The following is a 41899-nucleotide window of genomic DNA, read 5'->3' as shown; positions in this document are numbered from 1 at the left end:
TGTCCGGCTCCCCACTTCTCTGCGTGTCGAGATCGAACACCGGGTGAAGGCCGGGGAATCCCGCTCAGAGTCAGAACTGATCCGTCAGGCAGTCGTGGAATACCTCGAACGCCACCCAGGCTGTCGCTGACGCACGATGCCACGGAACGCGCCTCCAATGTCACCTAGCCCGGATTTTGCGGTAGGGCCTGGAGAGAGGTGATTAGGTGGGCATTGCCGCTCGGGTCGAGTGCGGTGGAGGTCGGTCAAGCTCGCGTGCTGCAATGTGGTTGAGCCGATTAACCCTCGACGGGTTGTGGGTGGGTCGATTCACGGCGTGCTGTATCAGCATCGCTGAGCGGAAACAGCGTTCAACTACCTCGGGGGTGTCGCCGAGGGGCCCCTGTGGGTGGTGTGGGTTTGTTTAGCCGGGGACTGCGACCCATCCGGGTAGTCGGGTGAACGCGGTGAGCAGGTCGATGGCCCAGGGCCAGTTGGCGCCCAGCCGCAGTGTGGTGCGCCGCGCCGAGCGCACCAGCACCCCGGCGGTGTGCAGCAGGGTGTAGCGCAGCCGTTTGGGCTCGGCACTGGCCAGCGCACCATCCAGGCAGAGCGTTTTGGTCCAGGCGAGCAAGTCGGCGGCGATGAGCACCACCATCAGCCACGCGTTGGTGATGGCGAAGTCATGGGAGGGCAGGTTGGCCAGCCCGGTGTCCTTCAGGTCGCGGATGGCGCATTCCATGCGGCCACGGCCACGGTAGAGCGCCTCCAGGTAGGCCAGGTCTGCATCGGGCAGGTCGGTGACAAACAGCTGGTAGCGGTAACCGTCGAGGTCGGTGAAGCGCAGTTGCGCGCCCGGGTGGGGTTGTTCGCGGCGCACCAGCATCCGGGTGCCGGGCGGCCAGCCCGACAACGAGACCAGGTCGGTGATCTCGGCCACCTCACCGGTGTCGCGAACCTCGCTGGCATCGGCGGAGATCGTTGACTGCCAGCGTGATCGCGGCAGGGCGAGGATCACCTCGGCACGGGCCGCGGGCATCGGGACCCCACCGATGAACCGCACACCCCGGCTGCGGCACGCCGCGGCCAGCTCGTGGCTGGTGCCCCCGGCGTCGGTGCGACAGATCACCTGCTGGTGCGCGGGGTCCACCGGCAGCTGCGCCAGCGCCGCCTCCAACACGCTGAGGTGGTCGCCGGCAGTACCCGAACCCGCATTGCCCGGCCGTAGCAGCCCGGCCAGCGCCTCCCCAGTGGCGTCTCTAGGACCGCCAACAGCGGATAAAACCCGAACCCGCGCTTATAGGTCGGCGCCGCATAGTGCTTGTCGGAATCGGCCTCGATGAGTACCCCGTCGATATCGATGACATACCAGCCCGGATCGGCCCCGGTTGCCCAGGCCGCGGCACGCGCGGCGGCGCGGGCGGTTTGGATGCGGGCCAGCGCGTCGGTGTCGACGGCCTCCAAGGTTCGCCATGCCGTGGCCACCGAAGCCACCTGACCGAACAGGTCGGGCTGATCAGCCAGCACCCGCAGGTCGCTGATCGCCGTCGCGCCGTCGCCGATCGCCACCGCCAGGTCGGTCAGCACCCGGCCCCGGTCATGGCCGCGGCGGCGCTTCTTCGTCGGTGCCATCGCCGCTGACAACCCCTCAGTCAGTCCCAGCCCGTCGGCCAGCTCGCACAACAATCGCGTGCCCGCGTGCGCCACGACACCCCGTCCGCCTGTAGTTACCACCAGACCCGGACGGCCAGCTGTAGTCTTCACCTCGGAAGTGCCCTTCTGCTGTTGGAACTGTTACGGTTAGCAACTACAGTTTCCCTTGCAACAGAAGGGCTTTCCGTTATCTACACGCCGTGTCACCCACAACTACTGCAAAATCCGGGCTAGCCCACCCCGGACCCAAGTCTCCCAGGCGAAACCGCCTGGGCTCCATTGCGGCGAACCACAATTTTTCTTCCGCACCTCCCCACCCTTGTCTCCCAGGCGAAACCGCCTGGGCTCCATTGCGGCGGGCCGCTCTACGACGGCCAGATCGCGTTGATCACGTCTCCCAGGCGAAACCGCCTGGGCTCCATTGCGGCGATGTCAGTGGCGGTGTCATCGGCGTTGGCGGCGAGGGTCTCCCAGGCGAAACCGCCCGGGCTCCATTGCTGCTGGTGATTGGTATGGGCATGGAGAAGACCCTCATCGTGTCTCCCAGGCGAAACCGCCTGGGCTCCATTGCGACAAGTCGACCTTCACTGTCTTCATTTCGACCTCTTCCCGTCTCCCAGGCGAAACCGCCTGGGCTCCATTGCGGCTGGAACGGCGGTTCGGCGCCCCGGGTTTCGCACAGGGGTCTCCCAGGCGAAACCGCCTGGGCTCCATTGCGGCCACTGTTCTGGCCAGCATCTCGCTCACAACGGCGCGGTCTCCCAGGCGAAACCGCCTGGGCTCCATTGCGGCACCAGCTACCGCGGCCAATGACATTTCCCACGATTGTGTCTCCCAGGCGAAACCGCCTGGGCTCCATTGCGGCAAGGAAACCGGTGGTTGTTGGGCGCCCACTGATGAGGGTCTCCCAGGCGAAACCGCCTGGGCTCCATTGCGGCTGGAACGACTGGTGGGTGTGCGACGCACCCATCGTTGAGGTCTCCCAGGCGAAACCGCCTGGGCTCCATTGCGGCCTGCCCGTGCACCACCTCCAGGGCAAAGGGGAGAGCCGTCTCCCAGGCGAAACCGCCTGGGCTCCATCGCGGCCCTGACGGTGTGAGGGTACGGATAAGGGGATCTAGGGTGTCTCCCAGGCGAAACCGCCTGGTCTCCATTGCGGCCCACGGAAGACAACAAGAATATTCCCACGGAAGACAAGTCTCCCAGGCGAAACCGCCTGGGCTCCATTGCGGCGCGCACAGGGATTTCACCACGAAGCATCGCTTGTAAGTCTCCCAGGCGAAACCGCCTGGGCTCCATTGCGGCTACGAAGCTGGAGCCCGCGTCGCGCAACTCCAACTTGTCTCCCAGGCGAAACCGCCTGGGCTCCATTGCGGCGAGGAAACCCCTCACGCTCGCTACATCGATGCCAGCGAGGTCTCCCAGGCGAAACCGCCTGGGCTCCGTTGTGGCAAAGGCAGCAGTGAGGGTAGACCTGTGTGGCCCTGGGTCGCAGCAATCCGGGCGTGCAGGCCGGCGGTCACCCCCGCCACCGCGCCGGTCACCCTGGCCGAGGCGCGCATCGGGGGCCAGGGTGCGGGCTCCTGCACCGAGGGCGGGTGGCGTGGACTTTGGCAGCCCGTATGTGCCAGCGACGTCAGCCCGCCAATTCCTCGGTGTTGACCCGAAGACTGAAGAATATCGGCCATGCGGGAGGTGTAACGGTTCTTACTGGCATGCCGGGAATGGTTCAGCCGCGTTGCTGCCTGACCTCTCACTCCGACGTTCAGGGTGGTCACAGAACAGTTAGGCAGCCCAGCGACCTTCCCTCTGCAGTGGTACTAACGACCGACATGTTCAAGTTCATGTTGAACCTGTAGGGGGGCGAGAAGGTTGGGTGTGCCGATCAGAATTCGGGCTATACCGTCGACATCCATTTTGTCGGCTGGTGGGTCATAGTCAGCGAGGCGAGGAGCCCGAGGCGATTCGCAGGGCGTGGCGGTCGTGCCGACAGCTCGAACCGAACGCGGTGTGGACCATCACGCTGCGGGCGGGTCGGCGGTTACCGCCCCCATGCGCCGGCCGCCAACCTGGACGCGGGAAGACGTGGGAAGATGGGACACGTGTTGCGCTGGATCACCGCCGGTGAATCCCACGGCCGCGCGCTGGTGGCCGTGCTGGAGGGCATGGTCGCCGGGGTGGCCGTGACCAGTGACGACATCGCAACCCAGCTGGCCCGGCGCCGGCTGGGCTACGGCCGCGGTGCCCGGATGACATTCGAGCGCGACCAGGTCACGCTGCTGGCCGGGGTGCGCCACGGCCGCACCCTGGGCGGGCCGATCGCCATCGAAATCGCCAACACCGAATGGCCGAAGTGGGAAACCGTGATGGCCGCCGACCCCGTCGACCCCGACGCCCTGGCCGGCCTGGCCCGTAACGCGCCGCTGACCCGCCCGCGGCCGGGCCACGCCGACTACGCGGGCATGCTCAAGTACGGGTTCGAGGACGCCCGCCCGGTGCTGGAACGGGCCAGCGCCCGCGAGACCGCGGCCCGGGTCGCCGCCGGGACCGTCGCGCGGCTGTTTTTGCGGCAGGCGCTGGGAGTCGAGGTGCTCTCCCACGTGATCTCCATCGGCGCGTCGGTCCCCTACGACGGCCCGCCGCCGCAGCCCGGGGATCTCCCCGCCATCGACGCCAGCCCGGTGCGCGCCTTCGACAAAACCGCCGAGCAGTCCATGATCGCCGAGATCGAAGCCGCCAAGAAGGACGGCGACACCCTCGGCGGGGTGGTCGAGGCCGTCGCGCACGGCGTCCCGGTCGGCCTGGGATCGTTCACCAGCGGCGAGAACCGCCTCGACGGCCAGCTGGCCGCCGCGGTCATGGGCATCCAGGCGATCAAGGGGGTGGAGATCGGCGACGGTTTCGCGACCGCGCGCCGCCGCGGCAGCCACGCGCACGACGAGATGTACCCCGGCCCCGGCGGCGTCGCGCGCTCCACCAACCGGGCCGGCGGCCTGGAGGGCGGCATGACCAACGGCCAGCCGGTGCGGGTGCGGGCGGCCATGAAACCGATCTCCACGGTGCCGCGGGCGCTGGCGACCGTGGACCTGGCGACCGGCGACGAGGCCGTTGCCATCAACCAGCGCTCCGACGTGTGCGCGGTGCCCGCCGCCGCTGTGGTGGTCGAAACCATGGTGGCGCTGGTATTGGCCCGCGCGGTGCTGGAGAAGTTCGGCGGCGATTCGCTGGCCGAAACCCGCCGCAACGCCGAGGCGTACCTGCGCTCGCTGGCCGGGCGCGAACCGGCGGCCGGCGAGGTCCGCGCCCGGGCTGTCCGGGGATAGCGGACCCGTGGCACCCAAGGTGGTACTGGTGGGCCTGCCCGGCTCGGGCAAGTCCACGATCGGGCGGCGGCTGGCCCGGGAGCTCGGGGTGAGCTTGCTGGACACCGACACCGCGGTCGAACAGCGGACCGGCCGGCGCATCGCCGACATCTTCGCCGCCGACGGGGAAGAGGAGTTCCGCCGCATCGAGGAGGAGGTGGTGCGGGCCGCGCTGGCCGGGCATGACGGCGTGCTGGCGCTCGGCGGCGGCGCGGTCACCAGCCCCGGGGTGCGGGCCGCGCTGGCCGGCCACACCGTGGTGCTGCTCGAGATCAGCGCCGAGGAAGGGGTGCGCCGCACCGGCGGCAACGCGGCGCGGCCGCTGCTGGCGGGGCCGGATCGGGCCGAGAGGTTCCGCGCCCTGATGCAGCAGCGCGCCCCGCTGTACCGGCAAGTCGCGACATTGCGGGTGGACGCCAATCACCGCAACCCCGGTGCGGTGGTGCGCCATATCGTGGCGCGGCTGCAACAGGACCGGACGCCGCCGCGGCGCCGTCGGCGATCCGGCCGGTCGCACGCCGCACAGCCGGCGTCGGCGCCCACCCCGGCCGCTCCGGGTGCCGCCCGCCGCGCCGAGGCCGGCACATGAGCGACACCGAGCGGGTCAGCGTGCAGGTGGCCGTCGACCCGCCCTACCCGGTGGTGATCGGCACCGGATTGCTCGACGAGCTGGTCCGCCTGCTCAGCGACCGGCATCGGGTCGCGATCCTGCATCAACCGGTGCTGGCGCAGACCGCGGAGATGATCCGAAGCCAGTTGGCCGACAAGGGCGTTGACGCGCACCGTATCGAAATCCCCGACGCCGAGGCCGGCAAGGATTTGGCGGTGGTCGGGTTTGTCTGGGATCTGCTGGGCCGCATCGGGGTTGGCCGCAAAGACGCCCTGGTCAGCCTCGGTGGCGGTGCCGCCACCGACGTCGCGGGCTTCGCGGCGGCGACCTGGCTGCGCGGCGTGGCGATCGTGCACGTGCCCACCACGCTGTTGGCCATGGTCGACGCCGCCGTCGGCGGCAAGACCGGCATCAACACCGCGGCCGGGAAGAACCTGGTCGGGGCGTTTCACCAGCCGCTGGCCGTGCTGGCCGATCTGGCGATGCTGGATACGTTGCCGCGCGAGGAAATCGTGTCCGGGATGGCTGAGGTGGTGAAGGCGGGCTTCATCGCCGATCCGGTGATCCTGGACCTCATCGAGGCCGACCCGCAGGCCGCGCTGGACCCGGCCGGCGGCGTGCTGGCGGAGCTGATCCGGCGCGCGGTCATTGTCAAGGCCGGGGTCGTCGGCGCCGACGAGAAGGAGTCTCAACTGCGCGAAATCCTCAACTACGGGCACACTTTGGGCCACGCGATCGAACGCCGGGAGCACTACCGGTGGCGTCACGGCGCCGCGGTGTCGGTGGGCTTGGTGTTCGCCGCCGAACTGGCTCGGCTGGCCGGGCGGCTCGACGACGCCACCGCCGACCGGCACCGCAGCATCCTGGCTTCGGTGGGCCTGCCGGTCGGCTATGACGCCGGCGCGCTCCCGCAACTGCTGGACTACATGGCCGCCGACAAGAAGACCCGGTCGGGAGTGCTGCGGTTCGTGGTCCTCGACGGGCTGGCCAGGCCGGGCAGGCTCGAGGGGCCGGACCCGTCACTGCTGGCGGCCGCTTACACGCGGGTCGCATCCTGATGGGCGCCAACGAGGAGGGCGGCACCCTCGCGGGGACCGGGGAGCACGTCAAAACCGTGAACGTTATCAACGGGCCGAACCTGGGTCGCCTCGGCCGCCGCGAACCCGAGGTCTACGGCCAGGCCACCCACGACGACCTGGTCGCGCTGATCGATCGCGAGGCCGCCGAACTCGGCTTGAAAGTGGTTGTGCGGCAAAGCGACAGCGAAGCACAGCTGCTGGAGTGGATCCATCGGGCGGCCGATGCGGGCGATCCGGTGATTCTCAACGCCGGGGGCCTGACCCACACGTCGGTGGCGCTGCGCGACGCCTGCGCCGAGCTGCGCGCCCCCTTAATTGAGGTGCACATCTCCAATGTGTATGCCCGCGAAGAGTTTCGGCACCACTCCTATATCAGCCCGGTGGCGACCGGGGTGATCGCCGGGCTGGGGGTGCCGGGCTACCTGCTCGCCCTGCGCTACCTGGCCGGCGGCTACCGCTGATCGTCCTCCGGCGGCGGGGCCGGTGCCGTCGGCTCCTCGCCGGCCTGCGCCGGTGTCACCTGCGTGGGCTCCTCGAGGTAGGCCGGGGGAACCTGCGGAACGGTGTCCGCACGCTCCTCACGCTCGACGGTGGTCACCGCCGTCGGGCGTTCACCGGGTTCTGCCGCGCCGGCCTCGCCGGTCGGGGTCTGCTCGGCGCGCACCGCGGCGAACACATCGGTGTCGGTGCGGTCCTGGCCGGCCGCCAGGCCATGGCCCACCGGCATCCTCTCCCGCCGGCGGTCGACCTCCCAGCGACCGCCGGCGACACCGGCCATTGCCGGCAAGAACACCAGCAGCGCGGTGAACGCGGCGAACGTCGTCAACTCGTTGATCAGCCCCCCGACGTAAAGCCCCTTGTAGGCCAGGGCGATCAGCCATGTCACCGCGCCGTCGAGGACCCCGGCCACCAGGCCGGCCAGCAGCCAGGACATCGCCAGATCCGCGCGGTTATCCGGATTCGGGTTCGCCCGGGCGTCGGCACGGCCGTCGATCACCCCCCACCCGGCGGGCCCGATCACGAAGAGGATCAGCAGCACCACGCTGATCCAGGTGGCGTGCGTCGGCAACGCGTTGATCAGGGCGCCCTGAATCAAGCGGAGAACGACCATCCCAGCGGCGAACACCAGGCCACGCAGCATCCAGTTAGTCATGGAGCAACAGCGTAGCGAGTAGCGTCGTCGGTTGTGACACATTCCCAGCGCCGAGACAACCTCAGGACGCGGATCGTCGCCGCGGGGCTAGACGCGATGCTGGTCACCGACCTGGTCAACGTGCGGTACCTGTCGGGTTTCACCGGGTCGGCCGGCGCGCTGCTGGTTTACGCCGACGAGCGGACCGCGGTGCTGGCCACCGATGGGCGTTATCGCACCCAGGCCGCGCGCCAGGCGCCCGACCTCAAGGTGGCCATCGAACGGGCCGGTGCACGCTATCTGGCCGGTCTGGCGGCCGCCGACGGGGTGCGGCGGCTGGGGTTCGAAAGCCACGTGATCACCGTGGACGGATTCGAGGCGCTGTCGGCGGAGGCGGGCAAATCCGGGCGGCCCCTGGAGTTGGTCCGGGCCCCGGGGACGGTCGAGGCGCTGCGTGAGGTCAAAGACGCCGGCGAAGTGGCGTTATTGCGGCTGGCGTGCGAGGCGGCGGACGCCGCGCTGACCGACCTGCTGGCGCACGGGGGACTGCGGCCCGGGCGAACCGAACGTGAGGTCGCCCGGGAACTGGAGGCCCTGATGTTCGACCACGGCGCCGACGGGGTGTCATTCGAGACGATCGTGGCCACCGGGGCGAACTCGGCGATCCCGCATCACCGGCCCACCAAGGCCGAGTTGGCGGTGGGCGATTTCGTCAAGATCGACTTCGGCGCCCTGGTGGGTGGATACCACTCCGATATGACCCGTACCTTCGTGCTGGAGCGAGCGGCCGACTGGCAACGGGAGATCTATCAGCTGGTCGCCACCGCACAGCGGGCCGGGCGGGAGGCGCTGCGGGCCGGGGCCAAGCTGTGCGATGTCGATGCGGCAGCGCGCCAGGTGATTGCCGACGCCGGTTATGGCGACCAGTTCGGTCACGGCCTCGGGCACGGGGTGGGATTGCAGATCCACGAAGCACCCAGCATCAACGCGACCGCAACCGGTACACTGCAGGCGGGCTCCGTAGTGACCGTGGAGCCCGGTGTCTATTTGCCCGACCGCGGCGGTGTCCGCATCGAGGACACCCTGGTCGTGGCCGGGCGGACGTCGGCCACCTCCGGGCACGCGCCGGAATTACTGACCCGGTTCCCCCGGGAACTGACCATCGTGTAGGAGATTCATCGACCGTGGCGACCACTGCCGACTTCAAGAACGGGCTGGTGCTGGTGATCGACGGCCAGCTGTGGACAATCGTCGAGTTCCAGCACGTCAAACCGGGCAAGGGCCCGGCGTTTGTGCGCACCAAACTGAAAAACGTGCTGTCCGGGAAGGTCGTGGACAAGACATTCAACGCCGGGGTCAAGGTGGAAACCGCCACCGTGGACCGGCGGGACACCACCTACCTCTACCGCGACGGCTCGGACTTCGTGTTCATGGACGCCCAGGACTATGAGCAGCACGCGCTGCCGGAGTCCCTGGTCGGCGATGCCGCCCGGTTCCTGCTGGAGGGCATGCCGGTGCAGGTGGCCTTCCATAACGGCACGCCGCTGTACCTCGAGCTGCCGACGAGCGTGGAGCTGCAGGTGACACACACCGAGCCGGGTTTGCAAGGCGACCGCTCCAGCGCCGGCACCAAGCCCGCCACCTTGCAGACCGGGGCGCAGATCAACGTGCCGCTGTTCATCAACACCGGCGACAAGGTCAAGGTGGATACCCGCGACGGCAGCTACCTCGGCCGCGCGTGAGATGTCTGGCCGCAAGCCGGTCAAGGGCCGCCACCAGGCCCGCAAACGGGCCATCGACCTGCTGTTCGAGGCCGAGGCCCGCGGCGTGACCCCGGCCGAGGCGGCCGACGCGCGGGCCGCGCTGGCGAAGGCCACCCCGGAGGTGCCGCCGCTGCATCCCTACACGGCCGCGGTGGCCCGGGGGGTCACCGAGCACGCCGCCCACATCGATGACCTGATCGTCACGCATCTGCAGGGCTGGACGCTGGAACGGCTCCCCGCGGTGGATCGGGCGATCTTGCGGGTGGCGGTGTGGGAGCTGCTGTACGCCGACGACGTTCCCGAGCCGGTCGCCGTCGACGAGGCGGTGCGATTGGCCAAGGAGCTGTCCACGGAGGAATCGCCCGGCTTTGTCAACGGGGTGTTGGGCCAGGTGATGCTGGTGACACCGCAGATTCGGGCGGCCTCCCGGGCGGTCCGGGAGGCGGTGCACCACAAAGACGGCACCCGCTCGTGAACCGACCGGCACCGCGGCGATCGCCGAGGCGCCTGAGCCGTCGGCCACTTTGCGCATGAAAATCTAGGCTGATGCTATGCGCACTACTTTGCAAATTGATGACGATATCTTGCGAGAAGCGAAAGCCATCGCTCGCTCCGAGGGCCGGTCGGTTGGCGCGGTGATCTCCGAGCTGGCACGACGATCGCTACGGCCCGTTGGGATCGTCACGGTCGACGGGCTGCCGGTGTTTGACGTCCCGCCGGACGCACCGACCGTGACCAATGAGGATGTGGCCCGGGGCCTTGAGGAAGACCCGTGACGGCGCTGCTTGACGTCAATGTGCTAATCGCGTTGAGCTGGCCCAGCCACGTTCATCACCCGACGGCCCGGCGGTGGTTCACCCGGTTCTCGTCGCATGGCTGGGCCACCACGCCGATCACCGAGGTGGGGTTCGTCCGTATTTCCAGCAATCGCAGGGTAATGCGCGCGTCTACCACCCCAGCGCTCGCGATCGCGCAGCTAGAAGCGTTGCGAGCTCTTCCGGGCCATGCGTTCTGGCCCGACGACGTCCCGTTGGTGGTGGGTCCGGGCGGCGATCGCGACACCGTGTCGACTCACCGTCTCGTCACCGACCACCACCTCATCGCGTTGGCTGTGCGCTATGGTGGCCAGTTGGTCACATTCGATGCGGCGGTGGCCGATTTTGCGCCCGGCGGGGTGGTGCAGGTGCTTTAGCGGGGAGCAATGCAGCCGGCCGGTGAGCGTGTTCAACGAGCCGATGGGACCCGGCCGAATAGCGGCGCCGCCGTCCGGGTCGGCCTACAGTGGGGCCTACAGTGGGGTAGCGAACGTTATTACCCCGGGGGTTCACCATGAATCTGAAGAGGGCCACGGCGATCGCGGCGGCAGGCGCGGCGCTGGTATCCGCGGGTTGGGGAGTCGAAGCGGCCCAGGCACGGGCGAATCCGTTGCCGTGCCAGCCGGGGCCGCACGAGCCCGGGCCGGGGCCGGACATCCCCGGGCCCGGCGAGCCCGGTCGGGGCGAGGTCCTGGCCCCCGGCCGGATCTCGCCGCTGCCTCCCGGCCAGGTGGCCCAGCTGCCGTTCGTCCCCCCGCCCGGCCACTGGGACAAGCCGTGACGCCGGCCTAGCCGGGCTGAGCCGGTTTACCCGTCGGGCCGGGGTGGGCGCGGCGGTCGGCGGGCTTGGCTGCCCACATTCGGCCATCCCGGGCGGGATCCACCTCGGTGAAACGGCCGCGCACCGGTGACCGGTGGGACACACTGATGACATGTCCCGAGACGACCGGCGTCTCAGACGTCTTCGCGTCTCCGCGTTGGCGGCGGTCGCGAACCCGTCGTACTCGCGAACCGACACCTGGAATCTGCTCGACGACGCATGCCGTCAGCTCGCCGAGGTCAAGCGGGCCGGCCTGGACGACACCCATGACGCGGCCCGGGTGAAGCGGCTGCTCGATCGTCTGGGTGCCTACGAGCGCTACTGGCTGTATCCCGGCGCGGCGAATCTGTCGGCGTTTCGCGGGTATCTCGCCGACGGTGCGGTGGTGCGCCTCGCCGACGAGGTGTCGCTGGCCGTGCGCCTGCTGTCCGAGTACGGCGACCGCGCGGCGCTGTTCGACACGTCCGCGCCGCTGGCCGATCAGGAGCTGGTGGCCAAGGCTAAACACCAGCAGTTTTACACCGTGCTGCTCGCCGATGACACCCCGCCCGGGGCCCCCGACAGCCTGGTCGAAAGCCTGCGCGAGCTTCGTCGCCCCTCCGACGAGGTGCAGGTCGAGTTCCTCGTCGTGTCCAGTGTCGAAGACGCCATCACCGCGGTCGCGCTGAACGGCGAGATCGCCGCCGCAATCATCCGCCACGACCTGCCGCTGCGGTCCCGCGACCGGGTTCCGTTGATGACCGCGCTGCTGGGCCCTAACCACGACGCGACCACCGCCGACCGCGCCCATGACTGGGTGGAATGCGGGGAATGGATCCGAGAGCTGCGTCCGCACATCGACCTGTACCTGCTCACCGACGAGTCGATCGCCGCGGAGACCGAGGAGCAGCCGGACGTCTACCACCGCACCTTCTACCGCCTCAACGACGTCACCGATCTGTACTGCACCGTGCTGGCCGGCATCCGCAACCGTTTCGCCACACCGTTTTTCGATGCCCTGCGGGCGTACGCGGCGGCGCCGATCGGCCAATTCCACGCTCTTCCCGTCGCTCGCGGTGCGAGCATCTTCAACTCCAAGTCGCTGCTGGACATGGGCGAGTTCTACGGTCGCAACATCTTCATGGCCGAGACGTCGTCCACCTCCGGCGGGCTGGATTCGCTGCTGGATCCCCACGGCTCCATCAGGGAGGCAATGGACAAGGCCGCCAAGACCTGGGGTGCCAATGAAACATACTTCGTCACCAACGGAACCTCGACCGCCAACAAGATCGTCGTGCAGGCTTTGACCCGGCCCGGCGACATCGTGCTCATCGACCGCAATTGCCACAAGTCGCATCACTACGGCCTGGTGCTGGCCGGGGCCTACCCGCTGTATTTAGACGCCTACCCGTTGCGGCCGTACGCGATCTATGGGGCGGTGTCCCTCTACACCATCAAAAAGGCGCTGCTGGACCTGGAGGCGGCCGGACAACTGGACCGGGTGCGCATGCTGCTGCTCACCAACTGCACCTTCGACGGGATCGTCTACCACCCCCGGCGGGTCATGGAAGAGGTGCTGGCGATCAAACCGGACATCTGTTTCCTGTGGGACGAGGCGTGGTATGCGTTCGCCACCGCGGTGCCCTGGGCCCGGCAGCGCACCGCGATGGTGGCCGCCGGGCAACTCGAATCGATGCTGTCATCACCGCGGTACGCCGAGGAGTACCGCGGCTGGTGCGCCGCGATGCAGGGGGTGGATCGCGGCACATGGTGTGAGCACCGGTTGCTTCCCGACCCGGCTCGGGCCCGGGTGCGGGTGTATGCGACGCATTCCACCCACAAGTCGCTGTCGGCGCTTCGGCAGTCGTCGATGATCCATGTGCGCGACCAGGACTTCACAGCCCTCAACCGGGACGCGTTTCATGAGGCGTTTTTGACCCACACCTCGACCTCGCCGAACCAGCAGCTGCTCGCGTCGTTAGACCTGGCGCGCCGCCAAGTCGACATCGAGGGGTTTCGGATGGTCCGGAACGTCTACAACATGGCGCTGGTCTTTCGCCATCGGGTCCGCAAAGACCGGCTGATCAGCACCTGGCTGCGCATCCTTGACGAGTCCGACTTGGTGCCCGATGAGTTCCGGTCCGCTGCGGTAAGCTCGTACCGCCAGGTCAGGCACGGTGCTTTGGCGGAGTGGAACGAAGCCTGGCGCTCCGATCAGTTCGTGCTCGACCCGACGCGGGTCACCCTGTTCGTCGGCAAAACCGGGATGACCGGATACGAGTTCCGCGAGCAGATCTTGATGGACCGATTCGGCATCCAGATCAACAAGACCTCGATCAACAGCGTGCTGTTGATCTTCACCATCGGCGTGACCTGGTCGAGTGTGCACTACCTGCTCGACGTGCTGCGGCGGGTGGCCGCCGACCTCGAGCGCGCCCGCAGCGTCGCCGGCAGGGCCGATCGCGCCCGGCAGCAACGCCGGGTCGCCGAGATCACCGAGGATCTGCCGGCGCTGCCCGATTTCAGTGAGTTCGACGAGGCGTTCCGGCCCGACGGCGCCCACGCGTTCGGTGACATGCGGTCGGCCTTCTATGCCGGCTACGACGAGACCGGGCGTGAGCACGTGCTGCTTGGCGAGGCCGGGCGCCGCCTGGCGGACGGAAAAACCTTGGTGTCCACCACATTCGTCGTCCCCTACCCGCCGGGCTTTCCGGTACTGGTGCCCGGTCAGGTGATCTCCAAGGAGATCCTCTACTTTTTGGCCGAGCTCGACGTGAAGGAAATCCACGGCTACCACCCCGATCTGGGGTTGTCGGTGTTCACCGAGGCCGCGCTGAAACGGATGACCGCGGCCCGGCACGCGACTGGCGCGGCCGGCGCGAATGGGCATGCCCGGGTGTCGGCCATCGCCGGGTAGCCGCGCCGCGCTCGCCGACGAGGCCGACGGGGTGCGGCCCGGGTGCAACCCGGTCAGCTCACCGGTGATGTGCGTCGTGCCAGGCCTGAAGGATGTCGCGGGAAATCCGGCCGCGGGCCGGCACCGGCAACCCCACGCCGCGGGCCCACGCGCGGATCTCGCTTACGCTCGCCTCGGCGGCACCGGAGGGCGGCTCCACCGAGGGCGGCTCCACCGGGGGCGGCGCCACCGAGGGCGACTCGAAAACCGTTGCGGCATCGTCGTTGTCGGTGAGCCAGTCGTGTGCGGCGGCCAGGTAGCGGTAGGTGTACTCCTGGGCGAGTTTGCGGGTTTGGCAGAACACGATGGGCACGGTGGGAAAGGCGATCTGCACTTCGGCGAGCCCGTCGGCGACCACGGCCGGGCGGGCGACGGCCAGCGTGAAGATTTCGGAGAACCGGTCTTCCACCACGACAGCCGCACGCGGCACGGCGGCAAGGTCGGTCAGCTGGTATTTCAGTTTGCCGCTCAGCAGGCTGGACACCAAGTCCGATAACGATTTTCGTTCAACGACTGCGATGAGTCGCCCGTCGGCCATCAGCCCGTAATCCCCGCACGGCAACGCTTGACGGGTGGTCACCACGGGTTTGCCGGCGAAACTGTAGCCGTAGCGTTCCCGGGCGTCGACGACGACCGGAAGCTCGGCGATGCCGGCGGCGCGGGCCGTCGGTGTGCGCACACCGGGCCGGGATTGCTTGCTGGTGCGCGGGCTCTGCCAGAAGACGACGTCACGCCCGCGGGCGGTGGTGTACACCAGCTGTGAGCGGTTTTCCCGGAACCTGTTGGCCACGATGTCCACGGCGGCCCCGCGGCGCCGGCAGGCGCGCAGCTCGACGTGCTCGACGAGCTCGGGTTCGGCGGGCCAGGCGTCGGCGGGCAGCGGATGGCAATACAGGGCCTTGGCGCGGGGCCAGGTTCCCGACGTCGCGAACACCAGGCCCGCACCCACGGGCACCCGGATCAGGTAGGCCAGCCGTGATCCGCTATCGGGATTGGCGGCGACGAGCAGCTCCATAGCTGTGCAGGGTATGGGAAACGGGGGCGGGTCAGGTCCCGGACCGGGCCACCGGGCGCCGTTGGGCCCGGACTAGCCAGAACGCCATCTCGACCGCACCGCCGTCCTGTTCGCGGCGCACCGTCGCGGGTTGCAGGGAGACGATATCCCAGCCCGCTTCCCCGAGAACGGCACGCAGCGTTCGCTCGCTCACCACTGGGCGCGGCCACTGGTCGTCCGGTGGGTTGGCGTCGCAAAAACAGCTCATCAGCAGGGTCGCGCCGTCGCGGGTGGCGCGGTGCACCGCGGCGGCGTAGCGGCGTTTCCCGTCGTCGTCAAGGGTGTGAAACATGCCGCTATCGACGACGGTGTCGAATGCTGCGGTGTAGCCGTCCAGTTTGGTCGCGTCGGCCACCGCGAACCTGACGCTCACCCCGGCATCCCTGGCCCGGCGTTCGGCGGTGACCAGCGCGGTCGGGGAGATGTCGAGCCCGGTGACGTTGAAACCGCGCTGCGCCAGGTAGATGGCGTTGTCGCCAAACCCGCAGCCGATGTCGAGTACGTCACCGTGGACCAGGCCCTGCTCCTGCCAGCCGACGACGCTCTCCTTGGGCGCCTTGGTGTCCCACGGGGGCGTCGGCATCGCCGGAATGCCCTCGCCGGGGCTTTCGCCGCGGTAGAGGGCCTCGAAATCGATGCGGGGAAAGCCGCCGGACTCAGAACGTGTCACGCTCGCCAGCCTAACCTGGCCCGCTGCCTCAGCTGGCCGCTGCGCGTCCCGCGTCGTCGCCGGGGCGGTGCTAGGCTGCCTGGCAGCTGACGTCCTTTAACGATCCGTCCGGCGAGGCGGAGAAGGAGTCCTTCATGGGTGCCGCGGGCCATGCCGCCGCCGGCCGGGAGCTGATGTCCGCGGCCGACGTGAGCCGCACCATCGCCCGCATGGCGCACCAGATCATCGAGAAGACCGCCCTGGATGCGCCCGACGCCCCACGGGTGGTGCTGTTGGGCATCCCGACCCGCGGCGTGACGCTGGCCCGGCGGCTGGCAGCCCACATCGGCGAGTTCTGCGGCGTCGAGGTGGCCCATGGGGCGCTGGACATCACGCTGTACCGCGACGACCTGATGATCAAGCCGCCGCGCCCGCTGGAAACCACCTCGATCCCGCCCGGCGGCATCGACGATGCGCTGGTGATCCTCGTCGACGACGTGCTCTACTCCGGGCGGTCGGTGCGTTCCGCGCTGGACGCGCTGCGCGACCTGGGCCGGCCGCGGGCCGTGCAACTGGCGGTGCTGGTCGACCGCGGCCACCGCGAACTGCCGCTGCGCGCCGATTACGTGGGCAAGAACGTGCCCACCTCGCGCAGCGAGAGCGTGCACGTGCTGCTGCGCGAACACGACGGGCGGGACGGGGTGGTGATTTCCCGGTGACCCCCAGGCATCTGCTGGCGGCCGGCGACCTGACCCGCGACGACGCCACCGCCATCCTCGACGACGCCGACCGGTTCGCGCAGGCGCTGGTCGGCCGCGAGGTGCGCAAGCTGCCGACGCTGCGCGGGCGCACCGTGGTCACGATGTTCTACGAGAACTCCACCCGCACCCGGGTGTCCTTCGAGGTGGCCGGCAAGTGGATGAGCGCCGACGTGATCAACCTCAGCGTGGCCGGATCCTCGGTGGGCAAGGGCGAGTCGCTGCGCGACACCGCGCTGACGCTGCGTGCGGCCGGCGCCGACGCGCTGATCATCCGCCACCCGGCGTCCGGCGCCGCGCAGCTGCTGGCCGAGTGGACCGCCACCGCCGACGGGGGCCCGTGTGTGATCAATGCCGGCGACGGCACCCACGAGCACCCCACCCAGGCGCTGCTGGACGCGCTGACCATCCGCCAGCGCCTCGGCGGCATCGAGGGCCGCCGGGTGGTGATCGTCGGTGACATCCTGCACAGCCGGGTGGCCCGCTCCGACGTCATGCTGCTGGACACCCTGGGCGCCGAGGTGGTGCTGGTGGCCCCGCCGACGCTGCTGCCGGTCGGGGTGGCCGACTGGCCGGTCACCGTCTCCCACGACCTGGACGCCGAGCTGCCCGCCGCCGACGCGGTGCTGATGCTGCGGGTGCAGGCCGAGCGCATGCACGGCGGGTTCTTCCCGTCGGTGCGGGAGTACTCGGTGCTCTACGGGTTGTCTGATCGGCGCCAGGCGCTGCTTCCCGGGCATGCCGTGGTGCTGCATCCCGGCCCGATGCTGCGCGGCATGGAGATCGCGTCCTCGGTGGCCGACTCGTCGCAATCGGCTGTGCTGCAACAGGTTTCCAACGGCGTACAGGTGCGGATGGCGGTGCTGTTCCATCTGCTGGTCGGCACCGGGTCGGCCGGAAAAGCCGGAAAAGAGGGCGCGGCGTGAGCGTGCTGCTCCGCGGGGTGCGTTTGTACGGGGAAGGCGAGCGCGTCGACGTGCTGGTCGACGACGGCCAGATCGCACGCATCGGCGCGCGGCTCCCGGAGTCCGGAGGCCTGCGACAAGGCCTGGGACAAGGCCTGGACGTCATCGAGGCCACCGGCCAGGTGCTGCTGCCCGGGCTGGTCGACCTGCACACCCACCTGCGCGAGCCCGGCCGCGAATACGCCGAGGACATCGAGACCGGCTCGGCGGCCGCGGCTCTCGGCGGATACACGGCGGTGTTTGCGATGCCCAACACCACCCCGGTGGCCGACAGCCCGGTGGTCACCGACTACGTCTGGCACCGCGGCCAGCAGGTCGGGCTGGTTGACGTGCACCCGGTCGGGGCGGTCACCGTGGGGCTGGCCGGAGCCGAGCTCACCGAGATGGGCATGATGGCCGCCGGGGCGGCGCAGGTGCGGATGTTCTCCGACGACGGCAACTGTGTGGCCGATCCGCTGGTGATGCGCCGCGCCCTGGAATACGCCACCGGCCTGGGCGTGCTGATCGCCCAGCACGCCGAGGAGCCCAGACTGACCGTCGGCGCGGTCGCGCACGAGGGGCCCCACGCCGCCCGGCTGGGGCTGGCGGGCTGGCCGCGGGCGGCCGAGGAGGCGATCGTCGCCCGCGACGCTCTGCTGGCCCGCGACGCCGGCGCCCGGGTGCACATCTGTCACGCCTCCACCGCCGGCACCGTCGAAATCCTCAAATGGGCTAAAGCGCAAGGCATTGCGATCACAGCAGAGGTGACGCCGCATCACCTGCTGCTCGACGACCGGCGACTGGCGACCTATGACGGGGTGAACCGGGTCAACCCGCCGCTGCGGGAGGCGGCCGACGCCGCCGCGTTGCGGCAAGCGCTGGTTGAGGGTGTTATCGACTGTGTGGCCACCGATCACGCCCCGCACGCCGAGCACGAAAAGCGGGTCGAATTTTCCGCGGCGCTTCCCGGGATGCTGGGCCTGCAGACCGCGCTGTCGGTGGTGGCGGCGACGATGGTGGTGCCCGGCTTGCTGAGCTGGCGTGACGTCGCACGGGTGATGAGCGAGAATCCCGCGCGCATCGCCGGGCTGCCCGATCACGGCCGCCCGTTGGAGGTCGGTGAGCCGGCCAACCTCACCGTGGTCGATCCCGACGCCACCTGGACGGTCACCGGGGCCGGTCTGGCCAGCCGCTCGGCCAACACCCCCTACGAGTCGATGACGCTGCCGGCGACCGTGACCGCGACCCTGCTGCGCGGCAAGATCACCGCCCGCGACGGGAAGTGCCCGGCATGAGCTCCGCCGTCCTGGTCGGGTCGCTGGTGTTCGCCGCGGCGCTGGTGGTGGTGATCGCCGTGGTGATCCGGCTGATGATGCGCGGCTGGCGGGATCGGTCGCAGCGCCAGGCCGCGCTGGTCGGCACGCTGCCCGCCGTGCCCGACACGGTCGGTGAGCCGATCGTCGCGCCCACTCGCGGGGTGTATGTGGGGTGCACGCTGGCGCCCGACGGGCATGACCGGGTCGCCGTCGGCGATCTGGGTTACCGCACCAAGGCGGTGCTGACCCGCTACCCCGAGGGCATCATGGTGCAGCGCAGCGGCGGGCGCCCGATCTGGATTCCCCAGGAGTCGATCACGGCCATTCGCACCGAACGCGCCCTGACCGGAAAGGTCGGTGCCCGCAACGGCATCCTGGCGATCAGGTGGCGGTTGCCGTCGGGCGTCGAGATCGACACCGGGTTTCGCGGCGATGACACCGGCGACTACGCCCGCTGGCTGCCGGAGGCCGGCTGATGAGCGAGCGCGCCCTGCTGGTGCTCGAGGATGGCCGCATCTTCGCCGGGAGGTCGTTCGGCGCGGTGGGCCAGACGCTCGGCGAGGCGGTGTTTTGCACCGCCATGTCCGGCTATCAGGAGACCCTGACCGATCCCAGCTATCACCGCCAGATCGTGGTGGCCACCGCCCCGCAGATCGGCAACACCGGCTGGAACGGCGAGGATTCCGAGAGCCGCGGCGAGCGGATCTGGGTGGCGGGCTACGTGGTGCGCGACCCCTCGCCGCGGGCCTCGAGCTGGCGGGCGGCCGGCACGCTGGAAGAAGAGCTGGTGCGCCAGCGGATCGTGGGGGCGGCCGGCGTCGACACCCGCACCGTGGTGCGGCACCTGCGTAACCGCGGTTCGATGCGGGCAGGGGTGTTTTCCGGCGCGGCGCTCGCCGAGCCGGCCGAGCTGATCGCGCGGGTGCGGGCCCAGCCGCCGATGCTCGGCGCCGACCTTGCCGGCCAGGTCAGCACCGCGGCCGGCTACGTCGTCGAACCCCAAGGCCCGCCCCGGTTTACCGTGGCCGCGGTGGACCTCGGGATCAAGGCCAACACCCCCCGCAACTTCGCCCGTCGTGGTATCCGCAGCCACGTGCTGCCGTCGTCGGCGACGTTCGAGCAGATCAGCGAACTCGGCCCCGACGGGGTGTTTTTGTCCAACGGTCCCGGTGACCCGGCCACCGCCGATCACCTGGTGGCGCTGACCCGCGCGGTGCTGGACGCCGGAATCCCGTTGTTCGGCATCTGTTTCGGTAACCAAATCCTGGGGCGGGCGCTGGGCTTGTCGACGTACAAGATGGTGTTCGGCCACCGCGGGATCAACATCCCGGTCATCGACCACGCCACCGGGCGGGTCGCCATCACCGCGCAAAACCACGGCTTCGCGCTGGAGGGGGAGGCGGGTCAGCGTTTCGACACCCCGTTCGGACCGGCCGTCGTCAGCCACACCTGCGCCAACGACGGGGTCGTCGAGGGTGTCAAACTCGTGAGTGGTAAAGCGTTTTCGGTGCAATACCACCCGGAGGCGGCGGCCGGCCCGCACGACGCGGAGTATCTGTTCGACCAGTTCGCCGACCTGATGGCAGCGCAGGGGCGATAATGCCGCGTCGCACCGACCTGCGCCACGTCCTGGTGATCGGCTCCGGGCCGATCGTCATCGGGCAAGCCTGCGAATTCGACTACTCCGGCACCCAGGCCTGCCGGGTGCTGAAAGCGGAAGGGCTGCAGGTGAGCCTGGTCAACTCCAACCCGGCGACCATCATGACCGACCCGGAGTTCGCCGACAACACCTACATCGAACCCATCACCCCGGCGTTCGTCGAGCGGGTCATCGCGCAACAAGCCGAGCGAGGCAACAACATCGATGCGCTGCTGGCAACCCTGGGCGGGCAGACCGCGCTCAACACCGCGGTGGCGCTCTACGAAAACGGGGTGCTGGAGCGCTACGGAGTCGAGCTCATCGGAGCGGACTTCGAGGCCATCCAGCGCGGCGAGGACCGCCAGCGGTTCAAAGACATCGTCGCCAAGGTGGGCGGTGAATCGGCGCGCAGCCGTGTCTGTTTCACCCTGGAGGAGGTCCGCGAAACCGTTGCCGACCTGGGTTTGCCGGTGGTGGTGCGGCCCTCGTTCACCATGGGCGGCCTGGGGTCGGGGATGGCACACAGCGCCGCCGAGGTGGAGCGGATGGCCGGGGCCGGGCTGGCGGCGTCGCCGACCGCCAACGTGCTGATCGAGGAGTCGATTTACGGCTGGAAGGAATTCGAGCTCGAATTGATGCGCGACGCGCACGACAACGTGGTCGTGGTGTGCTCGATCGAGAACGTCGACCCGATGGGCGTGCACACCGGTGACTCGATCACGGTGGCGCCGGCGATGACCCTGACCGACCGGGAATACCAGCGGATGCGTGATTTGGCCATCGCCATCTTGCGCGAGGTCGGCGTGGATACCGGTGGGTGCAACATCCAGTTCGCGGTCAACCCGCGTGACGGCCGGTTGATCGTCGTGGAAATGAACCCGCGGGTGTCGCGCTCCAGCGCGCTGGCGTCCAAGGCCACCGGCTTTCCGATCGCCAAGATCGCCGCCAAGCTGGCCATCGGCTACACCCTCGACGAGATCCTCAACGACATCACCGGGCAAACCCCGGCCTGTTTCGAGCCGACCCTGGACTACGTCGTGGTCAAGGCGCCGCGGTTCGCTTTCGAGAAATTCCCGGGGGCCGACCCCACGCTGACCACCACGATGAAATCGGTGGGCGAGGCAATGTCTTTGGGCCGCAACTTTATCGAGGCGCTCGGCAAGGTGATGCGGTCCCTGGAGACCGCCCGCTGCGGGTTCTGGACGGCGCCCGATCCCCAGGCTGGCCTGCAGGAGATCCTGGGCAGGATCGGCACTGCGACCGAAAATCGGCTCTATGACATCGAATACGCGCTGCGGCTGGGCGCATCGGTGGAACAGGTCGCGGCCGTGTCCGGAATCGATCCGTGGTTCGTCGCGCAGATCGCCGAACTGGTTTCGCTGCGGGCCGAAGTGGTGGCCGCCCCGGTGCTCGACGGTGATCTGCTGCTGCGGTGCAAGCACAGTGGGCTCTCGGATCGCCAGATCGCCGCGCTGCGACCGGAGCTGGCCGGTGAAGCCGGGGTGCGCTCGCTGCGGCAGCGGCTGGGAATCCACCCGGTGTACAAGACGGTGGACACCTGCGCGGCCGAATTCGAGGCCACAACTCCCTACCACTACAGCAGCTATGAGCTGGATCCCGCCGCCGAATCCGAGGTGGCCCCGCAGACCGACAAGCCCAAGGTGCTGATCCTGGGGTCCGGGCCCAACCGCATCGGGCAGGGCATCGAATTCGACTACAGCTGTGTGCACGCCGCAATGACGTTGAGCCAGGCCGGTTTTGAAACCGTGATGATCAACTGCAACCCGGAGACCGTCTCCACCGACTACGACACCGCCGATCGGCTGTATTTCGAGCCGCTGACCTTCGAGGACGTGCTGGAGGTGTTTCACGCCGAGTGCCGGTCGGCGGTGGGGGGTCCGGGTGTGGCCGGGGTCATCGTGCAACTGGGCGGGCAGACCCCGCTTGGGCTGGCCCAGCGGCTCGCCGACGCCGGAGTGCCGATCGTGGGCACCCCGCCGAAGGCCATCGACCTGGCCGAGGACCGCGGCGCGTTCGGCGATGTGCTCGCCGCAGCCGGGTTGCCGGCCCCGCGCCACGGCACCGCGACCACGTTTGCGCAGGCCCGCCGGGTCGCCGCCGAGATCGGCTATCCGGTGCTGGTGCGCCCGTCGTATGTGCTGGGCGGCCGGGGTATGGAGATCGTCTACGACGACCAGACGCTGCAGGGCTATATCACCCGCGCCACCGAACTCTCCCCCGAACACCCGGTGCTGGTCGACCGCTTCCTCGAGGACGCGATCGAGATCGATGTGGATGCGCTGTGCGACGGCACCGAGGTCTATATCGGCGGGATCATGGAGCACATCGAGGAGGCCGGGATCCATTCCGGCGATTCGGCGTGCGCGTTGCCACCGGTGACGTTGGGCCGCGGCGACATCGACAAGGTGCGCCGCGCGACCGAGGCCATTGCGCACGGCATCGGCGTGGTGGGGCTGCTCAATGTCCAGTTCGCGTTGAAAGACGACGTGCTCTACGTGCTGGAAGCCAATCCGCGTGCCAGCCGCACGGTGCCGTTCGTCTCCAAAGCCACGGCGGTCCCGCTGGCCAAAGCATGCGCACGGATCATGCTGGGGGCCAGCATCTCCCAGCTCCGCAACGAGGGCATGCTGGCGGCATCCGGGGACGGTGCCAGCGCCGCGCCCGACGCCCCGATCGCCGTCAAGGAAGCCGTGTTGCCGTTTCACCGGTTCCGCGCCGCCGACGGGTCCGGTGTTGACTCGTTGCTGGGCCCGGAGATGAAATCGACCGGTGAAGTCATGGGAATCGACCGTGACTTCGGCAGCGCCTTCGCCAAAAGCCAAACCGCCGCGTACGGGTCGTTACCGCTGCGGGGCACCGTGTTCGTATCGGTGGCCAACCGGGACAAACGGTCCCTGGTTTTTCCGGTCAAGCGGCTGGCCGACCTGGGATTTCGCGTTCTGGCGACCGAGGGAACCGCGGAAATGCTGCGGCGCAACGGAATTCCTTGCGACGAGGTGCGCAAGCATTTCGAGCCGTGGCAGCCGGGCCGGCCCGCGGTCTCGGCCGTCGACGCCATCAAGGCGGGCGAGGTCGACATGGTGATCAACACCCCCTACGGCAACTCCGGTCCGCGTATCGACGGCTATGAGATCCGCTCGGCCGCGGTGGCGATGAACATTCCCTGCGTGACGACGGTGCAGGGCGCCTCGGCCGCGGTGCAGGGCATCGAGGCCGGCATCCGCGGCGACATCGGGGTGCGCTCGCTGCAGGAGCTGCACCGCGCACTGAGCGCCGGCGGTCCGTAGCGGTGCCCGGGTTCGGAGCCCGGCTGGCCGACGCGATGACACGCCGGGGGCCGCTGTGTCTGGGCATCGACCCGCACCCGCAATTGCTGCGGGCGTGGCGGCTGCCGGCCACCCCCGCCGGTCTGGCGGCGTTTTGCGACATCTGCGTGCAGGCCTACTCCGGTTTTGCGGTCGTCAAGCCGCAGGTGGCGTTCTTCGAGGCTTACGGTGCCGCGGGCTACGCGGTGCTGGAGCGCACCATCGCCGCGCTGCGCGACGCCGGCGTGCTGGTGCTGGCCGATGCCAAACGCGGCGACATCGGCTCGACGATGGCGGCCTACGCGGCCGCCTGGGCGGGTGACTCGCCGCTGGCCGCCGACGCCGTCACCGCGTCGCCGTATCTGGGGTTCGGCTCGCTACGGCCGCTGTTGCAGACCGCTGCGGCCCACGGGCGCGGGGTGTTCGTGCTGGCGGCCACGTCTAATCCGGAGGCGGCGGGGGTGCAGCGCGCCGCTGTCGACGGCCGCACGGTGGCGCAGTGGATCGTCGACCAGGCGGCCGCCGTCAACCGGGAGGCCGGGCCCGAGCCGGGCTACGTCGGGGTGGTCGTCGGCGCGACCCTGGCCCGCGACCCCGGCGGGGTGCCGGACGTCAGCGCCCTGGGCGGACCGGTGCTGGTGCCCGGGATCGGGGCGCAGGGCGGGCGGGTGGAAGCGCTCGCCGGCCTGGGCGGGGCGGCACCCGGCCAGCTGCTGCCCGCGGTGGCGCGCGCGGTGTTGCGGGCCGGACCCGACGTGACGCGGCTGCGGGCGGCGGCCGAGCGGCTGCGGGACGCCGTCACATCCTCGCTGCTGAGCACCGACGCCGGACCGCAGGACTGACGTCGGGCGGCGCGGGGGGTGGCGGGCGACACGCCCGACACGCCGTGAGGCGCGTCACCGGCGGCGGTCGGGTTCGCGGTGTGCCCGGGTGCCATCGGTGCGGGTGCACCGCCGGTGATCGCGACGCCGGCAGTGCCGCTGAAAAACGTTGGCAGGCAGCATGATCGGTGTTTATTCCAGCAGGACGGCACCGCTGGGGCGGCGGCGGGCCGGTTGGCTGCCGGCAACCAAAACGACGCGTTGACGGGCCCGGCACGCTGGGCCTTTGCGGCTGCCAGCCAGGGGGCGGGTTAGATTTCGTCGGATACCGTGGGTACGGTCGTCTGCGCGGCTGGAGTACCGGCTGAGACAAACCCAGATCGAGGAGACGGAGGAATCGTGGCCCTTCCCCAGTTGACCGACGAACAGCGCACGGCCGCGTTGGAGAAGGCTGCCGCCGCCCGTCGAGCGCGAGCCGAGCTCAAGGATCGACTCAAGCGTGGCGGCACCAGCCTGAAACAAGTGCTCAAGGACGCCGAGACCGACGAGGTCTTGGGCAAGATGAAGGTGTCGGCGCTGCTTGAGGCGTTGCCGAAGGTGGGCAAGGTCAAAGCGCAGGAAATCATGACCGAGCTTGAGATCGCGCCGACCCGGCGGCTGCGCGGGCTCGGCGATCGTCAGCGTAAGGCATTGCTGGAAAAGTTCGGCTCCGCCTAACCCGCCGACGATGCGCCCGTGGAGCGGGGCTCGCGGCGCCTTCGAGGTCGGGCGGCAGGATCAGGAGCGGCGGTGGGCGACGACCGGGAACCGGACGGTGAGCGTTGTCGGGGCGGCACCGGGCGCGTGGTGGTGCTGTCCGGCCCCTCCGCGGTCGGAAAGTCGACACTGGTGCGGTGTCTGCGAGAGCGCATCCCCGACCTGCGCTTTAGCGTGTCGGTCACGACCCGGGCGCCCAGGCCGGGGGAGGTCGACGGCGTCGACTACCACTTTGTGACCCCGGCCCGCTTTCAAGAGCTGATCGAGCAGGGAGCCCTGCTGGAGTGGGCGGAGATCCACGGTGGGTTGCACCGCTCGGGCACGTTGGCCCAGCCGGTCCGGGAGGCCGCCGCGTCGGGATGCCCGGTGCTCATCGAGGTCGACCTGGCCGGCGCGCGCGCCATCAAAAAGGCGATGCCCGAGGCCCTCACCGTGTTTCTGGCACCGCCGAGTTGGGAGGATCTGGAGGCCAGGCTGGTCGGCCGCGGGACCGAAACCCCGGAGGCGATCCGCCGCCGGTTGGCCACCGCGCGCGCCGAGTTGGCGGCTCAGCGGGACTTCGATCGTGTGATCGTGAACAACCGATTGGAGACCGCCTGCAGCGAATTGGTATCGTTGCTGGTGGGAACCGCGCCGAACACCGCCTGATGCGGTTCGTCAAGGTTCTGCTGTGACCTTATCGCCATCCCGCCGCCCCACGCCATCAGGAGATTCGTCTACGTGAGCACTTCGCAATCCGACGCGCGACTGGCCGCCGTTCCCGCCGGGGAGCATCCCGACCCGGCCACGGGCGCTGCGGTTGCCTACGATGTCCCGCTGGGCCTCACCAACCCGCCGATCGACGAGTTGCTCGAGCGGGTGTCGAGCAAATATGCCCTGGTGATCTTCGCGGCGAAGCGGGCCCGCCAGATCAACGACTACTACAACCAGCTCGGGGAGGGCATCCTCGAATACGTCGGCCCGCTGGTCGAGCCGGGCTTGCATGAAAAGCCGCTCTCCATCGCGTTGCGGGAAATTCACGCCGGCCTGCTCGAGCACACCGAAGGCGAATAGCACGGTCGGGGCGGGCCTGCGATGACGCTCGGCGACAAGCGGCGCGACATCAGTCCGATGGTGAACGGGCCGAGCTGATGGAGCGCAAGCGGATCATCGTCGGCGTGTCCGGGGGGATCGCCGCCTATAAGGCGTGCACGGTGGTTCGTCAGCTCGCCGAGGCCGGTCACCGGGTGCGGGTCATCCCCACCGAATCCGCGCTGCGGTTCGTCGGGGCCGCCACCTTCGAGGCGCTGTCCGGTGAGCCGGTGTGCACCGGGGTCTTCGAGGACGTTCCGCTGGTGCCGCACGTGCACCTGGGCCAGGAGGCCGAACTGGTGGTGGTGGCGCCGGCCACCGCCGACCTGCTGGCCCGGGCGGCGGCCGGGCGGGCTGACGATCTGCTGACCGCCACCCTGCTGACGGCGCGATGTCCGGTGCTGTTCGCGCCGGCGATGCACACCGAGATGTGGTTGCATCCGGCCACCGTCGACAACGTGGCCACGCTGCGCCGCCGCGGGGCGGTGGTGCTGGAACCGGCGTCGGGCCGGCTGACCGGCGCCGACAGCGGAGCGGGCCGATTACCCGAGGCGGAGGAGATCACCACGTTTGCCCAGCTGTTGCTGGAGCGCGCCGATGCGTTGCCGTATGACCTTGCGGGCTGCCGGATGCTGGTGACCGCGGGCGGCACCCGGGAGCCGATAGACCCGGTGCGCTATATCGGCAACCGCAGCTCGGGCAAGCAGGGTTACGCGGTGGCACGGGTGGCCGCCCAGCGGGGCGCCGAGGTGACCCTGATCGCCGGGCATACCGCCGGGCTCATCGACCCCGCCGGAGTCGAGGTGGTGCACGTCAGCTCGGCGCAGCAGATGCGCGACGCGGTGTCCAAGCACGCCCCGGACACCCACGTGCTGGTGATGGCGGCCGCCGTCGCGGACTTCCGGCCCGCGCGGGTGGCGGCGGCCAAGATCAAAAAGGGCGTCGAGGCATCGCCGACGATCGAACTGGTACGCAACGACGATGTGCTGGCCGGTGTGGTGCGCGCCCGAGCCGAGGGTCAGCTTCCCATAATGCGGGCCATTGTCGGGTTCGCCGCCGAGACCGGTGACACCCACGGCGATGTGCTGTTTCACGCCCGGGATAAGTTGCGCCGCAAGGGCTGTGATCTGCTGGTGGTCAACGCCGTCGGGGACGGACGGGCGTTCGAGGTCGACAGCAACGACGGCTGGCTGCTGGCCTCCGACGGCACCGAGTCGGCGTTGCCGCACGGCTCCAAGACGCTGATGGCCAGTCGTATCGTGGACGCGGTCGCCGCGTTCCTGCACGGCCACGACGGATAGGGTGGGCCAACGCACCTCGAGGTGGTGGTTCCGGTCCCGGGGCACCCGCGGGTCGGAGCAGACCACGGCCGATATAATTTGTCTGGCTAACATTTTCGACGGGCGATGTTCTTAGGCGAGGCGGAAGGATGGGGTGGTGAGTGCGACGGGCCGGCTGTTTACCAGCGAGTCAGTGACCGAGGGGCATCCCGACAAGATCTGCGATGCCATCAGCGACTCGATACTCGATGCGCTTTTAGCCCAGGATCCCGGCTCCCGGGTCGCGGTGGAGACGCTGGTCACCACCGGGCAGGTGCACGTCGTGGGGGAGGTGACCACGAGCGCCAAGGAGGCCTTCGCCGACATCACCACCACGGTTCGGGAGCGCATCCTAGAGATCGGCTACGACTCGTCGGACAAGGGTTTCGACGGGGCCTCCTGCGGGGTGAACATCGCTATCGGCAAGCAGTCGCCGGACATTGCCCAAGGTGTCGACACCGCCCACGAGGCGCGCGTCGAAGGCGTCTCGGACCCGCTGGCCGCGCAGGGGGCCGGGGATCAGGGCCTGATGTTCGGCTACGCCATCAGCGACACCCCGGAGCTGATGCCGCTGCCCATCGCGCTGGCGCACCGGCTGGCCCGACGGCTGGCCGAGGTGCGCAAGAACGGCGTGCTGCCGTATCTGCGTCCCGACGGCAAGACGCAGGTCACCATCGCCTTCGACGGCAACACCCCGGTGCGGCTGGACACCGTCGTCATCTCCACCCAGCACGCCGCCGATATCGACCTGGAAGACACCCTGACGCCCGATATCCGGGAGAAGGTGCTCAACACCGTGCTCGACGACCTGGCCCACGACACCCTGGACACGTCGTCGGTACGGCTGCTGGTCAACCCGACCGGCAAGTTCGTCATCGGGGGTCCGATGGGTGACGCCGGGTTGACCGGCCGCAAGATCATCGTCGACACCTACGGCGGCTGGGCCCGCCACGGCGGCGGTGCTTTCTCCGGCAAGGACCCGTCCAAGGTGGACCGCTCCGGAGCCTACGCGACGCGCTGGGTGGCCAAGAACGTCGTCGCCGCCGGGCTGGCGGAACGGGTGGAAGTGCAGGTGGCCTACGCCATCGGCAAAGCCGCCCCGGTCGGGCTGTTCGTCGAGACGTTCGGCACCGAGACCGTCGACCCGGCCAAGATCGAGCGGGCCATCGGCGAGGTGTTCGACCTGCGGCCGGGGGCGATCATCCGCGACCTGGACCTGTTGCGCCCGATCTACGCGCAGACCGCCGCCTACGGGCATTTCGGTCGCAACGACCTCGACCTGCCGTGGGAGCGGCTCGACAAGGTCGACGACCTGAAGAACGCGGTCGCCTGACGAGCCGGTCGCCGTCGGGCGTTCGGGGTCGAAACATCGCTGTGGGGCCGCCAAGTCACACACCCGCCGCATCCACCGGGGAGCCGTGCAGCGCAGCGCGCAGCGCCGCCAGCCCGCGGTTCATGGCCGCGGCGGCGGCCGGCACCACGCCGGCGTAGCCGAGATACCCGTGCACCAGCGACTCGGCGTTGTGCACCTCGACGGGCACGCCGGCGGCGGCGAGCAACTCGCCGTAGCGGATCCCGTCGTCGCGCAGCGGGTCGTGACCGGCGACGCCGATGTAGGCGGGCGGCAGGCCGGCCAGGTTCTGCGCCCGGCCCGGCGCCATCCCGGCCGGTGGATCGGTCACGTCGACTTCCCCTGCGTACCACCGGGAAAACGCGGCGATGGCGTGACGGTCGAGGATGGGCGCGGCGGCGTTCTCGGTGAACGACGGCAGCGATGGGTCCCACAGCGTGGACGGATACCACAGCAGCTGAAAGGCGATCGGCGGGCCGCCGTCATCGCGGGCGCGCTGCGCGATCACCGCGGCGATGGTGCCGCCCGCCGAGTCGCCGGCCAGGCCCATACGGGCCGGATCGGCCCCGATGCCGCGGCCGTGATCGGCGACCCATTGTGTTGCGGCCCAGGCATCCTCGATCGCTGCCGGGTAGGGATGCTCGGGCGCCAGCCGGTAATCGACGGAAACCACGATCGCCCCGGCGCCGACGGCATGCCAGCGCGCGATTCCGTCGTGGGTGTCCAAGTCGCCCACGACGAATCCGCCGCCGTGGAAATACAGCACCACAGGTGAGGGTAGTTCCGTTGCCGGCCAATAGATCCGGATCGCGATCTCGTCCTCCGGGCCGTCGATGACACGGTTCTCGACGCGCAACTCGGGATGCACCGGGCGGCGGGGCAGGTTGCGCAGCCGCTGCCGCGCGGCGTCGACCCCGTCGTCGGCCGTTAACCGGAATGGAACCGCGTCCAGTACCTTCAGCAGCATGGGGTCGACGCCAGGCTTCTCGTCTTTGTCCCGCATGGGTGTGTCCCGCATGGGGACACCGTACGCACCGTGTCGGGTCCCGGCCGGTGGGGCGCCCCCCTCCGGTGGTCACCGGCGGCGCTGGCCGGGACCTCGAAAGCGGCCCCGGGCTGCTGCCGGTTGCGGTGCGCACGGCCCGTCGTGACCCGGCGGGCGGCCGAGCACGAACCGATCGCGCGGGTGCTGCCGATGCTGTCGGTGCCGCACCTGGATCGCGAGTTCGATTACCTGGTCGCCGCCGAGCAGTCCGACGACGCGCAGCCCGGGGTGCGGGTGCGGGTCGGCTTTCATGGCCGGCTGGTCGACGGGTTCGTTGTGGAGCGCCGCACCGACACCGATCATCCCGGCAGGCTGGGCTGGCTTGACCGGGTGGTCTCCGCCGAGGTGGTGCTCACCCCCGACATCCGCCGGCTGGTCGACGCCGTCGCGGCCCGATACGCCGGAACCCGGGCTGACGTGCTGCGGCTGGCGGTACCGCCACGGCACGCCCGGGTGGAACGCGAACCGGTGTCCCCCCCGGGTCCGCCCGATGTCGCCCCGGTCGATCCCGCCGGCTGGGCGGTATACGGCCGGGGCGCACAGTTTCTGGCCGCCCTGGCCGAGTCCCGGGCCGCCCGGGCCGTCTGGCAGGCGCTGCCCGGTGAGCCGTGGGCCGACCGCTTGGCCGAGGCCGCGGCGCACACCATCCGCACCGGACGCGCGGTGCTTGCGGTGGTGCCCGATCAACGGGATGTTGATGCGCTGTGGCGCTCGGCGACGGCGTGGATCGACGCGTCGGCCATGGTGGCGCTGTCGGCCGGCCTGGGTCCGGCGGCCCGCTATCGGCGCTGGCTGGCGGCCCTGCGGGGACACGCGCGACTGGTGATCGGCACCCGCAGCGCGGTGTTCGCTCCGGTGGCCGACCTGGGCCTGGTCATGGTCTGGGACGACGGCGACGACACCCTGGCCGAGCCGCGGGCGCCGTATCCGCACGCCCGCGAGGTGGCGATGCTGCGCGCCCATCAGCTGCGCTGCGCGGCCCTGATCGGGGGCTATGCCCGCACCGCCGAAGCCCACGCCCTGGTGCACACCGGGTGGGCCCACGATGTGGTCGCCCCGCGACCGGTGGTGCGGGCCCGCAGGCCGCGGATCGTCGCGCTCGACGACACCGCCGACGAGCGCGACCCGGCGGCCCGCTCCGCCCGGCTGCCCTCCGTCGCGCTGCGGGCCGCTCGCGCCGCGCTGGCGGCCGGGGCCCCGGTGCTGGTGCAGGTGCCCCGGCGCGGGTACGTGCCCGCGCTGGCGTGCGGGCGCTGCCGCGCCATCGCCCGCTGCCGGCACTGCACCGGTCCGCTGTCGCTGCCCGACGCCGGCGGCGCGGGTGCGGTCTGCCGCTGGTGCGGCCGCAGCGACCCCGCGTTGCGCTGCCCGCGCTGCGGGTCGGACACGGTGCGCGCGGTCGTGGCCGGCGCCCGGCGCACCGCAGAAGAGCTCGGTCGGGGCTTCCCGGGAACCGCGGTGGTCACCTCCGCGGGCGGCGCCGTCATACCCGAGGTCCCGGCCGGCCCGGCCCTGGTGGTCGCCACCCCGGGGGCCGAGCCCCGCGCCTGCGGCGGTTACGGGGCGGCGCTGCTGCTGGACACCTGGGCACTGCTGGGCCGCCAGGACCTGCGCGCGGCCGAGGACGCGCTGCGCCGCTGGATGGCCGCTGCGGCGCTGGTGCGCGCCGGGGGCGACGGCGGGACGGTGATCGTGGTCGCCGAATCGTCGATCCCCACGGTGCAATCGCTCATCCGGTGGGATCCGGTCGGGCACGCCGGCGCCGAGCTGGCGGCCCGTCGCGAGGTCGGACTGCCGCCCAGCGTGCACATCGCCGCCGTGGACGGCAGCGCCGAAGCGGTGAGCGCGCTGCTGAGGGAAGCCCACCTGCCCGACGGCGCCGAGCTGCTGGGCCCGGTGCAGCTACCGCCGGGGGCGCGCCACCCCGCGGGAACTCCCGCCCCCACCCCGGTGAGCCGGATGCTGATCCGCGTCCGCCGGGAACAGGGCCTGGCGCTGGCGGCAAGCCTGCGGCGCGCCGTGGGCGTGCTCAGCGCCCGGCAAACCCACCAGCCGGTTCGGGTGCAGATCGACCCGCTGCACATCGGGTGAGCGGCTGCGCCGCCGGATGTGTGCTCACGCCACCTTTCGACCCACTCGGGGCACCCGCCCCGGGGTCACGGCTTCCTACACTGAGCCGGTGCGCCTCGTGTTCGCCGGTACGCCCGAAATCGCGCTGCCCGCGCTGCGTCGCCTTATCGACTCGCCCCGCCACGACGTGATCGCGGTGCTCACCCGCCCGGACGCGGCATCGGGCCGCAGCGGCACGCCGCAACCCTCGCCCGTGGCCCGGCTGGCCCTCGAGCGGGGTATCGCGGTGCTGCGGCCCCGGCGGCCCAACTCCGCGGAGTTCGTCGCCGAGCTATCCGAGCTGGCGCCCGAGTGCTGCGTCGTGGTGGCCTACGGTGCGCTGCTGGGCGACCAGTTGCTCGCGATCCCCCGGCACGGCTGGATCAACCTGCATTTCTCGCTGCTGCCGGCCTGGCGCGGGGCCGCCCCGGTGCAAGCGGCGATCGCCGCCGGGGACTCGGTCACCGGGGCGACGACGTTTCAGATCGAATCCGGCCTGGACTCCGGACCGGTTTACGGGATGGTCACCGAAACGATCCACCCGACGGACACGGCGGGCGATCTGCTTGCCCGGCTGGCGGTCTCGGGGGCCGAGCTGTTGGTGACCACCCTGGACGGCATCGCCGAGGGGACGCTGTCCCCGCGCCCGCAGCCGGCCGAAGGGGTCAGCATGGCACCGAAGATCACCGTGGCGCAGGCCCGGGTGCGCTGGGAGCTGCCGGCCCAGGTCATCGAGCGGCGAATCCGTGCGGTGACACCCCACCCGGGTGCCTGGACACTGATCGATGATCTGAGAGTTAAACTGGGACCGGTGCGCGTCGATGCTGCTGCACCAAAATCACTGCGGCCAGGAGAGATTCACATAGATCGCCACAACGTGTGGATCGGCACCGGATCGGATCCGGTACGGCTGGGCCAAATCCAGCCTCCCGGAAAGAAATTCATGAACGCTATCGACTGGGCTCGCGGCGCCCGGCTCGATCCGGGCGCGCGGGCATCATGACGCCGCACCGCGGCGGCGCGTCCTCGCACCCCCCGCAACACGGCGGATCGGGCCGGCACGGTGAGCGCCGCCGGCCGCTGGATCCGGCGCGCCGCGCCGCATTCGACGTGTTGCGGGCGGTCACCGAGCGCGACGCGTACCCTAACCTGGCGCTGCCGGCTGTGCTGCGGGAAAGGGGTATCACCGGCCGGGACGCCGCCTTCGCCACCGAGCTGACCTACGGCACCTGCCGCATCCGCGGGCTGCTCGATGCGATCATCGCCGCGGCCGCGGGCCGGGCGCCGCAGGCCATCGACCCGCAGTTGCTCGACCTGTTGCGGCTGGGCGCCTACCAATTACTGCGCACCCGGGTCGGCGCGCACGCCGCGGTGTCCACCGCAGTCGACCAGGCGCGGCTCGAATTCGACTCGGCCAGAGCGGGTTTCGTGAACGGTGTGCTGCGCGCCATCGGCTCGCGGGACGAAGCCTCCTGGGTGGCCGAGTTGGCTCCCGACGCGAACACCGATCCGATCGGGCACGCCGCTTTCGTGCACGCCCACCCGCGATGGATCGCCCAGGCGTTCGCGGACGCGCTGGGGGCGGCGGCCGGGGAACTCGACGCGGTCCTGGCCGGCGACGACGAGCGACCGCACGTGCACCTGGCGGCCCGCCCGGACGTGCTGAGCGCCGCGGAGCTGGCTGCCGCGGTGCCCGGCACGGTGGGCCGGTATTCGCCGTATGCGGTGTACCTGCACACCGGTGACCCCGGGCAGCTGGCCCCGGTGCGCGCCGGCCAGGCCCTGGTTCAGGACGAAGGCAGCCAACTGGTGGCCCGGGCGCTGGCGTTGGCTCCCGTCGCCGATGACGCCGGACGGTGGCTGGACCTGTGCGCCGGTCCCGGCGGCAAGACCGCGCTGCTGGCGGCGCTGGGTGCCCGCTGCGGGGCCCGGGTCACCGCGGTCGAGCCCGCGCCGCGACGCGCCGACCTGGTGGTCGCGAACACCCGTGGGCTGCCGGTGTACGTGGTGTGCGCCGACGGGCGGCACAGCGGTCTTCGGCCCGGCTTCGATAGGGTGCTGGTCGATGCGCCCTGCACCGGGCTGGGCGCGTTGCGGCGCCGGCCGGAGGCCCGATGGCGACGGCGGCCCGCCGATGTGGCGGAGCTGGTCAAGCTGCAGCGTGAACTGCTGGCCGCCGCGGTCGCGCTGACCCGGCCCGGTGGCGTGGTGCTGTATGCGACCTGCTCGCCGCACCTGGCCGAAACCGTGGGGGTCGTCACCGATGCGCTGCGCCGTCATCCGGTGCGCGCGCTGGACACCCGGCGGTTGTTCGAACCGGTCGACCAGCTGGGCGAAGGCCCCTACGTGCAACTGTGGCCGCACCGGCACGGCACCGACGCGATGTTCGCGGCCGCGCTGCGGCGATGCGATGCCTGAGGGCCGCAAGCCCCGGCGGTTCGGCGCCGGGATTCCACGCTGGTTAGGCTGACGCTATGTCCGGTAACAGCGGTCGGCCGCTGATCGCGCCGTCGATCCTCTCGGCGGATTTTGCCTGCCTGGCCGACGCGGCCGCCGCCGTGGACGGCGCCGACTGGCTACACGTCGACGTGATGGACGCCCATTTCGTGCCGAATCTGACGATCGGCCTGCCCGTCGTGGAAAGCCTTCGCGCGCACACGACTTTGCCGATGGACTGCCATCTGATGATCGACAATCCCGACCGGTGGGCGCATCGCTACGCCGAGGCCGGTGCCTATAACGTCACTTTCCACGCCGAGGCCACCGACGACCCGGTGGGAGTGGCCCGCGACATCCGGGCCGCCGGCGCCAGGGCCGGACTGGGTATCAAACCCCAGACACCGATCGAGCGATACCTGGAGATCTTGCCGAAATTCGACACCCTGCTGATCATGTCGGTGGATCCCGGGTTCGGGGGCCAGACATTCATCCCCGAAGTGCTGGAAAAGGTGCGCACCGCCCGGCGGTTTATCGATGCCTGCCGGCTGACGGTTCTGGTGGAGATCGACGGCGGCATCAACGAGGACACCGTGGAGCAGGCGGCCGAGGCCGGTGTGGATTGCTTCGTTGCCGGCACAGCGGTCTACCACACCGACGATCCGGCCGGCGCGGTCGAAAAATTACGCCGCCAGGCCGCTGCCGCATCGGCGCGCCTACACCCATGAAAACTACACCCATGAAAAGCCAAGTGGCCCTTAGCCACGACGCCGCGATGCGGCTCGCGGTGGAACACGCGAACATGGTCAAGGGCAGCACCTATCCCAACCCGCCGGTCGGGGCGGTCATCTTGGACCGTGCCGGGCGGGTCGTCGGCGCCGGGGGCACCGAACCGGCCGGCGGCGCGCACGCCGAAGTGGTGGCGCTGCGTCGCGCCGGAGCCCTGGCGGCCGGCGGCACCGCGGTGGTCACCCTCGAGCCGTGCAACCACTACGGCAAGACGCCGCCGTGTGTGGACGCCCTGCTCGATGCCGGTATCGCGGAGGTGGTGTACGCCGTCGCCGACCCCAACCCGATCGCCGCCGGGGGCGCGGCCCGGTTGGCGGCGGCGGGCGTGCGCCTGGTCGCCGGGGTACAGGCCGATCAGGTGGCGGCCGGGCCGCTGCGAGAATGGCTGCACAAGCAAAAGACCGGTCTGCCGCACGTGACCTGGAAGTATGCCACCAGCATCGACGGCCGCAGTGCCGCCGCCGACGGCTCCAGCCAGTGGATCGCCAGCGAAGCCGCACGCGCGGATGTGCATCGCCGTCGCGCGGCCGCCGACGCCATCATCGTGGGCACCGGCACGGTGCTCACCGACGACCCGGCGCTGACCGCCCGGTTGCCCGACGGCACCCTGGCCGATCGCCAGCCGTTGCGCGTCGTCGTGGGCAAGCGTGACATCCCCTCGGATGCGCGGGTTCTCAACGACGACTCGCGCACCATGGTGATCCGCACCCACGATCCGCACGAGGTGCTCAAGGCGTTGTCGGATCGCACCGATGTCCTGCTCGAGGGCGGCCCCACACTCGCCGGGGCTTTCCTGCGCGCCGGTGCGATCGACCGGATTTTGGCCTATGTGGCGCCGATCTTGCTGGGCGGACCGGTCACCGCGGTCGATGACGTCGGGGTCTCCAACATCGCGCGGGCGCTGCGCTGGCAGTTCGACGGTGTCGAGCGGGTCGGCCCGGACCTGGTGCTCAGCCTGGTGCCGCGCTGAGAGCGGGCCGGCGGTGATGCGCACCCCCGATCGCCGGGCCCGTCCGGCCGCCGGCCTGGTCGACCGTTAGCCGGTGGGCACCACGGCTTCCCGCTCACCAGCGGTCGTCTCCTCGGCGCGGACCCGGCGGCTGCTCACCAGCAGACCCAGCAGCGCTCCCACCACGCAGACGACGGCGGTGACCGTGAAGATCCCGCCGTACATCTGCGCAAAGGCCTGCCGGTACAGGTGAGCCTGGGCGGCTATCCGGACCGCCAGGCTGGCATTGTCGGGAATCGACGCCGTCAACCCGGCGACGATCTGATTGAACCGATAGAACCCCCAGGCGCTGAGCGCGGCCAGCCCGATCAGCATGCCGGTCATCCGCGCCACCACCACCGCCGCCGAGGCGATGCCGTGTTCCGCGGCGGGAACCACCCGCAGGGCGGCCGAGGACAGCGGCCCGATGACCAGGCCCAACCCCAGGCCGGCCACCACCAGGTCGGTGTCCATCGCCGGCAGCGTGAACAGGCCGAAGACGCGGTGGCGATCGGCCAGCAGGTCGACCGGCCACTTCGAGATCAACCGGTAGCCGTAGGCCGCGGTGAGCAGCCCGACGAACGTCATCGCCCGGTCACCGACCCGGGTGGCGATCCAGCCGCCCAGCAGCGCCCCGAGTGGCAGCGCGATGAGAAAGCGCAGCAGCAGAACAGCCGCCTCGTCCTGGTCCATGCCCAGCACGCCCTGACCGAACAACTCCACGTCGACCAGCGTCACCATCAGCGCCGCGCCCGCGGTCACCGAGGCTCCCAGCGCCGCCAGGAACGGCCGGAAGTGCACGCCGGCCGGATCGATCAGCCGGGTGCGCGCGAACCGCTCCCAGATCGCGAACACCACCGCGGCGGCGATCGCCGCAAGCACCAGCGGCGGGCCGTAGCTCGGCAGCACTTGCTGACCGTTGGGGGCGGGGTTGTACAACCCGATCACCGCCAGGCCCAGGGTGATCGCCAGCAGGAGCCCACCGATCAGGTCGATCCTCGCCGGTTGGGCGCTACGGTCCCGCGACGGCAGGCTGAAGTGGATCATCACCATGGCGGTCACCGCCAGCGGCACGTTGATCCAGAACACGTACTGCCATTTGCTGAGCAGCCAGACGATGAAGATTCCGTACAGCGGGCCCAGCACGCTGCCCAGCTCCTGCGCGGCGCCGATGCCGCCCAGCACCCCGGCGCGGGTGCGCTGCGACCAGAGGTCGGCGCCCAGCGCCAGCGTGACCGGCAGCAGCGCGCCCGCGGCCAGACCTTGGATGGTGCGCCCGACCACCAGCACGTGCAGATCGGTCGATAGCGCGGTGACCACCGAGCCGACGGCGAACGTGGCCAGGCTGGCCTGCAGCAGCGGCTTGCGGCCGAACCGGTCCGACGCCCGTCCCAGCAGCGGCATGGCGGCGATGTAGCCCAGCAGGTACCAGGTGACGATCGGGGTGATCCGCTGCAGCTGGTTGATCGGGATGCCGATCGTGCTGATGATGTCGCGCATGATGGTCACGACGACATAGGTGTCGAGGGCGCCGAGCAGCACCGCGAGACTGCCCGCGCTGATCGCTACCCGGCGGCTTGCGCGCATCGGCTCAGCTCACCGGTGGTTTCGTGACCTGCACCGGCTCCCCCCAATTCGACAGGGTCATCTGGATGGAATTACCCGGGCTTTGATCCATCTTGGCCTGCACCAGCTGGTGGCTGCCGTTCTCCTGGATCCAGACGGTGGCCGGTAACGGTTGTGTCGCATTCAACTGCGGCGCAAGCGCATTCACCGCGTTTGCGGAGACTTTGCCGGTGATGCGCACGGTGTCCTGGCCGTTGAGGCTTTCCCGGCCCTCGGCCTTCGGGTCGATGAAATTGGCCAGCATGTTCGCCAGACCGGTGTGGGGATTCAGGATCGACGCCGGGTCGTAGATGTCGGCGGCCGGCCCGAAGTCGCTCCATTTGTTGGGGGTGAGGGCCGCATACAAGACGGTGTCGTACACCACGAACTGAGCGTCGACGTCGCTGCCCGCCAGGGTGATCGTGGCATCGCCCTTCGCGGCGGTGCTGGGGGCCGTGGTGAGATCGCCGGTTAACGTCTTGACCGGCAGCCCCTTGACCTTGCCGGTCACCGACAGCACCAGGTGCACGCTTTTGACACCCTTGGTGGTCTGGCTGCACTCCTTGAGCAGTGTCGCCGCATCCGGCAGCGGCTTGGCGGCGTGTTTCGCGGAGCTGCAGCCGACAAGCACGGCGGCGGTGACGCTCACGGCGGCCAGCACGGCGGGGAGTCGGCCCGGTATTCGACGGCGCGTCTGCATATCGTGCATCGTAGAGGGTGCCGGCGAGCGGGTTGGGGAATGCGCGCCGCGGCGGGCCGACCGGTGGTGGCGGAGGCCGGCCCGGCCGACGCGATGGTTTGGTGCCGAAAGACTCATTACGCTGGTGCGATGTTCACCGGAATTGTCGAGGAATTAGGCGAGGTGACCGGTCGAGACGACCTCGCGGATTGCGCCCGGCTCACCATTCGTGGTCCCGCGGTCACCGCCGACGCCGGCCGCGGCGATTCGATCGCCGTCAACGGCGTGTGCCTAACCGTCGCCGGCCTGCCGTCCGGCGGGCAGTTCACCGCCGATGTGATGGCCGAGACGCTCCACCGGTCCAATCTGGGTGAGCTTCGGCCCGGTAGCCGGGTGAACCTGGAGCGTGCCGCCGCCGTAAACGGCCGCCTGGGCGGGCACATTGTGCAGGGTCACGTGGACGGCACCGGCACACTTGTCGCCCGCACCCCCGCAGAGCACTGGGAGGTGCTGCGGATCGGGCTGCCCCCGGCGCTGGCGCGTTACGTCGTCGAAAAGGGATCGATCGCCGTCGACGGGGTTTCACTGACCGTCTCCGGGCTCGGCCCGGACTGGTTCGAGGTCTCGCTGATACCCACCACCCGGGAACTGACCACTCTGGGTCGCGCCCCGGTGGGGGCTCCGGTGAACCTGGAGGTGGATGTGATCGGAAAGTATGTCGAGCGACTGCTCGGCGGGCGCGCCCCGGTCTCGGGCGGGCGGTCCGGCGGGTAAGCCGCGGCAAACGACCGGCCGGGCGGTGGTTCATACTGGATGCAACACTCGCGGTCGACATCGACCTTCAGATGGCGTTCCCGTCGCGTAACGGGCTAGGTGGCAGAGATGACGAGGTTGGACTCCGTCGAGCGGGCGGTTGCCGACATCGCGGCCGGCAAGGCCGTCATCGTCATCGACGACGAGGACCGGGAGAACGAGGGCGACCTCATCTTCGCCGCCGAAAAGGCGACCCCGTCGCTGGTGGCGTTCATGGTTCGCTACACCTCGGGGTATCTGTGTGTGCCACTGGACGGGGCCATCTGTGACCGGCTGGGCCTGCTGCCCATGTACGCGGTGAACCAGGACAAGCGCGGCACCGCCTACACCGTCACCGTTGACGCGAAACATGGTATAGGTACGGGGATTTCGGCTTCAGACCGGGCGACCACAATGCGGTTGCTTGCGGATCCCGCGAGCGTCGCCGAGGATTTCACCCGACCCGGCCATGTGGTCCCGCTGCGCGCCAAGGAAGGTGGTGTGTTGCGCCGTCCGGGTCACACCGAGGCGGCCGTCGACCTGGCCCGGATGGCCGGCCTGCGTCCCGCGGGCGTGCTTTGCGAGATCGTCAGCCAGAAGGACGAGGGCGCGATGGCGCAGACCGAGGAGTTGCGGGTCTTCGCCGACGAACACGGTCTGGCACTGATCGCCATCGCCGACTTGATCGCCTACCGGCGCAGACATGAGAAGCAAGTCGAGCGGGTCGCCGAGGCCCGGATTCCGACCCGGCACGGGGAGTTCCGCGCAATCGGCTACACCAGCATCTACGACGACGTCGAGCACGTGGCTTTGGTGCGCGGTGAGATCGCCGGTCCCCACAGCGACGGGCACAACGTGCTGGTCCGGGTGCACTCCGAGTGCTTGACCGGCGACGTGTTCGGATCGCGCCGATGCGATTGCGGGCCGCAGCTGGACGCCGCGATGGCGATGATTGCCCGGGAGGGACGCGGCGTGGTGCTCTACATGCGGGGCCATGAAGGACGGGGCATCGGCCTGCTGCATAAACTGCAGGCCTACCAGCTGCAGGACGCCGGTGCCGACACCGTGGACGCCAACCTCAAGCTGGGGTTCCCGGCCGACGCGCGGGATTACGGGATCGGCGCGCAGATCCTCGTCGACCTCGGGGTCCGCTCGATGCGGCTGCTGACCAACAATCCCGCCAAACGGGTCGGGCTCGACGGCTATGGGTTGCACATCATCGAGCGGGTGCCGCTGCCGGTCCGGGCTAATGCCGAAAACATCCGCTATCTGATGACCAAACGCGACCGGCTGGGCCACGACCTGATCGGCCTCGATGACTTTCATGAGTCCATCCACCTCTCAAGCGAATTCGGTGGCGCCTTGTGAGAGCTGGTGACGTTTCCGGAGCCGCCTCGTGAGTGGTGGCGCGGGGGTCCCGGACATGCCGGCGCGGGACGCCTCGGGGGTGCGGCTGGCGATCGTCGCCAGTACCTGGCACCCGACGATCTGTGATGCGCTGCTGGCCGGTGCCCGCAAGACGGCCGCGCAGTGGGGGGTCGACAACCCGACGGTGGTGCGCGTGCTGGGGGCGATCGAGATCCCCGTGGTGGCTCAGGCGCTGGCCCATGACCACGACGCTGTCGTCGCACTCGGTGTCGTGATCCGCGGTGCGACACCACATTTCGAGTACGTATGTCAGGCGGTGACCCACGGCTTGACACGGGTTTCGCTGGACGCCTCGACCCCGGTCGGCAACGGTGTGCTCACCACCGACACCGAGCAGCAGGCGCTGGAGCGGGCGGGCTTGCCGACGTCGGCGGAGGACAAGGGTGCCCAGGCGACGGCCGCCGCCTTGGGTACCGCGCTCACCCTGCGTGATCTGCTCGCCGAACGGTGACCGAGACCACGGGAGAGTGGGACGTCGAAATCCGTCCCCATTTGACACCGTATTTCGCCTATGGAGCGGCTTTTCTGATCGCCGCCGCGCACATCGTGGTGGGTTTGCTGCTCAAGATCCGGTCCACCGGGGTGATCTTCCGGACGGCCGACCAGGTGGCGATCGGCATGCTGGGTGTCGTCATCGCCGGGGTGGTGTTGCTGCTGGCGCGCCCCAGGCTGCGGATCGGTCCCGCCGGGTTGTCGGTGCGCAACCTGCTGGGGGACCGGTTGATCCCGTGGCCGGACATCGTCGATGTGTCGTTTCCCGCCGGCGCCCGCTGGGCCCGAATCGACCTGCCGGGGGACGAGTACGTCCCGGTGTTGGCGATCCAGGCCGTCGACAAGGGTCGTGCCGTGGCCGCGATGGACACCGTGCGCGCCCTG

At 69.9% G+C, this 41899-nt stretch carries 41 protein-coding genes and 1 CRISPR repeat array; of the genes, 33 read left to right on the top strand and 8 right to left on the bottom strand.

All coding sequences use genetic code 11. The features are described 5' to 3' along the window. A partial coding sequence (locus QJR12_RS17755; protein WP_366526310.1) for a ribbon-helix-helix protein, CopG family occupies positions 1-130 on the top strand: 130 nt, incomplete at its 5' end. A gap of 273 nt (positions 131-403) precedes the next feature. Here the strand turns inward: QJR12_RS17755 and QJR12_RS12855 are convergent. Beyond that, positions 404-1210 carry a transposase gene (locus QJR12_RS12855; protein ID WP_300582827.1) on the bottom strand — a complete coding sequence of 269 codons (807 nt, stop codon included), beginning with the start codon at positions 1208-1210 and terminating at the stop codon, positions 404-406. Further along, positions 1105-1743 carry a transposase gene (locus QJR12_RS12850; RefSeq protein ID WP_300582810.1) on the bottom strand — a complete coding sequence of 213 codons (639 nt, stop codon included), beginning with the start codon at positions 1741-1743 and terminating at the stop codon, positions 1105-1107. The genes QJR12_RS12855 and QJR12_RS12850 overlap by 106 nt, the downstream gene beginning before the upstream one ends. A gap of 139 nt (positions 1744-1882) precedes the next feature. Continuing rightward, positions 1883-3084: direct repeats of the CRISPR family, unit length 36 nt; unit sequence GTCTCCCAGGCGAAACCGCCTGGGCTCCATTGCGGC. A gap of 650 nt (positions 3085-3734) precedes the next feature. Between QJR12_RS12850 and aroC the strand changes: the two genes are divergently transcribed. The 4 genes from aroC to aroQ are packed head-to-tail and all read left to right on the top strand — an operon-like array spanning position 3735 to position 7144. Next, positions 3735-4955 (top strand): chorismate synthase, encoded by a 1221-nt coding sequence (gene aroC, locus QJR12_RS12845; protein ID WP_300582824.1) that lies wholly within the window; start codon positions 3735-3737, stop codon positions 4953-4955. Between the two features lie 7 nt (positions 4956-4962). Next, complete coding sequence (locus QJR12_RS12840) at positions 4963-5583, top strand: shikimate kinase (RefSeq protein WP_300582808.1); 621 nt, start codon at positions 4963-4965, stop codon at positions 5581-5583. Then, positions 5580-6662, top strand: a complete 1083-nt coding sequence (gene aroB / locus QJR12_RS12835; RefSeq protein ID WP_300582806.1) for a 3-dehydroquinate synthase — start codon at positions 5580-5582, stop codon at positions 6660-6662. The genes QJR12_RS12840 and aroB overlap by 4 nt, the downstream gene beginning before the upstream one ends. Then, complete coding sequence (gene aroQ / locus QJR12_RS12830) at positions 6662-7144, top strand: type II 3-dehydroquinate dehydratase (RefSeq protein ID WP_300582803.1); 483 nt, start codon at positions 6662-6664, stop codon at positions 7142-7144. The genes aroB and aroQ overlap by 1 nt, the downstream gene beginning before the upstream one ends. Here aroQ and QJR12_RS12825 read toward each other — a convergent pair. Continuing rightward, positions 7135-7836, bottom strand: a complete 702-nt coding sequence (locus QJR12_RS12825) for a B-4DMT family transporter (protein WP_300582801.1) — start codon at positions 7834-7836, stop codon at positions 7135-7137. The genes aroQ and QJR12_RS12825 overlap by 10 nt on opposite strands. Positions 7837-7869: 33 nt before the next feature. On the opposite strand from QJR12_RS12825, the gene QJR12_RS12820 reads away from it, so the two are divergent. The 7 genes from QJR12_RS12820 to QJR12_RS12790 all read left to right on the top strand — a co-directional run bounded on the left by QJR12_RS12820 (position 7870) and on the right by QJR12_RS12790 (position 14109). Beyond that, positions 7870-8985, top strand: coding sequence for a Xaa-Pro peptidase family protein (locus QJR12_RS12820; RefSeq protein ID WP_300582799.1), 1116 nt, complete (start codon positions 7870-7872; stop codon positions 8983-8985). 14 nt (positions 8986-8999) lie between these two features. Further along, on the top strand, positions 9000-9557 hold the full coding sequence (efp, locus tag QJR12_RS12815) for an elongation factor P (protein ID WP_300582796.1): 558 nt from the start codon (positions 9000-9002) through the stop codon (positions 9555-9557). A 1-nt stretch (position 9558) separates the two neighbouring features. After that, entirely contained in the window at positions 9559-10053 is a 495-nt protein-coding gene (gene nusB, locus QJR12_RS12810; RefSeq protein WP_300582794.1) for a transcription antitermination factor NusB, read from the top strand. Between the two features lie 76 nt (positions 10054-10129). Continuing rightward, positions 10130-10354, top strand: a complete 225-nt coding sequence (locus tag QJR12_RS12805; protein WP_300582791.1) for an antitoxin — start codon at positions 10130-10132, stop codon at positions 10352-10354. After that, positions 10351-10770: a type II toxin-antitoxin system VapC family toxin gene (locus QJR12_RS12800; RefSeq protein ID WP_300582788.1), complete on the top strand. Its 420-nt coding sequence runs from the start codon at positions 10351-10353 to the stop codon at positions 10768-10770. The genes QJR12_RS12805 and QJR12_RS12800 overlap by 4 nt, the downstream gene beginning before the upstream one ends. 137 nt (positions 10771-10907) lie before the next feature. After that, entirely contained in the window at positions 10908-11174 is a 267-nt protein-coding gene (locus QJR12_RS12795; RefSeq protein ID WP_300582785.1) for a hypothetical protein, read from the top strand. Between the two features lie 151 nt (positions 11175-11325). After that, the gene (locus QJR12_RS12790; RefSeq protein WP_366526309.1) at positions 11326-14109 is read left to right on the top strand and encodes an aminotransferase class I/II-fold pyridoxal phosphate-dependent enzyme; all 2784 of its coding nucleotides are present in this window, start codon (positions 11326-11328) and stop codon (positions 14107-14109) included. A 58-nt stretch (positions 14110-14167) separates the two neighbouring features. Here QJR12_RS12790 and QJR12_RS12785 read toward each other — a convergent pair whose 3' ends face one another. Together QJR12_RS12785 and QJR12_RS12780 are read right to left on the bottom strand one after the other, a co-directional pair. Then, positions 14168-15163 (bottom strand): ERCC4 domain-containing protein, encoded by a 996-nt coding sequence (locus QJR12_RS12785; protein ID WP_300582782.1) that lies wholly within the window; start codon positions 15161-15163, stop codon positions 14168-14170. Between the two features lie 31 nt (positions 15164-15194). Then, positions 15195-15785, bottom strand: a complete 591-nt coding sequence (locus QJR12_RS12780; protein WP_300582821.1) for a class I SAM-dependent methyltransferase — start codon at positions 15783-15785, stop codon at positions 15195-15197. Between the two features lie 221 nt (positions 15786-16006). On the opposite strand from QJR12_RS12780, the gene pyrR reads away from it, so the two are divergent. The 12 genes from pyrR to metK all read left to right on the top strand — a co-directional run bounded on the left by pyrR (position 16007) and on the right by metK (position 29134). Continuing rightward, positions 16007-16570, top strand: a complete 564-nt coding sequence (gene pyrR, locus QJR12_RS12775) for a bifunctional pyr operon transcriptional regulator/uracil phosphoribosyltransferase PyrR (protein ID WP_300582779.1) — start codon at positions 16007-16009, stop codon at positions 16568-16570. Further along, positions 16567-17535, top strand: coding sequence for an aspartate carbamoyltransferase catalytic subunit (locus tag QJR12_RS12770; RefSeq protein WP_300582777.1), 969 nt, complete (start codon positions 16567-16569; stop codon positions 17533-17535). The genes pyrR and QJR12_RS12770 overlap by 4 nt, the downstream gene beginning before the upstream one ends. Beyond that, positions 17532-18848 carry a dihydroorotase gene (locus QJR12_RS12765; RefSeq protein ID WP_300582774.1) on the top strand — a complete coding sequence of 439 codons (1317 nt, stop codon included), beginning with the start codon at positions 17532-17534 and terminating at the stop codon, positions 18846-18848. Before QJR12_RS12770 ends, QJR12_RS12765 begins: the two co-directional genes overlap by 4 nt. Beyond that, positions 18845-19345: a transporter gene (locus tag QJR12_RS12760; RefSeq protein ID WP_300582771.1), complete on the top strand. Its 501-nt coding sequence runs from the start codon at positions 18845-18847 to the stop codon at positions 19343-19345. Before QJR12_RS12765 ends, QJR12_RS12760 begins: the two co-directional genes overlap by 4 nt. Beyond that, the gene (gene carA / locus QJR12_RS12755) at positions 19345-20469 is read left to right on the top strand and encodes a glutamine-hydrolyzing carbamoyl-phosphate synthase small subunit (protein WP_300582769.1); all 1125 of its coding nucleotides are present in this window, start codon (positions 19345-19347) and stop codon (positions 20467-20469) included. The genes QJR12_RS12760 and carA overlap by 1 nt, the downstream gene beginning before the upstream one ends. Further along, positions 20469-23816 carry a carbamoyl-phosphate synthase large subunit gene (carB, locus tag QJR12_RS12750; protein ID WP_300582766.1) on the top strand — a complete coding sequence of 1116 codons (3348 nt, stop codon included), beginning with the start codon at positions 20469-20471 and terminating at the stop codon, positions 23814-23816. Before carA ends, carB begins: the two co-directional genes overlap by 1 nt. 2 nt (positions 23817-23818) lie before the next feature. Beyond that, entirely contained in the window at positions 23819-24676 is an 858-nt protein-coding gene (gene pyrF, locus QJR12_RS12745) for an orotidine-5'-phosphate decarboxylase (protein WP_300582763.1), read from the top strand. Positions 24677-25054: 378 nt separating this feature from the next. Next, positions 25055-25372: an integration host factor, actinobacterial type gene (gene mihF, locus QJR12_RS12740; RefSeq protein ID WP_300582761.1), complete on the top strand. Its 318-nt coding sequence runs from the start codon at positions 25055-25057 to the stop codon at positions 25370-25372. 72 nt (positions 25373-25444) lie between these two features. Then, positions 25445-26059, top strand: coding sequence for a guanylate kinase (gmk, locus tag QJR12_RS12735; RefSeq protein WP_300582758.1), 615 nt, complete (start codon positions 25445-25447; stop codon positions 26057-26059). A gap of 72 nt (positions 26060-26131) precedes the next feature. After that, the gene (gene rpoZ / locus QJR12_RS12730) at positions 26132-26464 is read left to right on the top strand and encodes a DNA-directed RNA polymerase subunit omega (protein WP_300582755.1); all 333 of its coding nucleotides are present in this window, start codon (positions 26132-26134) and stop codon (positions 26462-26464) included. A gap of 74 nt (positions 26465-26538) precedes the next feature. Further along, positions 26539-27783, top strand: coding sequence for a bifunctional phosphopantothenoylcysteine decarboxylase/phosphopantothenate--cysteine ligase CoaBC (gene coaBC / locus QJR12_RS12725; protein ID WP_300582818.1), 1245 nt, complete (start codon positions 26539-26541; stop codon positions 27781-27783). A gap of 136 nt (positions 27784-27919) precedes the next feature. Continuing rightward, positions 27920-29134: a methionine adenosyltransferase gene (gene metK / locus QJR12_RS12720; RefSeq protein WP_300582753.1), complete on the top strand. Its 1215-nt coding sequence runs from the start codon at positions 27920-27922 to the stop codon at positions 29132-29134. Between the two features lie 55 nt (positions 29135-29189). On the opposite strand, the gene QJR12_RS12715 is transcribed toward metK, so the two are convergent. Beyond that, positions 29190-30155, bottom strand: a complete 966-nt coding sequence (locus QJR12_RS12715; protein ID WP_300582816.1) for an alpha/beta hydrolase — start codon at positions 30153-30155, stop codon at positions 29190-29192. Between the two features lie 192 nt (positions 30156-30347). Between QJR12_RS12715 and QJR12_RS12710 the strand changes: the two genes are divergently transcribed. The 5 genes from QJR12_RS12710 to ribD all read left to right on the top strand — a co-directional run bounded on the left by QJR12_RS12710 (position 30348) and on the right by ribD (position 36501). Then, positions 30348-32288, top strand: coding sequence for a primosomal protein N' (locus QJR12_RS12710; RefSeq protein WP_300582813.1), 1941 nt, complete (start codon positions 30348-30350; stop codon positions 32286-32288). A gap of 88 nt (positions 32289-32376) precedes the next feature. After that, positions 32377-33309 carry a methionyl-tRNA formyltransferase gene (gene fmt / locus QJR12_RS12705; protein WP_300582751.1) on the top strand — a complete coding sequence of 311 codons (933 nt, stop codon included), beginning with the start codon at positions 32377-32379 and terminating at the stop codon, positions 33307-33309. Then, positions 33306-34724, top strand: a complete 1419-nt coding sequence (locus QJR12_RS12700; protein ID WP_300582748.1) for an RsmB/NOP family class I SAM-dependent RNA methyltransferase — start codon at positions 33306-33308, stop codon at positions 34722-34724. The genes fmt and QJR12_RS12700 overlap by 4 nt, the downstream gene beginning before the upstream one ends. A gap of 56 nt (positions 34725-34780) precedes the next feature. Further along, entirely contained in the window at positions 34781-35470 is a 690-nt protein-coding gene (gene rpe, locus QJR12_RS12695) for a ribulose-phosphate 3-epimerase (RefSeq protein WP_300582745.1), read from the top strand. 11 nt (positions 35471-35481) lie between these two features. Then, positions 35482-36501, top strand: coding sequence for a bifunctional diaminohydroxyphosphoribosylaminopyrimidine deaminase/5-amino-6-(5-phosphoribosylamino)uracil reductase RibD (ribD, locus tag QJR12_RS12690; protein ID WP_300582741.1), 1020 nt, complete (start codon positions 35482-35484; stop codon positions 36499-36501). 66 nt (positions 36502-36567) lie between these two features. On the opposite strand, the gene QJR12_RS12685 is transcribed toward ribD, so the two are convergent. Together QJR12_RS12685 and QJR12_RS12680 are read right to left on the bottom strand one after the other, a co-directional pair. After that, a complete protein-coding gene (locus QJR12_RS12685) occupies positions 36568-38106 on the bottom strand; it encodes an MFS transporter (protein WP_300582738.1) in 1539 nt (512 codons plus the stop codon). Positions 38107-38110: 4 nt separating this feature from the next. Further along, a complete protein-coding gene (locus QJR12_RS12680; protein WP_300582735.1) occupies positions 38111-38824 on the bottom strand; it encodes an LppX_LprAFG lipoprotein in 714 nt (237 codons plus the stop codon). 129 nt (positions 38825-38953) lie between these two features. Between QJR12_RS12680 and QJR12_RS12675 the strand changes: the two genes are divergently transcribed. The 4 genes from QJR12_RS12675 to QJR12_RS12660 form a co-directional block, all read left to right on the top strand. Next, on the top strand, positions 38954-39577 hold the full coding sequence (locus QJR12_RS12675; protein ID WP_300582732.1) for a riboflavin synthase: 624 nt from the start codon (positions 38954-38956) through the stop codon (positions 39575-39577). Between the two features lie 108 nt (positions 39578-39685). After that, complete coding sequence (locus tag QJR12_RS12670; RefSeq protein WP_300582729.1) at positions 39686-40963, top strand: bifunctional 3,4-dihydroxy-2-butanone-4-phosphate synthase/GTP cyclohydrolase II; 1278 nt, start codon at positions 39686-39688, stop codon at positions 40961-40963. A gap of 28 nt (positions 40964-40991) precedes the next feature. After that, entirely contained in the window at positions 40992-41474 is a 483-nt protein-coding gene (gene ribH / locus QJR12_RS12665; RefSeq protein WP_300582726.1) for a 6,7-dimethyl-8-ribityllumazine synthase, read from the top strand. Continuing rightward, positions 41471-41899: PH domain-containing protein (locus tag QJR12_RS12660; protein ID WP_300582724.1), on the top strand; the 429-nt coding region annotated here is incomplete at its 3' end. The genes ribH and QJR12_RS12660, both read left to right, overlap by 4 nt.

Source organism: Mycobacterium sp., from assembly GCF_029961025.1.
Taxonomy (GTDB): domain Bacteria; phylum Actinomycetota; class Actinomycetes; order Mycobacteriales; family Mycobacteriaceae; genus Mycobacterium.
This window is presented reverse-complemented; position numbering and strand designations above follow the sequence as displayed.

What these genes read in the sequence shown, in the direction of transcription:
- nusB (WP_300582794.1), top strand. Translation starts at nt 9,559, where the DNA reads ATGTCTGGCCGCAAGCCGGTCAAGGGCCGCCACCAGGCCCGCAAACGG.
- QJR12_RS12675 (WP_300582732.1), top strand. Translation starts at nt 38,954, where the DNA reads ATGTTCACCGGAATTGTCGAGGAATTAGGCGAGGTGACCGGTCGAGAC.
- rpe (WP_300582745.1), top strand. Translation starts at nt 34,781, where the DNA reads ATGTCCGGTAACAGCGGTCGGCCGCTGATCGCGCCGTCGATCCTCTCG.
- carB (WP_300582766.1), top strand. Translation starts at nt 20,469, where the DNA reads ATGCCGCGTCGCACCGACCTGCGCCACGTCCTGGTGATCGGCTCCGGG.
- QJR12_RS12795 (WP_300582785.1), top strand. Translation starts at nt 10,908, where the DNA reads ATGAATCTGAAGAGGGCCACGGCGATCGCGGCGGCAGGCGCGGCGCTG.
- aroQ (WP_300582803.1), top strand. Translation starts at nt 6,662, where the DNA reads ATGGGCGCCAACGAGGAGGGCGGCACCCTCGCGGGGACCGGGGAGCAC.
- QJR12_RS12680 (WP_300582735.1), bottom strand. Translation starts at nt 38,824, where the DNA reads ATGCAGACGCGCCGTCGAATACCGGGCCGACTCCCCGCCGTGCTGGCC.
- QJR12_RS12715 (WP_300582816.1), bottom strand. Translation starts at nt 30,155, where the DNA reads ATGCGGGACAAAGACGAGAAGCCTGGCGTCGACCCCATGCTGCTGAAG.
- QJR12_RS12785 (WP_300582782.1), bottom strand. Translation starts at nt 15,163, where the DNA reads ATGGAGCTGCTCGTCGCCGCCAATCCCGATAGCGGATCACGGCTGGCC.
- QJR12_RS12825 (WP_300582801.1), bottom strand. Translation starts at nt 7,836, where the DNA reads ATGACTAACTGGATGCTGCGTGGCCTGGTGTTCGCCGCTGGGATGGTC.
- QJR12_RS12710 (WP_300582813.1), top strand. Translation starts at nt 30,348, where the DNA reads ATGCTGTCGGTGCCGCACCTGGATCGCGAGTTCGATTACCTGGTCGCC.
- QJR12_RS12780 (WP_300582821.1), bottom strand. Translation starts at nt 15,785, where the DNA reads ATGCCGACGCCCCCGTGGGACACCAAGGCGCCCAAGGAGAGCGTCGTC.
- aroB (WP_300582806.1), top strand. Translation starts at nt 5,580, where the DNA reads ATGAGCGACACCGAGCGGGTCAGCGTGCAGGTGGCCGTCGACCCGCCC.
- QJR12_RS12685 (WP_300582738.1), bottom strand. Translation starts at nt 38,106, where the DNA reads ATGCGCGCAAGCCGCCGGGTAGCGATCAGCGCGGGCAGTCTCGCGGTG.
- QJR12_RS12760 (WP_300582771.1), top strand. Translation starts at nt 18,845, where the DNA reads ATGAGCTCCGCCGTCCTGGTCGGGTCGCTGGTGTTCGCCGCGGCGCTG.
- pyrR (WP_300582779.1), top strand. Translation starts at nt 16,007, where the DNA reads ATGGGTGCCGCGGGCCATGCCGCCGCCGGCCGGGAGCTGATGTCCGCG.
- QJR12_RS12670 (WP_300582729.1), top strand. Translation starts at nt 39,686, where the DNA reads ATGACGAGGTTGGACTCCGTCGAGCGGGCGGTTGCCGACATCGCGGCC.
- QJR12_RS12700 (WP_300582748.1), top strand. Translation starts at nt 33,306, where the DNA reads ATGACGCCGCACCGCGGCGGCGCGTCCTCGCACCCCCCGCAACACGGC.
- ribD (WP_300582741.1), top strand. Translation starts at nt 35,482, where the DNA reads ATGAAAAGCCAAGTGGCCCTTAGCCACGACGCCGCGATGCGGCTCGCG.
- carA (WP_300582769.1), top strand. Translation starts at nt 19,345, where the DNA reads ATGAGCGAGCGCGCCCTGCTGGTGCTCGAGGATGGCCGCATCTTCGCC.
- QJR12_RS12805 (WP_300582791.1), top strand. Translation starts at nt 10,130, where the DNA reads ATGCGCACTACTTTGCAAATTGATGACGATATCTTGCGAGAAGCGAAA.
- QJR12_RS12790 (WP_366526309.1), top strand. Translation starts at nt 11,326, where the DNA reads ATGTCCCGAGACGACCGGCGTCTCAGACGTCTTCGCGTCTCCGCGTTG.